The 57671-nt window shown below is 57.8% G+C and carries 41 protein-coding genes and 4 pseudogenes (1 of these 45 running past the window's edge); 20 read left to right on the top strand and 25 right to left on the bottom strand.

All coding sequences use genetic code 11. The features are described from left to right. The first annotated feature begins 148 nt into the window (after positions 1-148). Positions 149-496 (top strand): hypothetical protein, encoded by a 348-nt coding sequence (locus GNZ12_RS38940; RefSeq protein WP_172317654.1) that lies wholly within the window; start codon positions 149-151, stop codon positions 494-496. A 159-nt stretch (positions 497-655) separates the two neighbouring features. Here the strand turns inward: GNZ12_RS38940 and GNZ12_RS38945 are convergent, their stop codons facing one another. The 3 genes from GNZ12_RS38945 to GNZ12_RS38955 all read right to left on the bottom strand — a co-directional run bounded on the left by GNZ12_RS38945 (position 656) and on the right by GNZ12_RS38955 (position 1891). Beyond that, positions 656-931, bottom strand: coding sequence for an HU family DNA-binding protein (locus GNZ12_RS38945; RefSeq protein ID WP_172317748.1), 276 nt, complete (start codon positions 929-931; stop codon positions 656-658). Positions 932-1040: 109 nt separating this feature from the next. Then, positions 1041-1490: a DNA adenine methylase gene (locus GNZ12_RS45705; RefSeq protein ID WP_172317656.1), complete on the bottom strand. Its 450-nt coding sequence runs from the start codon at positions 1488-1490 to the stop codon at positions 1041-1043. Beyond that, positions 1406-1891: a DNA adenine methylase gene (locus tag GNZ12_RS38955; protein WP_172317658.1), complete on the bottom strand. Its 486-nt coding sequence runs from the start codon at positions 1889-1891 to the stop codon at positions 1406-1408. The genes GNZ12_RS45705 and GNZ12_RS38955 overlap by 85 nt, the downstream gene beginning before the upstream one ends. A gap of 184 nt (positions 1892-2075) precedes the next feature. On the opposite strand from GNZ12_RS38955, the gene dcm reads away from it, so the two are divergent. Together dcm and GNZ12_RS38965 are read left to right on the top strand one after the other, a co-directional pair. Beyond that, positions 2076-3410 carry a DNA (cytosine-5-)-methyltransferase gene (gene dcm, locus GNZ12_RS38960; protein WP_172317660.1) on the top strand — a complete coding sequence of 445 codons (1335 nt, stop codon included), beginning with the start codon at positions 2076-2078 and terminating at the stop codon, positions 3408-3410. Between the two features lie 1438 nt (positions 3411-4848). Next, the gene (locus GNZ12_RS38965) at positions 4849-5874 is read left to right on the top strand and encodes a transposase (RefSeq protein WP_172317662.1); all 1026 of its coding nucleotides are present in this window, start codon (positions 4849-4851) and stop codon (positions 5872-5874) included. A 121-nt stretch (positions 5875-5995) separates the two neighbouring features. Here the strand turns inward: GNZ12_RS38965 and GNZ12_RS38970 are convergent, their stop codons facing one another. The 4 genes from GNZ12_RS38970 to GNZ12_RS38985 all read right to left on the bottom strand — a co-directional run bounded on the left by GNZ12_RS38970 (position 5996) and on the right by GNZ12_RS38985 (position 13227). Next, positions 5996-6187 carry a hypothetical protein gene (locus tag GNZ12_RS38970; protein ID WP_172317664.1) on the bottom strand — a complete coding sequence of 64 codons (192 nt, stop codon included), beginning with the start codon at positions 6185-6187 and terminating at the stop codon, positions 5996-5998. Positions 6188-6719: 532 nt separating this feature from the next. Beyond that, a complete protein-coding gene (locus GNZ12_RS38975; RefSeq protein WP_172317666.1) occupies positions 6720-7847 on the bottom strand; it encodes a T6SS phospholipase effector Tle1-like catalytic domain-containing protein in 1128 nt (375 codons plus the stop codon). Positions 7848-7949: 102 nt separating this feature from the next. Then, a complete protein-coding gene (locus GNZ12_RS38980; protein ID WP_172317668.1) occupies positions 7950-9548 on the bottom strand; it encodes an MBL fold metallo-hydrolase in 1599 nt (532 codons plus the stop codon). Positions 9549-9555: 7 nt separating this feature from the next. Next, the gene (locus GNZ12_RS38985) at positions 9556-13227 is read right to left on the bottom strand and encodes a S8 family serine peptidase (RefSeq protein WP_172317670.1); all 3672 of its coding nucleotides are present in this window, start codon (positions 13225-13227) and stop codon (positions 9556-9558) included. Positions 13228-13824: 597 nt separating this feature from the next. Here GNZ12_RS38985 and GNZ12_RS38990 point away from each other — a divergent pair. From GNZ12_RS38990 to GNZ12_RS39020, 7 genes are all read left to right on the top strand, one after another. Next, positions 13825-14070, top strand: coding sequence for a hypothetical protein (locus tag GNZ12_RS38990; RefSeq protein ID WP_172317672.1), 246 nt, complete (start codon positions 13825-13827; stop codon positions 14068-14070). A gap of 818 nt (positions 14071-14888) precedes the next feature. Then, positions 14889-15173, top strand: a complete 285-nt coding sequence (locus GNZ12_RS38995; protein ID WP_172317674.1) for a hypothetical protein — start codon at positions 14889-14891, stop codon at positions 15171-15173. 1001 nt (positions 15174-16174) lie between these two features. Beyond that, positions 16175-17434 carry a hypothetical protein gene (locus tag GNZ12_RS39000; RefSeq protein WP_235994037.1) on the top strand — a complete coding sequence of 420 codons (1260 nt, stop codon included), beginning with the start codon at positions 16175-16177 and terminating at the stop codon, positions 17432-17434. Positions 17435-17851: 417 nt separating this feature from the next. Beyond that, positions 17852-18703, top strand: a complete 852-nt coding sequence (locus GNZ12_RS39005; protein WP_172317676.1) for a hypothetical protein — start codon at positions 17852-17854, stop codon at positions 18701-18703. Between the two features lie 26 nt (positions 18704-18729). Further along, on the top strand, positions 18730-19101 hold the full coding sequence (locus GNZ12_RS39010; RefSeq protein ID WP_172317678.1) for a hypothetical protein: 372 nt from the start codon (positions 18730-18732) through the stop codon (positions 19099-19101). A gap of 631 nt (positions 19102-19732) precedes the next feature. Further along, the gene (locus GNZ12_RS39015; protein ID WP_172317680.1) at positions 19733-20989 is read left to right on the top strand and encodes an esterase/lipase family protein; all 1257 of its coding nucleotides are present in this window, start codon (positions 19733-19735) and stop codon (positions 20987-20989) included. Positions 20990-21015: 26 nt separating this feature from the next. Continuing rightward, positions 21016-23955 carry a protein kinase family protein gene (locus GNZ12_RS39020; RefSeq protein ID WP_172317682.1) on the top strand — a complete coding sequence of 980 codons (2940 nt, stop codon included), beginning with the start codon at positions 21016-21018 and terminating at the stop codon, positions 23953-23955. A gap of 179 nt (positions 23956-24134) precedes the next feature. Here GNZ12_RS39020 and tnpB read toward each other — a convergent pair. The 3 genes and pseudogenes from tnpB to GNZ12_RS39035 form a co-directional block, all read right to left on the bottom strand. Beyond that, positions 24135-24344: pseudogene (tnpB, locus tag GNZ12_RS45710) on the bottom strand (IS66 family insertion sequence element accessory protein TnpB); the annotation flags it as partial. Next, the gene (tnpA, locus tag GNZ12_RS39030) at positions 24311-24697 is read right to left on the bottom strand and encodes an IS66-like element accessory protein TnpA (protein ID WP_172317684.1); all 387 of its coding nucleotides are present in this window, start codon (positions 24695-24697) and stop codon (positions 24311-24313) included. The gene tnpA and the pseudogene tnpB, both read right to left, overlap by 34 nt. 216 nt (positions 24698-24913) lie before the next feature. Beyond that, positions 24914-32671: a CHC2 zinc finger domain-containing protein gene (locus GNZ12_RS39035; protein WP_172317686.1), complete on the bottom strand. Its 7758-nt coding sequence runs from the start codon at positions 32669-32671 to the stop codon at positions 24914-24916. Positions 32672-33519: 848 nt separating this feature from the next. On the opposite strand from GNZ12_RS39035, the pseudogene GNZ12_RS39040 reads away from it, so the two are divergent. Continuing rightward, positions 33520-34745 (top strand): annotated as a pseudogene (locus tag GNZ12_RS39040) (ISL3 family transposase). A gap of 961 nt (positions 34746-35706) precedes the next feature. Then, the gene (locus tag GNZ12_RS39045; RefSeq protein WP_172317688.1) at positions 35707-37317 is read left to right on the top strand and encodes an MFS transporter; all 1611 of its coding nucleotides are present in this window, start codon (positions 35707-35709) and stop codon (positions 37315-37317) included. A 129-nt stretch (positions 37318-37446) separates the two neighbouring features. On the opposite strand, the gene GNZ12_RS39050 is transcribed toward GNZ12_RS39045, so the two are convergent. From GNZ12_RS39050 to GNZ12_RS39070, 5 genes and pseudogenes are all read right to left on the bottom strand, one after another. Next, positions 37447-37719 carry a hypothetical protein gene (locus tag GNZ12_RS39050; protein WP_172317690.1) on the bottom strand — a complete coding sequence of 91 codons (273 nt, stop codon included), beginning with the start codon at positions 37717-37719 and terminating at the stop codon, positions 37447-37449. 64 nt (positions 37720-37783) lie between these two features. Next, a complete protein-coding gene (locus GNZ12_RS39055) occupies positions 37784-38215 on the bottom strand; it encodes a DoxX family protein (RefSeq protein WP_172317692.1) in 432 nt (143 codons plus the stop codon). Positions 38216-38554: 339 nt separating this feature from the next. Further along, positions 38555-39019: an RbsD/FucU family protein gene (locus GNZ12_RS39060; protein ID WP_172317694.1), complete on the bottom strand. Its 465-nt coding sequence runs from the start codon at positions 39017-39019 to the stop codon at positions 38555-38557. A 161-nt stretch (positions 39020-39180) separates the two neighbouring features. Further along, positions 39181-39402: pseudogene (locus tag GNZ12_RS45425) on the bottom strand (hypothetical protein); the annotation flags it as partial. A gap of 29 nt (positions 39403-39431) precedes the next feature. Next, on the bottom strand, positions 39432-39800 hold the full coding sequence (locus GNZ12_RS39070) for a nuclear transport factor 2 family protein (protein ID WP_172317696.1): 369 nt from the start codon (positions 39798-39800) through the stop codon (positions 39432-39434). 293 nt (positions 39801-40093) lie between these two features. Between GNZ12_RS39070 and GNZ12_RS39075 the strand changes: the two genes are divergently transcribed. The 7 genes and pseudogenes from GNZ12_RS39075 (at position 40094) to flhC (ending at position 44042) form a co-directional block, all read left to right on the top strand. Beyond that, a complete protein-coding gene (locus GNZ12_RS39075) occupies positions 40094-40465 on the top strand; it encodes a type II toxin-antitoxin system RelE/ParE family toxin (RefSeq protein ID WP_172317698.1) in 372 nt (123 codons plus the stop codon). Then, on the top strand, positions 40462-40764 hold the full coding sequence (locus tag GNZ12_RS39080; protein WP_074286791.1) for an addiction module antidote protein: 303 nt from the start codon (positions 40462-40464) through the stop codon (positions 40762-40764). Before GNZ12_RS39075 ends, GNZ12_RS39080 begins: the two co-directional genes overlap by 4 nt. Before the next feature lie 156 nt (positions 40765-40920). After that, the gene (locus GNZ12_RS39085; protein WP_172317700.1) at positions 40921-41799 is read left to right on the top strand and encodes a helix-turn-helix domain-containing protein; all 879 of its coding nucleotides are present in this window, start codon (positions 40921-40923) and stop codon (positions 41797-41799) included. 82 nt (positions 41800-41881) lie between these two features. After that, complete coding sequence (locus tag GNZ12_RS39090) at positions 41882-42412, top strand: GNAT family N-acetyltransferase (RefSeq protein WP_172317702.1); 531 nt, start codon at positions 41882-41884, stop codon at positions 42410-42412. Positions 42413-42438: 26 nt separating this feature from the next. Next, positions 42439-42643 (top strand): annotated as a pseudogene (locus GNZ12_RS39095) (YeeE/YedE thiosulfate transporter family protein); the annotation flags it as partial. A 494-nt stretch (positions 42644-43137) separates the two neighbouring features. Further along, complete coding sequence (gene flhD, locus GNZ12_RS39100; protein ID WP_028194930.1) at positions 43138-43458, top strand: flagellar transcriptional regulator FlhD; 321 nt, start codon at positions 43138-43140, stop codon at positions 43456-43458. A 14-nt stretch (positions 43459-43472) separates the two neighbouring features. Beyond that, the gene (gene flhC, locus GNZ12_RS39105) at positions 43473-44042 is read left to right on the top strand and encodes a flagellar transcriptional regulator FlhC (RefSeq protein WP_074286790.1); all 570 of its coding nucleotides are present in this window, start codon (positions 43473-43475) and stop codon (positions 44040-44042) included. A gap of 84 nt (positions 44043-44126) precedes the next feature. Here the strand turns inward: flhC and GNZ12_RS45180 are convergent, their stop codons facing one another. From GNZ12_RS45180 to GNZ12_RS39150, 10 genes are all read right to left on the bottom strand, one after another. Next, positions 44127-44258 (bottom strand): hypothetical protein, encoded by a 132-nt coding sequence (locus GNZ12_RS45180; RefSeq protein ID WP_268959097.1) that lies wholly within the window; start codon positions 44256-44258, stop codon positions 44127-44129. Positions 44259-44312: 54 nt separating this feature from the next. Next, positions 44313-45464, bottom strand: coding sequence for an acyl-CoA dehydrogenase family protein (locus GNZ12_RS39110; protein WP_172317704.1), 1152 nt, complete (start codon positions 45462-45464; stop codon positions 44313-44315). Beyond that, complete coding sequence (locus GNZ12_RS39115; protein WP_172317706.1) at positions 45461-46117, bottom strand: methionine ABC transporter permease; 657 nt, start codon at positions 46115-46117, stop codon at positions 45461-45463. Before GNZ12_RS39115 ends, GNZ12_RS39110 begins: the two co-directional genes overlap by 4 nt. Next, the gene (locus GNZ12_RS39120; RefSeq protein WP_172317708.1) at positions 46110-47267 is read right to left on the bottom strand and encodes a methionine ABC transporter ATP-binding protein; all 1158 of its coding nucleotides are present in this window, start codon (positions 47265-47267) and stop codon (positions 46110-46112) included. The genes GNZ12_RS39115 and GNZ12_RS39120 overlap by 8 nt, the downstream gene beginning before the upstream one ends. Before the next feature lie 12 nt (positions 47268-47279). Next, entirely contained in the window at positions 47280-48686 is a 1407-nt protein-coding gene (locus GNZ12_RS39125) for an LLM class flavin-dependent oxidoreductase (RefSeq protein ID WP_172317710.1), read from the bottom strand. Positions 48687-48741: 55 nt separating this feature from the next. After that, positions 48742-49584 (bottom strand): MetQ/NlpA family ABC transporter substrate-binding protein, encoded by an 843-nt coding sequence (locus tag GNZ12_RS39130; RefSeq protein ID WP_172317712.1) that lies wholly within the window; start codon positions 49582-49584, stop codon positions 48742-48744. A gap of 444 nt (positions 49585-50028) precedes the next feature. Beyond that, entirely contained in the window at positions 50029-51645 is a 1617-nt protein-coding gene (locus GNZ12_RS39135) for an efflux transporter outer membrane subunit (protein ID WP_172317714.1), read from the bottom strand. Positions 51646-51658: 13 nt separating this feature from the next. Further along, a complete protein-coding gene (locus GNZ12_RS39140; protein ID WP_172317716.1) occupies positions 51659-54844 on the bottom strand; it encodes an efflux RND transporter permease subunit in 3186 nt (1061 codons plus the stop codon). A 74-nt stretch (positions 54845-54918) separates the two neighbouring features. After that, positions 54919-56130 carry an efflux RND transporter periplasmic adaptor subunit gene (locus tag GNZ12_RS39145; RefSeq protein ID WP_172317718.1) on the bottom strand — a complete coding sequence of 404 codons (1212 nt, stop codon included), beginning with the start codon at positions 56128-56130 and terminating at the stop codon, positions 54919-54921. Positions 56131-56175: 45 nt separating this feature from the next. Continuing rightward, positions 56176-57030 (bottom strand): alpha/beta hydrolase, encoded by an 855-nt coding sequence (locus GNZ12_RS39150; RefSeq protein ID WP_172317720.1) that lies wholly within the window; start codon positions 57028-57030, stop codon positions 56176-56178. Between the two features lie 184 nt (positions 57031-57214). Here GNZ12_RS39150 and GNZ12_RS39155 point away from each other — a divergent pair, with 184 nt between their 5' ends. Continuing rightward, positions 57215-57671, top strand: partial view of a LysR family transcriptional regulator gene (locus tag GNZ12_RS39155; RefSeq protein WP_169489668.1) — the 5' portion only. The gene runs 548 nt beyond the window's last position; 457 of the gene's 1005 nt are visible here — the first part of the coding sequence; the start codon lies at positions 57215-57217; its stop codon lies off the right edge, out of view.

Below are 57671 nucleotides of genomic sequence, written 5' to 3' on the forward strand. Positions count from 1 at the left end.
CAGCGTCATGGTCGTGACAGGCGACCCGCCGCCCGGCCGTGGACAACCCGCGACTCAACACTCCCGGGAGGTTCAACATCACACTAAACCCAACTGCAAATCTGTCCGTTGAACCGGGTCAATCTCAGCAATCTCGTTGATTGCTGAAATGGACCAAGCCCTTGATTACGGTTGCGCGGAAGTCGCAGCGGAGGAAATTATGACGAAGCTGGAGCAGTTCGCTCCGCTGTTAATAGCCGACGTCACCCACAGCGGTCTTCGCGAACAATTGCTGGCACACATCGGCACGTACAGTCACGTGCGAACAATCGCGCCGGAGTGGCTAGACCTTGAAACATACCTTGAGTCACACAGAAAGGTATTCTTTGAGGACGTTCTTTACATATTGGACGCCGACGAGTGGAGCGAGTCGCATCCGGCGTTCTACTCGTTGATTATGTCTATCGCGCCTGCGGTAGAACGTATTCTGGACGACCGCTTCAGTATTCCGTTCTGAGGTAAGCGTCGCGTCAAGCGCGCCACGGTTGCGGAATGACTACGGCGTGTAGCAAGGCTTCCGCGTCGAACCATGAGGCGGACACACTTGCCCGGGACAAAAGCGCCATGGCCTGTGGCGCGAGGTTGCATCCTCACGCCGGGCCAGGGGCGCAGGTCCTTAACGATTAACCGCGTCCTTGAAAACCTTGCCTGCGGTGAATTTCACGGTTTTCGCTGCCGCAATCTGGATTTCCTGACCGGTTGCAGGATTGCGTCCGGTCCGCGCCGCGCGCGTGCCTTGGCTAAACGAGCCAAATCCGATCAGCTGCACAGTGTCCCCCGCGGCCACAGCCTTGCTCACAACCTTGAGGACTGCATCAATCGTCTCACCAGTTGAGGCCTTGCTTGCGCCGGTTGCAGATGCGACTGCGTCGATGAGTTCTTGTTTGTTCATTCGAAAAACCCCATTTTTATAAAAAAGATACTTACTCAAATCGGTACTGTACATCACCGGATTGCAATTCGGCCATCACTTCGAGACAGGGACAATCTCTCCTTTCCGATTACTGGCCAAACACTGCCAGAAGTTCCGCGACCTTGCCTCTCGCGCCACTGGAGGCACTCACCGAACGGCGCACCGAAAAATCCATTATTTTGGCACCTGAGTACAGTTGACGTGCCGCGACACAATCATGGTTCGAAATTGCTACGGGGATACCTCTGTCCGCTAGCTCCCTTGCCATGTCCGCAAGCTCGCGCTGTCGGTCGAAGCTGAACTCTCCGGGACTGTCGGCTCGAAAGCTCGCGACGCCATCACGGTCAAGATACGGCGGGTCGCAATAGACGACATCACCGGGTCTCGCCATCCGCATCACAGAAGCAAAGTCAGCATGTGCGAACGTCGCTCGCTGTCCCTTTTTTGCGAAGCTCAGGATTTCCTCTCGGGGAAGCTCGGGACGCAGACATGATGCCCATAGGGGACGTTGAATTGACCTGACCGGTTGTATCTGCACAGTCCGTTAAAGCCGAATCTGTTCAGGTAAAGGAACTGTGCTGCCCGAAGAAGCCCCTCCTTCGCTTCGTTGAACGCGCTGCGTATCTCAAGGAACCGTTCCTGGGAGCGATAGCTTTCGCTAAAGAACGGCAACGCCATCTCAATGAACTGCTCTGGCTGCTCCGCCACCGTGCGATACAGCTCAATCAAATGTGAATTGCTATCGCCAAGCAGATAGTCAGAGAAATTCGTTCCAAGGAACACCGCACCACCTCCAACAAAAGGCTCGACGAGCCTGTTCCCATGCGGTAACGCGGGAAGGAGTTGCGCTAGAAGCCGAGACTTGCTCCCCACCCACTTCAGGGGGGGCTTGGCGGCCTTGGCGGACTTTTCTGTTTGTGACGCTGGATGGATTTGCATCCAACGTCAAGGAAGTCGGGTTTAGCCTTTTCCTCCCCGATACCTATCAGCATCAGCCCGCGATGCGCGTGTCTATGCAAGATCAACCAGCAGTATCAATTCAATTGCTGGCCACGCATTTTCGGTACGTGACGCGGATAAAACCTGCTGCTTACACCTGTTTCCACTTCAACGAGGAAACAGAATGTCAGTGCAAGGTAGCCAAAAGCAAAACGAACTCAATGTCGTCGAACTCTTCGCCGGCGTAGGAGGATTCCGGTTGGGCCTTGAAGCAGTTCACGGTAGACCATATACGGTCACACTTAGCAATCAATTTGAGCCATCAAAGAAGAAACAGCATGCAAGCGAAATCTACACAGCTCATTGGCCGTACGACGTGCACATTAACGAAGACATCGCTAAATTGCTTGAGTCGTCGACGGGACAGCAAGCTATTCGTGACGCGAAGCCAGACCTGGTCGTCGGCGGTTTTCCCTGTCAAGACTACAGCGTCGCTCGACCTTTGTCGCAATCACGCGGACTCGAGGGTAGAAAGGGCGTTCTCTTCTGGTCGATTACGAAGCTGCTGGAGCAACGTTCGGCTGACGGCGAGCCAGTGCCGTACCTCATACTGGAGAACGTCGACCGCCTTCTGTCATCACCGGCGCCATCGCGCGGAAGAGACTTCGCCGTCGTTCTGTCTGCCCTTCATTCCCTTGGCTACGCCGTGGAATGGCGTGTGATTAATGCATCCGACTATGGATATCCTCAGCGGCGCCGTCGCGTGTTTATCGTCGCTTACCACACCACCACAGCTCTCCACGGTCGGGTAAAGGCAGCTGCAAACAGGCAGAACGGCGAATGGCATTCCGAGGGGGTACTGAACGCTGCCCTTCCCAACGTACTTTGCAGTGAACTCGATGGGTACGCGCCGGCGCTTACAGTTCAAGCCGACCCCTTCAACGAGCAGCTTAGCTATCGTCAGCTCTCGAACGGGAAAAGTCGCTTCGCTAACTCTGGTTTCATGTGCGAAGGTCACGTGTGGACGTGCGCAGCACGCGTAGAAGATATCGAAGATTTCACCCAATTTACAGGTAGCACTGCGCCTCTCACATTGGGAGACGTCATAGATAAAACTGGCCTTGTTCCGACGGATTTTTACGTCAAGCCAGAATCAGAGCCAGCCTGGCGTGCAGCGAAAGGCGCAAAAACCATCGCTCGAGAAAAGAATGGCTTCGCCTACGACTACTCGGAAGGCAGCATGGCCTTTCCCGACCCGTTGAGCAAACCTGCACGAACAATTATCACCTCAGAAGGCGGTACCACGCCATCGCGCACCAAACACTGTGTTCGCGAGAAGTCTGGGCTTCTGCGCAGACTCACACCCGAAGAGCTAGAGGAACTGATGGGTTTTCCTCGCGGATTCACCGACTTCCCGAGAGTCTCCGCAACCACCCGCGCGATGCTGATGGGCAATGCGCTCGTAGTCGGTATTGTCACTCGAATCGGCACGGCCCTATACAAGGCGGTCCAGGACTAGAGGTTGAGACGCGGAACGCTTAGTTGCAGTCTGGTTCGCCGTCGCGAACTCACACGAATCGCGACGACACGCCAGCTCTGTGCCCACGTTCGGTTTTCGCTATCTCGTATGGCCCGAGACCCGTGGACGCCGGAAGGTTCCTCGAGTCACCCTTGACCGCAAGCCTTGAAATCGACCGAACGGCTAAAAACGATCGATACACAGATTCTCTTCTTGCCCGGCATGCCCGTGCCGAATCCTAAAGGTCAATACAATGTCGTCATCAAAATACACAATCAAGCTGTACACCAATCGGTCTTCCGAGTTTAACGCTGTTGAGCGAGCCTTCTACTACGCGGTTCGCTTGCTTGCAAGATTGGACACGTCGTGTGCGCCAGGCAAACCTATCGTCACCCCGGACGCCATCGTCTGGGCGGTCGAAAAACTGAAACCGTCTCTCGTTACGCCCTTGCGCGAAGCAGGTCAGACAGACGAGCTGGTTGGACTTCTGCGCCGTTACTGCTCTCTGCGCCAAATCGCAGAAAAGCTCCGCATCGAAGAGTACATCTCATATTGTGAAGAATGCGGAGTCCCCGCGGATAGCGGAGGCTAGACGTCGGGTCTGATGTGAGCTTGGTCAACGGTTCAAACGCGAGGTGACCCAGACATGCAAGGAGAGCACGGCTCGTTTCGAAAATTTCGAGGCAGTCGGCAACCAACGGCGGCGGAGTGTGCGACCTCATACCCTCGTTCGCGTTCTCGGTTTCGTATCTGCCGACTCTCTTTGCCTCCTGTATAAACAAAGATTCAAGGAACAAGGCGTGAGTGGATGTAAGACTCTCGGTACGTGTCGTCAGGACGAGCACCTTCTCCCAGAAATCTTTCTCCTTGTTATGAGCAGCGAGACGCTTTCGGACGTCACCACTCTGGCCAACATAGAGGCGCTTTCCTGGCCCATCGTCTCGTTCGCCTACGAGAAAATATAACGCCAACTGCTCGCTTTCCCTCATGTTCAAAAAATCCGCCAGCAGACTTCGTGGAACTTCTATGACTTGAACGATACGCGTTGTGATTTCCGTGATACGGATACCACGGGGGTCGCCCCCGGCAAAAAGATTTGGATGGTCTGCGGTCGATGGATCATTGCGATGCTAGGCTGATTAGCTGGGCGTTCCCAGCTCAGGCACCGAAGCAATGCTTCTGTGTCGATACAGTCGAATAGCCAGCGCTTTTATCCGTCGGCCCAGCCACATCCCAAAGAGACTATGAAACAGGCGGTGATTTTGGGCGCACCGGGAGCCAGAGGACCTTTTGGAAATCCACGCTGGTTCGCCCGGTGATTCCAACAGCGCCAAAGTAACTAACCCTTTCGATGTAACGAAACCAAATCTGTTGACCCACCACGGACCCAAGCTAAACCAAATGCCTACACGTCTCCTGACATCACCGGAGACGTTTTATGTGGCTAGATCGATTTGAGCGGGTGGACGGCAAATTGACGCTGGTCGGCCTTGATAAGTTAGGTCGGGCTAGATACCTTCCCCCGATGCAGGTGTATAAGTCCAGGCCGGGCGACAGCCTTTCCGCGGCAATAACGCTGAGGACTTCGTTCTGCGATTGGGAACGAGCGTCATCGCGCGAATACGCAGCAGCTGTTGGTATCGAATCAGACGTGACAGAGCACCATGAAACGTTTCTCATATTGACTGGCCGCACGCGAATTGTGCTTCCAGCGTGGCTACTTCAACGTACCATGTTCGGCCCCTACAACTGCATCACGGAATTCCTCTACGTACCGAACGGGCTGGAGCAATTTTGTTCGCCGATTTTCGATGGCAATGAATTTACGGTAGGGATTGTGCCTCGAAAAGAACTTGGGAAAGCGAGGAAAACAGCCGAGCTTGCGCAAAGAATGGAATGGCTTTATGCCTATCCGACTGCATACCGCGCATGGAACAGCGTTTATCGCTTCGCATCTTCCGGAAGAATTGGTTTCGAGCTTCCCAATGCCGAAGTGCTGCTTTCCGTACACGGAAAGCATGCGGGAGATACTTTCTACGCTACCAGCGTTGACATTCTTGAACTCAATCCGCTCGAACGTCCCCTTGAGTGGGCAAAAATTGACCGGGAAAGCTACGTCTTTTCCAGCGGAAACATACAGTACATGATTGCAAGCAAGACCCGCGATTCTCGCTTGATTCCGATTAACAACGAATGGGACATGACTGACCAGGAATGGGCCCTCATTGAGCCGGTCGCGTCGTATCGCCGGCTCGCTGATCGCCCTGGCCGACCATCCGGATATTCGCTTCGGGACGTGGTAAATGGCGTCATACTCAAGATGGGGACGGGAATTTCGTGGAGCGAACTCTGGAATCAACGTACGGGCTTCTCAGTAAGCCCGATGCTCTACAAGCGAATGAAGGCTGATGGCCGCTGGGACAAGATTGTTGAGGTCCTTGCCGATAGTAGACAGAAGGCCTGAACGACAAGGCGCGGCGTAGCCAGAGTAGCGGACCGGCGAACGGAGCCCAGATATCAATCCACATCTGTCACGTAAGTTATCCTTGATGTCGTCTCATATCTTATCGCGAGTATCGGATGCTTCAATTGGTTTGAACGACCACTGAAGCTTCGACGAGGACCTCGGCGCGTTGAATGATGCTCGCGCTATCTGCTGACGCACCGCGTATTCGCAGGTCTTGGATTGCCTGCGAGTCCGGGATAGTAGTGTCTTCCAGAATTGCAGCAAACATGCGCCATTGCGGCAGATCCGTGATGCCAATTATGTCGATCACGAATTCGCAGTTGCGCGGCTATGCGTCCTAGAGCAGTTCGCCTACCGCATCGTCGATTCGCGCGACGTTGAGCTCGCCCTTCATCGCTCATCAGGTCTAGACGTAAAATTAGATGGCGTGAAGCAACACCATCTGACTCCAGCCCCTCCACGCTTATCGTCATAAAGTCTCCGACGAGCGCGAAAGCTTGCAACGTGAGTGCTGTACGAGCACCTGTCAAGACGGCGCTCGTGCAACGCTTACCCAGCACTTATTGCCCGTTTATGCGCTGGCCAAGCGTGCACGATCGCTGGATATGTGAAGGTAACAGGAATCATGTTCTCGAAGGAGTACTGGCAACCAGCTAACTCGAAGCCTAGACGTATGGATGGGCCATTCGTGCGAGCGACAACGCAAGAATGTGTCCTGCATACCAGTTTTGGGCCATACCACATACTCAGATTCGCATGTTTTGATGTTGTCTATTCGCCATCAGAGAGTTAGTTTCGAGAAGGAACGGCTCGCAGGATCAAGGTAAGTGGTGGCCGCCAGACTAGATGAACGTTGCCTCAGGCGGAAGGCGATTCGCGTATTCGTCGCCACGGTCCTTTGCCGATCGATGAACAACCGGCGCGCCACCCATGTTTCGCCGGCCAAAAAGGTTCATGCGCCATTCGTTGGATTGCCTTTCGTCATTCCAGTGAAGCTTTGGAACAAACTCGGCGACCCACCACGGCACAGTAAGTGACTTGTGCAACTTGGCTTTCGGGTCTGGCCTTGCATACCCTCCTCCGTTGTAGCCCAAAACTAGTGCGCATTTTTTCTCGTCGATCAGCAGATCGTTCGCGACACCCTCTTCGAGCATCCATTGAAGAGCAATCTTAGACAGTCCGCTCTCTGATTCCGGGTACCCTCCACCAACGTCACCGTGCACACCAGGAAACCATATTTGCTTCATGTCCTTAGGTCCGCCATTCCCTGATGTCAAACTTGGGGTCCATAGATTTGAGCGGAAGAAAGCTCTGCGCTCGTCAATCGCTATCGCGTGCCGCCCTACTTGGATCGCCGGATTGCTAGCTGTATAAGGTAGGCTTAGGGGATTGGCGATCCATCCGATCGAGCTGACTGTATCCCAAATACCGACAAAATGAGGATTGCATTCAGCGACGGAAAACGTGCGCTTAAACTCGCATGCGAGGTCGAAGTAATCGCGCACTTTTCTTTCATTTTCCACCGTGACGCCGTCTTTTTCTCGTTTCTTCAAGGAATGGATTGCCCACAACATCCGAATAGCGTATGGCACAAGAGGTTCGTTCCCCTTACCGATGACGCCGTACATATATAGCAGGGACGCAAGTGCGCGGACAGTATAAGCCCCCCGACTGAAGCCGAAGAGGAAGACTTTGTCTCCCGAATCGAAGTTGTTGATGATGAACACATATGCATCGCGGATATCGTCCTGCAGACCGTATCCAAATGCTAGTCCAGCGGTTTGCGCAATGAAAGCACTGGTACGACTAAGCGCGCCAGGCGGTGCCATCGTGCCTATGCCAGCGTGATAGAACGCTGCTTGATGATCTCGATCTTTAATAAGCGTCGAGAAGAGCTTGACGACATTTGTTCTGTCACGTTTGAACTCGTTGGCAGTTCCGTCGCAGCAAAGCACGATGTTCTTGGACATTCCAGTCTCTCTGAAGTCTCCGGTCTATCAAGGCATCTTCAACCTACGTTGTCTTCTCCAATATGATTTGGGCCTGAATGCCAGTGCACATGACGAGACACCTCAGCGAACTTCGCTGCTGAACGTGACAGTCCAAGCGTAGTAGCACGGTCCCTTGATCTTCTTCCCTTCGCGTCCTGAGCTCAAAGCCGATCCTTCGGGCAATACACAGTCTTCAATGTCTGGAAGCTCCTCATCTGTACGAACAACGACTCGCTTTCCTTCTTGCAGCGCCGTAACTAGCGGAGTCAGGGGCATCTTTCCCCAACCTTTATCGAGAGCTTTCGCTCCGTCGACAGGAATGAACGACACAAAACGTTTGTTCATGAATTCGACCCCACACTGCTTCGGCGTTGCGTTACCGCTCCCGTGATGAGAGACCTTATAGAAGGCGAGACGCTTTAGGAGACTCTTTGCCGTTACACTCTCGCCGGCGAAACTCCACTCCAAGCTGTGCCAGGAGCGCCAGCTGCCCACTTGGGCATCTGCTGCAAAGAGCAAAACCTCCTTATTTTTTGACGCTATCAACTCAATTGCCATTACGAGGCTCGTGTTGTTAGTCGCTTTGTCAAGCGCCATCGCGAACGCTTCGGAGCTATACAGCCAATTGTTTTCGATCTGTCGCCACGAAATATCGGCTTCCTCGGTCGGGCTCTCGGGGCCGAAATATCGATCCTTGAGAAAATCGGAGGTAGCGCCAAGATCGGACCCGTCTGAAGCGTGAAGTGGATGCCCCCAAGCCCTATCGAACGGTTCATAGCCAGCGCCGGTTTCGTCGTCCCTCGCGCTTCTGGCCGCGAGGCCGACTGCTTCCTTTAGTAGCGGCGTGGCAATGTGATAAACATCGTCTTTTGCAGTCAATTTTCTCAGGGCGGCATCGTCGCGCGGCGGCCCAAGCACGTAGAAACGTAATCCGGGAGCTGTTGACGGTTCGATGAATTCCCCTGGGCTTAAATACCGGATGTGTTCGTCGCCTGACACCAAACGGCGAATATTGTTCATAGCATCTTGCGTCGTCCAGCCCGACTTGCCGGATTCGTTGACTCCAAAAAAACGCAGCACTTGTCCGGTTTTGCTTCGGGTGACCGTTTCTTTCATTCCCAGCATATTGAGGCGAGTCACCACTTCCTTCAATTTCCGGAGACTGTCCTCCCGCTGCCTTGTCAGGCGCTGCGCATCCTCATTGAGAGGATCCTCTGTCCATGCAAGCCATATCTCTTTGATACGCAACAACTTACGATAATCGGAATCTGCGATGCGTTGCCTTCCATCACCGGCATCCGAGTCGCCTCTCCTTGAATCTTCAAAACTCTCGAATCGATTCAATGCCAATAGAAATCCAGACACATGATCATAATGTTGATGGGTCACCACCAGCACGTCGATTTCACCGCCAGTCTCTTCGTAGATGCTATCGAGGACGTCTTCGATCTTCTCGCGAGCTCCTTCTGTACCGAGGATTACCCCACAGTCGATCATCATGTGAAACGAAGGGGCCGCCTGCGGGTCCAGGTGTCCGACTCTTGAAATCAGTGAGAGCAAGTGGCAGTCGCCGAGACCCTGTCGATACGTACGTACCACTAGGCGCATGTCGTGCGGCAAATGCTCAGCTGATGCATCGGCGGCTACGGTGGAAAACGTTTTATTCGTCGAGGTTTCCATGGCTTGCTCACGTTAGTCCAGCGTGCAACTCCGAAAAATTTTCAATTGCATCTTCGTATGTCATGGCAGCAAGTGAGTCAGATGATGATAGCTTTTCGCTCCTGTATTGCCGGATGCGCCTAAGACGTTCCGTGGCCCAAACCGGCTTGGCAATCGCGTATCGAATCGGGTCACTATCGTATTCGCGATCGAGTAGCAACGTGCACCCCCCTCGATACGTAAATTTGGTCTTGTCCCTGGAGTTCGGTCTCAAACGTTCCATTCGCTTTTGCGTTAGCACCGCGACCACGTCGAGGCGATGCTCGCCTTCGCTTGTAACACGATGCGCTGGACGCATTGAATGGACCTCGAATGGCAGACGTTCACCGCAATTTTTCGTGCGGAAATCAAGGCCGAGCGCATCACCCATCTCCTCATCGATATTAGCTTCCAGCCAATTGTGAAAGCGCGCGGCATTCTGCTTGGCCGAAGCGAAGGCGTTACGCCGGTCGCTTTGCGTGTAAGCGGAAAGATCCAGTGATCGCAGAAAATCGCCGAGCCGCGCCGACTGCACTGGCCCTTCGGGTGAATGCCACAACAGGCTATCGGGGGACACGTTGGCGATGCCGACAGGATAGATCCCGCGCTTATTGAACGCTTCTGCAAATGCGACGCGATATCCGGATTCTTCCTCCGGCGCGGAGTCAGCGTCGGCCGTCACGATTGCTCGCAGGTAATCACCAAAGGAGGGGTCGACAGGGGGCATGTAGTCTAGTGCGCGAATACATAGCGTAAGCACACGCTGCGCAACCTCGACCGCAGACTTTGCCAAACGGTCAACAAGGTCTGGATGGATCGCACCGGCCGCAAGTACACCAGAGCCACCGGTGGCAAGCCGCAACAGATCCCGGGTTCGACGTACGTATGTCGTCAGAAAGGCATCAAAAACCGCAGCGACGAGAATGGCACCGCGTCCGTGCGGGTCCCTCTCCGTCCTATAGCGGTCGGGATGTGCTTCGCTACCAATGGCGCGCCGCAGCGCGCGCTTGTTATGCAGTGCGTTTCCGAACTGTCGCGCCAGATCAGAGAGCGCCGACTCTCCATCAAGTCTGCCACGCAAACGTGCGATTTCGAATCGTAACAACTCAGGAAACGTGAAATGCTGAAAAATTGCCACAATATCGGCGAACGCCTCGTGAAACGCAAGGACGTCGGGATTGGTGTCTTCCTGATACCGTCGATGAAGTCCATCCAGCACGGCGTGCGTCGTCTCGTGCGTGATGATGTCGTGCGATAGGCACGTGAACACCGTCTTTTCGTTGGGTGGCTTTCCGTAAGCAAAGTATCCGAACAAGAGCGCTTTTTTGTCCGGGCTGTAATAAGCATTGTGCTCTCGCAGGGCATGGGGGTAGATGCGGAGGCGTTGAACGTATCCACCGCCCGGTGCGGGTGAAAAGGTTGCATCGGACTCTTTCGATGGCCGCCGTTCAGACCACAAAATACGGCGGCCCAGTGCAATTTCAAAATTCCTGATAGTTCGCATTGCCACTGCATAGACCATTTGCTGATGAAACTGCGGGTGTCCCTCTGACGGGGCATGGCCGTCTTGCGCAAGCAAATGCCGGTCGTCGAGATCCACCGGGCTATATGCGAGGTTGCTGGCCGGATCAATATCGATCACTTCGAGGTATTCGCCCGTCGGACCACGCCGCAACCGCTCCCACGGGACCGAAACGGTAGCGACGTTGGTGAAGGCGCTTTGCATCTTGTCGCTGTCGCCCGGATCAGTAGCGAAAACCCGCAATCGACGCGTGGTCGGCTTCGGAACAAGCGGCACACGCCGGCGAATTTCGGCGCCGGAACTCGGAGGAGGCGCGCCGTCTTCTCTTTGCTCGTGGATCGTCGAGTAGCGCTGTTCGGAGCGGTACTCAAACGCCTCTTGCAAGAATGTCCGTAACGAAATAGATGCCGTACGCTCCTCTGCAATCGCTTCCAGGAAGCGTCGCTTCTGGCGTATCGGGATGTCTTTGTCTGGTCGATCAGGATCCGGAATCGCTTCACGAGCCGCGCGTGAGTTCAGCGCGAGTTGAGTCATTTCCAAGCAAAGCATTCTGAGAACGCATGGATTCAACTCGGGATCAGCCAATCCTCGCAAAAGCTTTGGCAAAAACCCAAACCATGCTTCATCCTCCGGCGTCGCCATGAGCTCAGTTGGGCTTACGATTCCGAGCGCGCTCTCCGCCCGCAATATTCCTCGCCCAAAGTAGCGGTCGGGAGAAATTGAGTGCGTCTTCTTCGCGCTCTCGAAAAGCGCAAAACGTACAGCTTCAACACATGCAGGTCCGCGTTCATTTGTGTCATGTCTTGCTAGCCACAACGCGGCGGCGGCTGCGATTTGCGGCGTTGCCGCGTCAGTTCCCGCACCATCGAAAGTGACTTTCTGCTGTCCGCTGACGAGCCACGGGATATCAGTACTGTAGCTGGCCATTGCCGAGGTCATCCGGCTTGCGGGCCCGGCATTCCCCTCAATAGTCCGGCCAAGACTGGAATAGGGTTTTCCCTTTCGCGTAGCACCGCATGCGGCGATCACACGTTGGAAGCGAGCCGGATATAGGAGCAGACTAGTTGGAATTCCTCTCGCATTATTGCCGGCCGCACACACGACAACAATGCCAGCGTCATACGCAGCATTTACGACATCAGCCCACGCCCACGACGGCACCCCGCCCAAGCTAAGCGAGATCACACGAGCACCTATTCGAGTGGCGTAGTCGATTCCTTGCGCAATGCTACTGGTCCAGAAGACGCCATCGGGATTTGCGACGCTTAAAGGTACTATATATGATTCAGGACTCGCTCCGATATCCAAGTCGTCTTTGGATTTATCTTGGTTGGCAACTGCGGAGCGGCGCGCCCCAGTCTGCCGCAGACGCTTACTTTTTCCATCTTTGCCGATTTTGCCGCCGGCAAGAATACCGATCGTGCCGGTGCCGTGCCCCGCCTTGACCATCGAATCAACAGCGGTCGCGATATGGCTTGGCCGGAAAGCATCCCGGATGAAGCTGCGGGCCTTTTTGTGCGAGAGGTTGCGCGGTTTCGCCTTTTGGAAAAAATCAATGTCCGTGTCCAGATGGGCGATTGTGATGCTTTTGGCGTTGTCGACCAACTTCTGCGCGCCAAGAAGATCCGTGTAATCTTTTTCCAAATGCCATCCGAAGACGGAGTCCTCCTTGACTCGCTCCGCGGTTTGTCTGCGCTGCGAAGCGCGAACGCGCTGACTCGTCGCGGAAAAGTCGGCAAGCGAGTCCCGCCATAGCCACTGCTGTTCGAGGTCCGGTTCCGCTGCGAGAATTTCGACGCCCTTGAGGTCTAGCTTTCGAGTAACAACCAGATGAGCGATATCCCAGGGATGTCCGCTGCGAGCACCCAATGCGCCGGACTGTGCGAGCTCAATCCGAAACCATCCAACGCGATTCTGTGCAGTCGCTTTCGGTGCGTCGAAAAGATATCGAAGCGTCGCATTCGACTTGCCTGGACGGCCTATCGTGATGCCTCGCTTTCTCATAAAGGCCCATCGAGACGATTCATAATTGCGAATGTCCTCCGGTGGCGGACGTTCGGGTCCCTCTTCAGCCACTTGCGACGTTGTCAGCCGTTTAGGCGTAGGCAGCTTGAGCTTGACGAGAATGGAAATTGTCATAATCGCCCCATGGAGGATGCTGCTAATAGGTCGCGATTGCGTGGAGTGGCCCGAACCGACCTCAGTTCAAAATTCACACCTGAAATTGCGAACGACGGAGATCAAGTCAGGCGCGCTATCACGCTTGCGCATCGAGAAAGTCTTTCTGCCTTTCCTACGCGAGGGGAGTATGCCGATCTGTTCCATCTACATCTCAAATCGATTTTCTCGGGCATTGCAAAACGCAGGGCAAAGCTGCCATGAAATTAGATAGAAAATAAGCCTTCACCCAGTCGATACCAACGAAGGTATACCCTATTTACCGTTTGCCGAGGTTGGTTTGGCGATGATCGCAAGATCTTGGCGGGTTGACACTAGGACATTTGTGCAGAAGGCTGCGCGGAAAGCGAATCCTGCTTCAGAGTGTGATGCTTCGGAAGCCAGTCGACACGCAACATACTGCTATATGTGAGAACGTTGACCAGCGCAGATTGGTATTCGAAGTGAGTATATTTAGGTTAACGAAGCACTCCACTAAACGCGGCGCGTTATTCGTTCATGCCAGTCTTCTGTAGATCGTTGATGGAATCTAACGACTGCATTAGCGCAAGAGCCGCGGTGACCGCGACACCCTATGGTGAGGTCGACGCCGCTGAACTGGCAGCGACGGAATCGGGCTACGACACGACGCGGATACTGAGCGCTGTGCGTAAGCTCAATGAGACGCGTACTAACCTTTGCGAGCCAGAAGGCCTGCGGGACTACCTGTTTTTCCTGCATAGCATCGCCCACACGCTCGTCAACGGTGCAGGGCTGACGGTCAGCGCACTGGACGAGCCGTTGGTCGATCAGACTCGGACGTAATCTATCCGATCGACCAATACGTTGCCGATCTGCTGCCGAGGCGAGTCGCGACGTACTGCGACCGTTGCCCTCCCAACGTTATCTCGCCAGGTATCCGCATTGCGGTCTATACCCGTCGGTCAGCGTGTTCATTACCCGAATAACGATTTGTATCATCACGGACTTGTCGCTCGGCCCGCAGTCAAACGGTGCGCGAACGGCGACGTGGCGTTCGCGGGCAGTGCAACACCAAAGTTCGTCGTAGCATCGGTCCCTCAGCACCGCAATGCCACATTTGCTCACAGATTTTCCAACGGAAACTGTGGACAACTTCCGCAGACTGCTGGCTTAAGGGATGACAGTTCGGTTGCTACCTGAACTCGACGTCCGCTCCTGCCTATTTCCGCCACCGACCTGCCCCTTCGAACCCCACATTCGTGCATTCCAAGCTTCATGACGGATGGAAATATCCCGGCCAACGATGTCTCATAATCGTTCTCAAGCGAAGTCTCTTTACGCAACGAAAACGAATCTGCACAGATCCGCATATCTATCCGCGCTAGCGCTTACGATTCGCCTCACCCGACAAAAAGCTATCGTGAGAAGCGCGTGCCGAATAACACGAGAGCGAACCGGTGATTGACCTTTTACCTGGATGGATACACAGTATGTATATCCATCCAAGGATTAGGTGTCATGGACACGAGTCAATTCAAAAAGTTGGAACATCCTTCCGATTTTCGAACATTGGAGCGCTATGTCGACTGCATTGATCAGACCCTAGTTAAACTTAAGCGCGTTATTCACCTTACTACTTGCGCACATTGATGCGTTGCTCGTTGACCACCTGCCACCAAGAACATTTGGAAGGGGTTTTAGTTGAGTTGGAGGATGGCCAATTTTCCAATATCGGACATGTGTGCGGGTCAAGACCGGAAAATTTTGGTGAAGAATTCACAAAGAAAATGCAATTCTTTGGCGAAACGCAAGTTCGCCGCGATGCGATTCACCGTTTGCAGGACAGAACGACGATCACTGCCCGCTTCGATGCCATCTTCCTTCTCCGCCGCCAGTACTATTTGTGGCAAACGCGAATTGATGGCCTACCTTCCAATCTCAAGTGACGAGCGAAGTCGTTTGGCAACCCTGACGCTAGACAAGATCGACGCTGTAATTCCACGTAGCAAATTGCCTGAAAAACGGACCACTGGTGCACCAACCGGAAAAGCTCACAGCAAGCGTGCTCGTCAACACGAACGGCGTCTCGATGCACAGATACGTGCGGCAAAACGGCCTCTGTTTATCGAAAAGTGAAGGCGCAGAACTCGCGTAACCAACCGAGGTTTTAAAAGAAACCCGAAGAAGCTACAAGAACAGGGACCACTGGGTCAGCGTCAAAGAAAATGACGCCGCGCCCACGTATTGTCTTCGCGCACGTTGCGTTCCCGTAAGCCGTAAAAGTCGATGCGCATTCTCGAGTCACCACGATGTCTATCAAGCGCCCATGGCTTGCCATTGAGGTACGGGATCCTGCAGGCGTTCCGATGGTACTGGAATCCCCACCTGCCAATACCCTTCACCGTTTAGGGAGATGCCGCTATATCTAATTGAGATCGAATACTCCCTGCTGGCATACACTTCAGTGAGCGTTCGCTTCTGTTTTTCGATCGCGCCCAATACACGGGCGTTTACCCTATTTCGTGTTTCCGTAGGCTTCGCCTAGTATTCTTTACGACTCGCGAAACAGAATACCGGGCGACTGATCTCGGAGTGGCTGGACGTCTGCAAATCAGTTATCTGTTATGCGAAGTATTGCCTCTTACCCGACAACTGTGTCGATTGCCTTCGTCGGCGCGTTCTGATTTCGGTCGCGGTAGTCTTGGCGCTTGGTAGTAGGTGTCATAGTTTTCGCAATATCCCCTCCTCTTCGGGTGGGTGGCGTTGTTGTGCTTTTGAAAGACCTCAAATGAAAGTGTCCTAAAAGTCGAGAAGCTAACAACTATATTTTTCTAGGGGATGAGTCGTGGCAGCGCAATCCCAACGTGTTGGACCGGACAGACGCAAACCCTCGCCGCTCGGCGAATCTCATCTCATGGCATCAGGCCGGGCCTTTTGGCTTACAGCTATGCTGATAGCCGTCAACGTCGGCGGCGGCCTCTTTGTGGTGTTCGTTGTACCGACACGCGCGCAATATCCTAGCTCCCCGGAAGAACCACTGAAGCTTATCTTCGTGCTGGGCGCCTTTGCTACCATTTTGTCAGCAGCGCCTTTAATTACGTTTCTGAGTGTAGGTTGGTTCACACGATATCAAGAGTTTCAGAACAGTCTGAAAGAGGGAGCTCTTTCAGCCTACCTGCAGCGCTTCTGGTCACAACGACTCATCCACGCGCTGGAAGACGCGGGCGAGCTAACGGGGCAGCCCGTTTCCAGTGAAACATGGCGTGTCCTCGCCGACAAGAACCTCGACCTCTGCGACCGTCTGTTTGCACGAATCTATCATGAACAGTACGGCCTTAGTCCGTTCGTCCCACCCTTCGCGATTCTGCTCCTTGTGGCCTACGCGGCTGCCGCGCTCGTTGGTTGGAATTACACCTGCCCGCATTGCCGGAAGTTTTCGCAAGCGACTTGCGTCTATGGATTAAGTCAGCAACTCCTGGTTGCCTCACTGGCCGGTGCGTTCATGTTCGTCGTAAGCGACTCCGTGCTGAGCATAAGACGCAGGTCGTTAAACATCACAGATGTCTACTGGTACTCACTACGTCTTTTCCTTGCCGTTCCTCTCGCGCTTGTTGCGAACGCACTCACTGGTACTGACGGTCTCCATACAGCCCTTGCTTTCTCTCTCGGCACCTTTCCCGTAGACGCGCTGTTGAAAATAGTACGGCGCATGGGATTTCCTCAAGTTACCGACGCAGACAAGAGGGAAAACCAACCCGACAAGCTTCTCACGCTAGAAGGTGTAACGCTTCCGATCGTTGCGACGTTCGAGGCAGAGGGAGTTAATTCTGTCGAACAAGTCGCGGCGGCGGATCCCGTTTTACTGTCAATCCGAACCGGGTTCCCGTTTCGCTTCACCTTACGACTAGGCTCGCAGGCCATTGTGCGAAGACATTTCGGTGAGAACGCGTCGGCATTGATGCCAATCGGCCTCTGTGACGTTGTTTCCATCTACTTACTTGTCAAAGCGGCCGACGGCATAACATCGCCACAACTACCCGAGGTGGAAAATTACGAAGCCGTACTCCAAGACGCAGCAGCTCGACTGTTTCCTGCGGACGACGTGAATCAGCGATTGGCGGTGGTCAAGATGAAGTTCAGGCAGATTGCCGCCGAGGAATACACGCTGATGTTGGCTTTGATAACTCCCTTGGACCCGGCACTCTAGGTTCCGGCGACCAATGATGCGGCTCAAATGGCCTTTGAATGTCTGCTCGCCGTCCTGCAGCCGGCCGATCTTGATGCAGACTGTGGCAACGTCTTGCCAACATCTACTTGGCGACAGCTCATGCAGGGTGACTCCTGGTTCTTGTCTGTTCAAATACTACGTCGGGCCACAGCCAACATTCTCTTTGATATCCCCGACCGCTTCTTTGGAGGGACTCGACGATAGCGCCGGGTAGGCCCGGTCAATCAAGAACTGAACTGGCGTAGCAGCCATCAAATCTCGGCAATTAGCAGCACACTAAGGGAATCGTAAATGAACTCTCGTCGGCTACTCATCCTCGCTCTGCTCGCCTCAGGCTGCACAACGGATCCAAGCGCCGTGACAAGTTTCTCGTCTCTTACGCCAGACGCGACCAGCTTGCACACTCTGACGACTGCCTACGCCAGTGTCCCCGGCCAGATACACGCGCTCGACGTGCTGCAGAACATCACTGTAGTTTCCGCGATAGATTTTAGTGCCCAGGCAAAGCAACGTAACGAGCAGGTAACGCAGATTGATTCGTTACACCTGGTTCTCATCGACTACATGCAATCCCTGGGCGCGTTGGCAAACAATAATCTCGTGCAGACAAGCACGGACGCACAAAGTGTCACCACGGGCCTCACTGCGTTGTCGAAGGCAAAGCCAGATCTCGGCCTCACCACAGGAATGATCTCCGGCGTAGGAGATATCTGTACGTTTCTTGGAGATGCTGTAACGGCGGGATATCGCGAGGAACAACTTACCACCATCATCGGGAAATCCGAGCCCGCGTTTCAGCAATTGGTCGCAGCGGAGAAGCAGATTGTCACGGAGGGCGTGATAAAGGACCTAACGAACGTCGAGGACAGGGTCAAAGCGCTTGCCGAGGTAACGCACGCTCTCCAGGTAAATGCTAAAGCTGAAGCAATGAAATCGAAGCTACCGCAACAGTCGAGCACTGGCGTCGCAGGATTGGATCCCAAACTTCAGCGCTCAGGTGCCGCCGACATTGCGTCGCTCTATCTTCTCCAGCAGGCAATCACCAATAATCTCGCTACTCTGGACCTTCAGATTAAAGCAGCGAATGCTTATGTGACCGCCCTGGACAAAATCGCGTCTGCGCACAGCGTTCTTTACGCGAACCGGGACAATCTTCTAAGCAAAGCCGGCGCGAAAACAGCCATTGCTCAACTCACCCCCTTGATAAAGGAGGCCAATACAGCACTTCAAGCGCTTAAAAGCGTTTAGCGGCGAGTTCATAACTGGAGACCATCATGGATATCAACGACCTCGCTGACGCGAGCCAATCATTAGCAGAAGACCTGGACCAAGAACAAGCCGCAGAGAGCTATGAGGGAGCGCAGGCAATAACACTCGGAAAGCTATCGTCCAATCTCAGCGCCCAGGCAAGCACCTTGAGAACTTTGGCGGTTGCGCAGGTGATCACCAGCTCCGCCGCCGCGGTCTCAGCTTTAACCGATGGAACACAGGCCGCGAATTCTGCGGTAAGCAAACTAAAGGACGCTGCTTCCGCAATCCAGATTGCAGGTCTCGTCTTGTCACTCGGTGCGGCGATTATCACCGAGAACCCGGGCACCGTGATCTCCGCTGGCAATAGTCTAGTCACAGCGGTGAAGGCTCTTTAGGGTCTTGCGGCGCCCGCTACCAGGGCGCCCGTCCCTAACGGGTAGACAGTTCCGTTCAACGGATTTCGGCATCCTGAAAGTCCTCACCCTTGAGAAGGGCCCAGTCACTTCTCTGCTGCGCTTGACTCCTGGAAATCCTCACCAGTCGTTACAGCAGGCCTCCGATAGGCGTTTTGCGAATCTAATCCTGCTACCGATTTGATACCGGACATCGGTTACGTCGTTGCGAGGAGCGGAAGTTTTGCCATTTCGGCGCAGACTGAGCTCAGCTCGAACTGGCCCCAAAGGACTGTGAGGCAGGAGAATGCACTTAATGCATAATTGAGCCGAAATCACACGTCGAAAAACCTATCTGTTAGGGTACAGCCTTCTTCTATCACGGATGCCTAATGACTAAAATCAACGAGAATCATGCGGAGGGGCTTTTGCCACCAAGCGAATTCTCCGGTAAGGCGTCAAGGTTCGCTCGTATTAAACACTGCACGTAGCCTGACCTCAATCCTTATTCGAAAGGACACGAAGCCCAGATAGTTGCAACGTCCAGTCGCACGTGAGCCAGCCAAATTCATGGTACGGCTTGTGTGTGAAGTGTATAAATAATTCTGGCAACTTGAACTTTGAGAGTGTCTTTATGACGCCATCATTAGCCCTCCCCGCGAAAGGTACAAACAACCTTTGGTACACCCTTAACGATTCATCGTCCGTGATCGTGTTCGTGCACGGCATCCTCTCTGACTCCCTTGGTTGCTGGCTAGCGAAGGAAAACGGGGAGCAGTCAACCTATTGGCCTCAACTGGTTACCGAAGACGCCCGGCTTCAGCATCCGGCCGTGTTCCTCGGGGGTTTCTACACAGCGGTCGACGCCGGCAAATATGATATTTCCGATTGCGCGAAAGAGTTGCTCAGCGGCCTGACAGTTCCAGACAGACAGCTGCAGAGGCCCCCGCTCGAACATAAGAGGATTGTCTTCGTATGCCATAGCACCGGGGGAATTGTTGTACGGTATATGCTCACGAGGCATGCCGAGAAGTTTAAAGATAAAGAAATAGGCCTTGTCTTGATAGCGTCTCCGTCGTACGGTGCAAAGCTGGCGGACACAATAGGTGGACTTGCAAGCTTCTATGACAATCAGCTCGGCGTACATCTCAAATGGGGAAACGATGTATTGAGGAACCTCGACGATGACTTCAAGGAACTATTAGACAAGAAGGCGATTCCGCAACTTGTCGGCATAGAAGCTTGCGAAAACCACTTTATTTTTCATCGCAAATTCCTTCCGGACAAGCATTTTGTCGTTGAACGCGAGTCGGCCGGAAGGTACTTCACCGTCAGGATGTTGAAAGATACGGATCATTTCTCCACCGTCAAGCCTAACGGATTCGATCATCCGGCTCACAAACTGCTCGTGGAGTTTTGGCTGCGTCACTACGGCGTTCCTTTCACACAAGACCTTAAGGACTTGCTTGAATCCTCCAAGGCAGATATGCGCACGCGAAATCTGCCTTACTTCACCCCCGCCCTTCTACTCGTCATGTTGTATGAAGGCGGATTTGCATCCTCCGTTTTCAACGCGGTGAAGCCTAACTCGGCCAAAGAACTTCGAGCCCGCTTTCGCCAATATCTTGACAATGAACTCCCGGCCGCTGCGCCGGGAGCGTTCCAAGACTTCGATTGGCTCAATCGCGATGATGTGCGCCGCGCTCAACAACTGGCGGCAGAAGAGCAGACCTCCAGCATTTCGGAGCGGATTCTGCTCAAAGCGGTGCTTCTGTCTCCGGAGTCAAGGGCTGTCGCCCAAGTCAGGCAATTCTTTGCAACGGATTTTGACAAGTTGATGGACGAAATCGAGCGCAGACGCAACGGGGCCTCGGCGACGCCTGGCATGTGAATTGAAAACCATTTCTGTGGTGAGTCATGACAACACCCGGTAACCCGCTCTTTCCTCTCTCTCAGCCACCTGGACCGGGTGCGCCAAAGAAACACAAAGCTATCGGGAAGATCGGCCATTGGTCCGTCTATCAGGTAAAGCGTGGCGGAATGGGTGACGTCTATATCTGCGGCATCTCGGATTCGGAAGCTGAATATGCGCTGAAGAGCTTTCAGCCCCGTCTGTTCTTTGATCCTGAAAGCCGGCGCGCCTTTTTGAGAGAAATCACGATTTGGCTTCGCCTGACGGGTACCCCTTTCATCATGCCTGCGCTTCGCATCGAGGAGCACGAGGGACGGTTGTTCGTCGTCATGGCGGCAATCGACGAAGATCAAAGACACGTAGGAACGGTAGCCGATCTTATTGGGCGCAAGGCGGGAAACCCTGTGGAGGCGTTTACGATTGCGTGGCAGTTGGCGATTGGCATGAAACTCGCAGGAGACGCGGTACCTGGCGTGAGTCACGGCGACCTGAAACCTGCCAATATCCTTTATAACGGCGGCCCCGTTCTGATTTCCGATTTTGGGCTCGCTGCAATCGGCCGCATAGAGGGAAAACCTTTGAGGACAACGCCGGAATACGAGGCTCCTGAGTACGCGTCCACGGGCCCAACGCCAGCTACCGATGTCTACTCCACTGGAGTTATCCTCTCCGAGCTTGCCGAAAGTTGCCCGGGCCCCAAAGCCTCCTTTTTCCACTGGAAGAAATCTTCTGATTCGTCGCCGATCCTCCTTGCATTGAAGGAATTGGCGCAGGGTTGTTGTACGAAAGACCCGAAACACCGCCCGTCGTTCGACGAGATAGTTCAAAAACTCGGCCAGTCCGTACAGGCCCACCGCAATGAACTTGGGGAGATGTTCGTGAATAGCGGCGCGTTGTACGGCGCTTTCCGAGAGATGCAAGCCGCGCTGCTACCCGATATCGCCGAGGGGCTTTTGAAGATTGATGCACCCGCACAAGCGCTCGAAATAATTGATTCGATCAAGGAAGATGTTCGGAGTGGTAAGGCTCTTGTTTTGAAAGGCACGTCCCTCTCTCTCTTAGACCGTGATCAGGAAGCGCTCCAGTGGTTCGAAAAGGCCCTGAAAGATCAGATGCAGCAGGCGGATCGGTTGAATTGCCTCTCGGAGTACGCACTCAGCTTGAAACGAGTTGGAAGGTTGAAGGATGCAGAAGAAATCTACAGCGAATTGCTGGGGAACGCGAAGGACGCGCAGCTCGCTAAAATAGTAGTGAATTTGGCGGGCGTATATGCAGAAGGGGAAAAACACCTGAAGGCGGCTGACTTATTAAGTCACTTTATACGCACGCACCATGATGAGCCCCTCGCCTTTGCAGCCCTAGGGAACGCCTACGTTGCACTTGGCCAGTACGATGATGCGGCATCACAATATCAAAGGGCTCTCGTCCTGGCTCCTCATTTAGCCCATATCCAGGTCGCCTTTGCGCGCGTGTGCCTTCAGAATCTTGGTCGGTGGGAGGATGCGGGTACTGCCTTGTTTGCCGCTCACCAGCAGGGCTACATGTCGCGGGAGTGGTTGTTGCTAGCACTAGTCTCAAGTACATTGACTGGCCACAAAGGCGACGCCGACGAACTAATGAAAGCGGCCAGACGGGACCTTCCGGGCGACGAAGTCGACCGCCTTGACAAAGAGGCGGTTGAGATGACTATAGCGGTGCTGCGTAAGCAAGCCAACAAAGAAGATCCAGCGGCTGAGGCCACGTCCACTGCCGCCACGCCGGATACATTTCAAACTGCCAAGGATTTTTCCAGTCCCGATGGGTTGGTCCGAACAGCCTCGTTGACGGGAAATTCTTCAATTTCTCCGGGCAAGCACTTTGAGCCGGCCGCACTACCGTTTTTTAATGTCATGTTTTACTTGCCTGAAAATCGCTTCGCCTTTGATTTTTACGACGACATTGACCGAAAAGACTATGCGGACAGGTTCGTGGAATCGTTGAACCTTTTTCAGCGTAATCCAGACCTTAACCGTAACGCTGAGCTTCGACCTACTCCCCTCTATTTTCACGTGTGCCCGAGTTGCGGAGTGCACATACTGACTAACAGGGATGAGGGAAGCGGTCTGAATTGCCGTCAATGTGATGTTAGAAATAGCACTCGCCGAGTGGACACGGAAAGCACGAGACAGGTGATAAGTTTAGTGCATCAAGCGTTGCGTAAAACCCTGACACGCCTAAGGGGACTAAGGCTATACCTGATGGTACAACCGGTTGAAAATAGTCCAGCGATACTTGATGCACTGAAGCAAATCTGCAGGGAGGAAGGTTTCGAGCACTTCGCAGGAGCGGATTCGCCGCTTGGCTTCTTTTGCAAGATGCGGTTAAGAACGGCTGGAGTTCCGCTTGATGAGCGGCGGGAGATCATCACAGTCTCCAAGCTGTCCCTTTCCGACGAACTTTCGTACGCCGGCGATACGCCCCCAGAGACGGACAGAGTCGTCCGCAGGCTGCGAGAGTTAGCGCCCATTCGTTCGGCTTCGGTAAACTTCGATCCAGACAGCGATGACCCGTTGTCGCTCTTCTTCGGAGGTAAGAGCGAGGAGATGGAACAGCGATGCAGGCGAGCCGTCGAAAACTCCCCGGAGGATATTGAGCAAATGCTGCTGCTTATCGAAGTTCTGAGAGCCAGCAAGAAGAGCTCTGAAGCGAAAGCCCTGGCACTTCGGGCTATCGTCTCAGCTCCCCAGAACCCAAATTCATGGGTAGCCCTAGGGCGGTCAGAACGAGATCTGGGAGAATACACCGCCGCAATTTCACACTTAAATAAGGCTATTAGCCTCGACCCTCTGACACGCGGTGCGCTCGTGGATCTCTTCCTAACGTATAAGAAAACTGGCGATACAGAGAAAGCGCAGGAGATGCGGTCCCGAATCGAAGCCCTCGGCGGTCCAATGCTCTCGGCATAAGTCAGGGCACATATTCGTGCGTTATTGTTTTGATACCGGACCGCCTGCAGGTAGGCCTGCCGCGATACATCAAGGGCTTCATTGACGCGACCCCGTTTGACCAGTTCGGCTGTCATCCGGTCAAGCAATGTCTGCATCTGTTCGGCGCCGATGTCGAGCTGCCCGACATAGAGCGGCCAGATACCGATTCCGTCGTGAACCAGCACCTTCAGGCGATTGGCCCGCCGGTTGGCAAACAGATAAGCATGGTGCGGATGCGCAGCGCCGAACACCGCAACCACTCGACCCAGCGCCGTATCGAAGCCGGCACGCATGTCCAGCGGGTCGACTGCCAGCCACACCTCATCAATGCGGATCACGCGAGCCACTCTCGCAGCCAGGCGGCGCATTGTGCTGCCTCTGATGTCGGCCAGCTAATCGTGATCGACTGGTCCGCGCGGCACACTTCCACGCGGATCTCAGCCGGGCGCACGTCCTCCGTCTCGAGCGGGAGCGGCACGAATGCCGGCGTCGCTGCCGACGGCACCGACAACTCGCTGCGTGCGATGATAAAGCACTCGTTCCCTTCGGCCTGTTCTACCCAACGTCGGAGCAGATTCGCGTTCAGCTTGTGGCGCAACGCGATGGCCGCGAGCGACACACCCGGCCCCTGGCAGGCTGCCACCACCTGGGCTTTGAACTCGACGCTATAGCGCCGGCGTCGACGCCGGCCGAGCGGCACTTCTTCTTCGATAGTGTTCACGCGTCCACCTATTTTTAGTGGATACGATGCTCCCAAGACCGTCAACGCAACTCAAGATGGGATGGCTAGGCGCTTACCAGTCTCACACGACCACCTATGCCCAAAAGGGCAACTGCACAAAATCGATATTACTGCGACACGAAGCCACCTCAGATGCGTTTTGCATATTTTCCTCGAAAACATCGATTACCCGTCGTGCCGTCGTGAAACCGTCATTCAAGCCGGGACTGCGCAGCTTCCTGGGCCCTCGTTTTCTTGACACCACGGCGGCACGGATATGCTGGGAAGAGGCTGTCCCTCTCGAAGCGTAAGATCTACGTCGAGAAAGTCCAGCCAGGCCGGCTCAAGATTCAAAAAGCCATGTTTGGCGTGTGGTTGGTGAAACCTGTCTCGCTCCCAAGCCGACAAGCGATCCCGAATGGCTTTCTGGTCGGAGAAATGCTCGGCGAAACTCTCCAGCGCCGAAGCGTCGAGGTTCTGTGTCGAGGCGTTCTTCAAAGTGTTAAAAGCTTCCCACAACGAGTCTGGAGATTTCCGTTCGTCTGGCAAGGTGCCGACCGTCGCCAACGCTTGCTGCAACCTTTCAGCGCTACTAGTTTCTTTAAACTCCGACGCGGCATCTCTCTGCAGAGCCCCGTGCATGTTAATCTTGTTTTTGTCGGGATCGAGCAGTTCAACAATGGGCAAATATGCCACCAGCACCATCGGTTCAGGAAGTAACTGCGGCCGTGGCTTACCACTTACAACATGTACGGGATCGATGTCGGCTATCACCAACGCCTGATCGTCATCGGACAGCGCACCGTCACCTCTGGCAGAAAGGATGCCTTTGCGCCACCCATGATATGGCGTCAACGTCTCTACAAGTCCAGTGGAACTGCCATGTGGCTTCGTCGCCGAATCAATTCCAATGAAGCAGCTTCCTCCACAGGAAAAAATAGATTTGGCGGCGTTGCAGAAAACAGTGGCTGTGCCAGACGCGAGGACGCTAGCCTGCCCGGCATGCCAGTAATCATTGCTCCGCGAAGTCGCCGCCGGCACCAGCAAGATGGTGCGACGACTGACGCTATGCGATTGTTCTATTGAAAGAACGCTGCCCAACGCACGGAAGTCACCATTCACAATTTCTTCAGCATCCCCTGCCGGAGCGGGAAAGCGGTTAAGCATGGCCGCAACCTCTCTTTGCAACGGCTTGCTATTCGCGGGACTCGTAAGCAGGAACAATTCGGAGCAGATCAGTTCCATGCAGTAACGCAGCGACGGCATTCTCTCCGCAACCGCTCGAATCAGTTCCTTGAGACGATCTTTCGGCAAATCGAAGTCGCCAAGTTGATCCAGTAATTGACTGGGTCCGAAGAGTGGCTGCAACGAATTCCAGTCGGGACGAAAGAATTCATTGGCCGCCACCGCGCGGTATTTTTTCCCACGCGCAAATCGAAGGGTACGCGCCGAACTGTCCTGCCCGAAAAGCGCGTCAGAAAGCGCATCATCTGGCCGCCATAGCAAGGTAAGCGGCTCCATCAGAGAGTGAATAAGAGCACTCGTTTCAGCCGACTCTTTGCGGTCAGTAATCGATTGACCAAAATGTCGATATGTTCCGGCAAGAACAGCGATGCCAGGATAGTGGCGACGAAGTTCGTCCTCCAGCCATTCGATCGTTTCCCGACGCACCGAAACCTCGGGTAGCACCAGCAACTCCACCTTGAAAAGACGACAGGCATCAAGAGCGCGCTTCAGGAACCTACGCCGACGATGTTCGGGCCAGCTCGGCGCCGACGTTGGATTGCTCTTTGGCCAGGTGTGTTCCTTTCCTCGTACAGCGGCCTTGTCAGCCTTCGCGAGCACCCCTTCTACGTTTAGCTCTTTTAGCAGGTTGCTTTTTTGTCGATCGGGCATAGCCATGCCGCGTAGCCCAACCTCGGCTAACGGATGACTATAGCTTTCCTCAATCCGCCATTGCAGCAAAGCGACGCGCATATGTGCCAAGGTCCCCGGCCCGCGCTGCGACCAAGAGGCATATTGAGACTCGTGAACCGCACGGCGGATAGGCTCACTGTCAAACTTCGACTTCTGCGAGCGTTCATCGCCGGCCTGCTTGGTCTTAGGTTCGCTTGTATTAGTTTCGGCGCGAGGGGGCTCGACATCGGTCGTTTTGTCGGCAACAGGTCCGGCGGTCGCAGCACCCAAAGAGGGGGGACTCGTCTCAGCGGGCGTTGCTGTCGCCGGTTCAGACGTAGTGGGTTCAGCTGAGGCTGGTTCAGCTGCGACAGGTTCATTTTTAACGGCTTCGTCTGAACCCGGCTCGACCTGAGCGGGCTCAATCGCGGGGGCCACAATTTCGATTTTGAGGACTGCCGATTGGCTGGGGACCGCGGGTGCTTCATCGGTCGACACCGCAGACGGCGCTGGTCGCGGATCCGGTTTCTGTGTAACAGGAGTGGCTTGTTGCTCCACGACAGGCTCGACATGCACCCATCGCCCTAACTTGTCGTCAAGAGTGTGAACTGACAACAGCTCATTGTCGGCACGCCGCCGGACCTCGGTCCACGTCGCGAAACGACTACGACCTCGCTGCACGCGAGCTACGCTATCGTTGGAGCCAAGGCCGGAGTATTGCAGTTGCGCCAGGATCCATTGCTGACTTTCTGAATCGGTAAAGGTACTGTCATCGCGATGGCGCCGGAAAGCAGGAGCTTCGACCTGCCGGACCGATAGCCCCAGATGCTGGTCGACCTGCTGGATTGCGAGCGGCAGCGCTCTCACAAGCGTGTTCCAAAGAGCCGCGTCGTAAGTCGGCAAGTCATCATATGGCCACACCCACTGCCGGTTTTCGACACTTTCAGATGGTGCTGATTGCCATTGCCGCAACTGTTCGTAGACAATGCGCAGCGGATTTTCATCGGATACGTCTAACACCTGTGGAGCAATGCTATCAAGGATACCCAGCAGCGCGAGCATCCACTGCCATGGTGTCGCTTCCTTTGCGTCGGCCCATGTGTCCTCGCGCAGGTATTTGCACACCTTCTCGTAGTCAAGCTGAGGATCCTGCTGGCGGGCCTCGGGAGCGTTCCACCCTGGAGGTATTGGCAGAACCGCGGACAGCGGAGCGGGACCGCGATGACGCGCCATACCCCACGTGCTTGCGACAAGACCACGGAGTGCTGCTCCCGCTGTGGCCAGTGAAAGCCCAATATGTAGTGCATGTGCCGATCCCGGCTCCGCGTCATCTGTGGACTGCTCTGGACGGACATCAGGATGACCAATGCCAAACGATTCCGCCAGAGCAAGTATCAAGGCGAAGTCGGTCCGCAACGACTCGCCGCCGTGACGGCGTGGTAGCGGTAGCCACTCAAGCACACTGAGCGGCAGACGTTGCAGCACAAGCGCTGGCAGGAGATGCAAGCGTTCCCGAAGGTCACCTGGCCCCCTGCGCTGCAGGCGCATCGCCATGCTGCGCGTCTCGGCCTCGGTGTGCAGTACCAGTCTGACCTGGTCCTCAGAGGCAAGCCCAAGGTCAAAACGACGCAATATCTTTAATGAACGCCTGACCGTTCCGGGGAGACCGTCCTGATCCTCTCGCCGAACCTGCGCGTCTGCAATCAACGTTCCGCGCAGCTTACCCAGTTGCTGACGCAGCAGATAATCCTGAATCTGGTGCGGGTGCGCTAATGCGTTTTCACCCTCTTCTTCAGGGACATCCTCGCCCGGAATATCAAACGCCATATCCAGCGCGTCGCTTACCGCACACCCCAAGCGCCACAGTCTGGTGTATTCCCCGCCTGGGACGCTAACGCTGCGCAAACCGCCCCGACCATCCCGAACCCAGGCACTGACGCCAAGGTTCGCGCTGGGCAACGGGACAGAAACCAGATACCACCGGCAAGCACTGACCTCCTCGACGCTACCGGCGACGGGTTCGTGCGCGAGATGCGCCATGACGACGACCCATTCCTTGTCGTCGTCTGTTTCTGCCTCCTGGATGACATGCAGCGCTTCGTACAGGTCCGCCGCAAACCGCGCTCGGTTTGATGGCTTCAGCGAGTTGAATTCAATTCGTAGGGCCTCCGTGCCTTCGAAGCGGTGTAACCCATGAGCGAGGTCCGAGGACTCTCCCCAGTGCAACGTCAAAGCGGGCACAGGCTGCGCGCCGATTGCGGTTACGGATGCTCCCGGGACGTGATTGGGTAACTCCGCATCGCTTTTCGATGCAAACGCAAGAAGCGTCACGCCAGATGTGCCCTCTGCCTGCCTGTAAGCCAACATGCCTGCATCAGCGACCGGAAGAGGCGGCAAGATTGAGATTGTCTGCGCCCCGGAAATGCCATCACCAATAAGGTCGTGATACTTCTTGAGAACGTCCCAGCGACTGAAGCGCGGCGGCCCGGCAGTATTTGCAACCAGAAATTGCAAGGCAATCCTGCTTGCCTCGGCGTCAACGCTGTCTCCCACGGCTTCACGGTCTAACGCCGGCGCCTGGATGTAGGTGCAAGCTGTTTTGACCGTTTCCGGTCCCTCGGTTTCGTTCGGGTCGAAAACGGCGGGCAACTGATCCAGAGGATGAGGCTGCCCATCACGCGTGGCGTCGTAGCGATTGAAAAGCATCGCTGCCAGGCACAGCCAGTCTGTCAAAGTCGGATTCGTAGACTTTTGCGATTCTACGTGGAGCGGCGGGGTAACGCCAGGCACCCGCTGCAACGCCTTCCACTGCACTTTCCTGACGCGGCTACTGATATGCGCCCGATTACGTTTGAGCGGCGAAGCTTGCAACAGATCGTCTGTCTGCAAAATTGCTTTGGCCAGAGCATCCAGGGATTTGCTGTGCCGCTCTATCCATTCCTTTGTGCGCCCCTTCTGCATTGATGGACTCCAGTCCATCAGCATATCCAGACCCTCGATTGCAAACAGGATGTCGTAACCCTGGCGCGCATAAGCCGCTGCCCACCCGTGTCCGGTACATACCTCCTCCCAGCGTTGGCGATAGGCACGCCAGAGACCTGGCCATGTCTCGTCCGTCACTGGCCCTACACGTTCCAGTTCCTGTACCGCCACTTGCCACCACAGCGCTCTCGCGCACTTGCCGAGGTCGCTTGGGCGTAAGTCCGGCGCCTGCAAAGCTTCACGTACTTTTTCATGGACGGTGGCCGGGTCATCCAGCAGACCTGGATGCCGCAACAGATGCAGGGCGCTTTGACGATCCATGGTCCCGCCATCGTCCGCGCTCATGCCCCACCCGGTTTCGCCGTCGCCAATCATCGGCGGCTCCCAGGCCGGCACGGAGGGCGCCAGTATCCGCCCGTTGTTCAGTTGCTGCATGACCTCATCTGGCGTACCCGCTGCTACGGCTTCGCCCTTTCGCACCAGCGTCAGGTCAAGATGCGCAGCGGCAATCTGCACGACTTCACGCAGCGCGTTCAGACTCGCTTCAGAATCCGACAGCAAAACGATATCGTCCACATATCTGGCGTACCCAACACGCGGCTTTTCGGGACTTCCCGGATTTCTTTGACCCGGCTGGCGCATGAACGTGCGAGCCGCTGCATCCAACGGGAACATCGCAATCGTGCCAATCCACGCCGAGATGACGGGCCCTTGGGGGATACCCACCACTGGAGCGCTAACGCGTTCGCCTCCGTCATCGGGATGGCGATATTCATGTTCGAACAGACTACTGCACAGCAGATCCACCAGGTGTCTGGCTGTATGCTTGGCATCGTGATGTGGTCGGCCAAGAAGGTCGGCGAACGCTTCTGCTCCGCTGACGGTAAGAGCCTCTTCAATCGACTCAAGCAGCCGGTCCCGAACAACGTAGCGCTGGATGGCATCGTAGTATCGCTTTGCATCCAGTCGCAGAACATGCACGTGCGGACCGATGGCCTGGGCCTGCCGCTTAAGCGAAGCCATATATTCACGCCAGCACTCAATGTACGGCCTGAACATCCCCTGGTCGCTGGGTTTGTGACGACCTTCCAGCACCTCCATGTCAACCTGATAGGCGAAACTCAGCGTTGCCTCGTCATGGGGGCCGCGCTGGTCATCAGGTATCGCCGGATTTGCATCAGGCGTACTCGCGTAACCGGTAACGCGAATCTCTCCCTCGGTTTCATACCAGCGCACCGCGGGTATGCAATCGGAAAAAGTGCGCGGTCCGTCGTGAGAAAAATCATGCCGTTCAGTGAGCAGTTCGTTCATGAGGAACTGCTGCAAATGGAGGTCTGCCGGATGAGGCATGACCTTGCGCCTCGGGTCCGCTAACATCTTGTCGTCACCGGACAGCTTGCGTGGCAAATGTACGGCGTCGTAAAGAGCGACCTGGCTCCAGACTTTTCGTTGTAGACGATCTAGCGCAAGACTGTTGAATAATTGACCGTTTCGATCCAGGACTCGCCAGGTTTCGTCGTCGCAGGGTAACTCGCCGCGCCTCGAGCCGTGCTCGGCCAGCTTCCGCGCATAGTTGAGTCGGGCCTCTTGACTCAGAAGGACAGATGGCTCGATTGCCGTAGCCCGCACCGAAGCACTTGTCGACTGAGGCCGCAGGACCACGAGAAGTTCTTCGGCCCATTGTGGACGCGGTTGTGCCAACGCTTCGAGTCGCTGCTCCCAATTGGCAGCGGCGCCGCTCAAAGCGCGCAACGCACGCGCAGCTTGAAGCAATGCCCTCTCTCGCGGGTAGTGCGAAATACTGTGCCAGAGACCATCGCTGACCAACGGTGTCGCATCCTTGTAGCCCAGACTCGCGACGAGCAGAATGCCGATTGCCGGTAACGAGTGTCGGTCGAGTGCAGCTTTCGCTCCGTTGTAATCCAACGGAGCCAATATTTCGTCGGGATCCTTCCCGGATAACGCATCGTCGTTGGCCGCGAAACCCACCCACTCTGTCGCAATCCCGGAGCGGCCAAGAAGCTGACGGGCCGCACGATTTGCACCGTCAAAGCCCGCTGCATCTCGGTCAAAGAAGAGACGCACGCTGAGATGAGCATTTACGGGAGGGTTGACGTCATCAACAAGTTTAATCAGGTCATTACGCTGGTTTTCGCTCAGACTCGAACCCATGACCGCGACGACAGACATGCCCAGCGACTGTAGCCGCAGGGCATCCAGAAACCCTTCTACAACATAGAGAGTTGGCCGAGATTCTCCCGCTTTGACCGATTCGACCAATGCTTTTCGAGCGTCATTCGCGTTGAACAGAACATCTGCTTTGCGAAATCCGGGCGTCAGTAGATATTTCGCCGTTACCCTGTCGACCGTCCGTCCAGAGCCCGCGCTCGCCCTGTAACGACCGGAATAGCCGACCAATTCATCCTTGGCATTACGAATCGGGATCAAAATCCGTCCGTCATGGAAGTAGTCCCGGAACTCTTCGCCCAAGTCAAACGCCGTCTGAAAATCAAGTTTCCTCTCCGGCCGCAACCGCACCAGTAAACCCGCTGAAACTAGGCCATCGATCAGTTCCTCCCGACGCCCGAAGCTCTCGCCCCTCAAAGCTCGAACAAGCGACGATCCAGCTGGCAAACAGCGCAGACCGAAGTCGAAAAGGAAATCGCGGTCGAAGCGTCTTGCCTCGCACCATTCTGCAAACGCAGATTCGTCGTGCCTCTGGTTAAAGACCCGCTGCGCAAAGGCAAGCGCATCTTCGCGCGTGAGCTCCCTGTTGCCGCCTCGACCAGCGGCAACTGATTTGGGCGCAATGCTCAGACTGCGAGCCAGCCACTCGATGGCTGGCCTGAATTCAAGGCCCTGCGCTTTCTTGACAAGATCGACAGCATAACCATGTGCATGGCACGAGAAGCAGTGGAAATGCGAATGTCGTCCGGCTTCGCGCGGGTACAGCACGAGTGATGGCCGAGTGTCTTCATGAAACGGACAGCGTGTAACCAGATTCGCACCGCGCTGTTCGACTTCCATACCAAGGCGGCGTGCGACTTCCGGCAGTTCTGCTGCCGTCAGAACTTCGTCAAGGTCGTACCAGTCCATGCATTTTTCCTGTTGTTTTTCATAGACGGCTTATCCACCTTGCCATTTATGTAAACCTGCTCACAACTGCACCAGTCAACGTGTTTGCGAGGCTTTGTTGTTCATTGGAATCGGAATTTTATATCGCGGCGGAAAAATAATTAAGGCGTGACAGACCGGTCGCCCGGCTCGCTACCATGCGGATGCCGCGTCCTATCAGAGCGCGCGTTTTCTCTAACGATTAGAGTCTTCTGCCTCGATCCACAGATTTTCGTGCATTGCAACGATCAAGCAGCCCGCGAGATCTTGAAAACAACGGACGAGAGAAAATTTCAGGTACTAACGCGCACGACGGTCTTGTTATGGTACGCGCCGAGAGATCCCGGCATCCAAAGGTCAATCGTCTGCGCGACGATTGGCACTCGATCAATGTGGAATGCAGGAATTCCTGCATTGAAAGAATGCAATCCACCAACTTTGCAATGGCCGTGATGTGTATTGGCCGCGGCGACTTTCGCCGCCTGAGGCACCTTACCGTGCGCGGCACGCACGTCTTCGGAAGTTAGCCTGGATTCAGCTGAGCGGACGCCGACATGCAATGCAGGCGCCAGCCTCGCCCTCGAGGCCGAGGCCGAGGCCGAGGCCGAGGCAACCCATTAGATGGGAAAACTCTTCAGCACCCAATCCCACCCCAACAAAATTGCAATCACACCAAACCGCCCCTTTTGAATTCTCAGTGGGTGGGTTAGCGGGTCAAGGGCGGGCGTAAGCCCGGCGCAGCGAATCCTCGAGGCGCACTGATTCAATAAGCTGAGTCATGGCTGGTTGCCGCAGAATGCTGCAACCAGCCATGCAAGACGAAACGAACAATGACGAACCAACTGTTTGAAGCCGCCCTGGGAATCAGGGCCCCGTGGTACGTACAAAGCGTCAACTTTGATACCGGCAAACCCGGCTCACGATTGCCGTTGACTTCGTCGCGGGCAGCCGGTTTGCCTATGCTGACGTAGCCGGCAAGCACCCCGTGCACGACACGCAAATCAAGCGTCTGCGCCATTTGAATTTCTTTCAGCACGAGTGCTATCTGGAAGTACGTGTGCCGCGTGTGCGCTTGCCGGACGGCTCGATACGGTTGGTGGAACCTGATTGGGTCGGCCAACTCAGCGGCTTCACGTTGCTGTTCGAGGCGCTCGTGCTGATGCTCGCTCAGCAGATGCCGTTTGCTGCCGTGGCACGCATCGTCAACCCGTCGTGGCACCGGGATCACGCCATCTGCTCGCGCTATGTGGAACTGGCGCTCGCGTCGGCGGACCTGTCGGAGGTGACGACGGTGGCGATTGACGAAACCTCGTACCGGCGCGGTCATGAGTATCTGACACTGGTGGCCGACATGCAGGCGCGGCGCGTCGTGTTCGTGACGACCGGCAAGGATGCCGGCACAATTGAACGCTTCGCGGCCTATCTTGGCCAACACGGTGGCAAGCCCGAGCAAGTCGACTCGGTCGGCATTGACATGTCACCGGCCTTCATCAAGGGCGTAAATGAGCATCTCCCCGATGCGCGGCTGACCTTCGACAAGTTTCACGTCGTCGCTCACGCGTCCAAGGCGCCCGATACCGTGCGTCGACAGCAACAGAAGGTCGACCCGGAACTAAAAGGCATGCGCTGGACGCTGCACAAAGACTCGAACAAACTCAACCTGGCGCAATTGACCGACCTCGAGGCGCTCGTCAGTCAGTACACCACGAAGCGCACCGCCCGCGCATGGCTATATCGCGAGCAACTGCGCGAGATTCTCGAGCGCAAGCAAATCAATGTCGTCTCCGACATGCTGCAGCAGTGGTGCGCCAATATTATGCGTTCGAAGGTCGAACCGATGAAGGACGCGGTGCGATTGATTCGCCGACACTTCGACGGCATCGTCGCCCGGACCCAGACCCGCCAGACGAACGGCTTCATCGAAGCCATCAACGGACTGTTTCAGGCCGCCAAGCGCGAGGCACGCGGATACGCTCGCTTCGAAACCATGCGAACGGTCCTATTTCTCATCGCTGGCAAACTCGACTTCTCCGCCTTCAACTCGCATGCCCGCTGAAAGCCGTTACCCACTCCGTTTTCAAAAGAGCCTGTTTTTTCCAATGGTCAGACGCAGCACATAATTGCACGCAAGATCCGCGATGCTCGCGTGATTCCACTTGAAAACGAATGGGACATGACTGATCGGGAATGGGACCTCGTCGAGCCAATCGCTTCATATCGCCCGATCGCGGACTGCCCTGGGCGACCATCGGGGTATTTGCTTCGGGACGTGGTAAACGGCGCCATACGCAAGATGGGCACGGTAATGGCCTGGAGTGAACTCTGGAAGCAACGTACAGGTTTCTCGGCCAGTCCGATGCTCTACAAGCGAATGAAGGCGGATGGCCGCTGGTATCCGTGCGGTGATACGCAAGCGTCAGGCTCTAAAGCTGGCGCCGAGAGCAAGTCTGCTGCGGCGCCGAGTTTCGTTGCAGTGTCAGTCCGTTAGAACCCATCCGCCGCAGGTATTCACTGATATGCCAAGAGGAACCGGGGGCAACTTCCGCTGAACGCCGGCGCAATGCTCGACGACCCGATTAGCCGCCTGATCCGACATCTGCGACTGTCTAGTTTCGCCCGCGCCTCGTTCTGAATCCAAGTTCTTGCATTCCGTATTTCACGACGCATGGAAATATCGCGGCCGTCGACGCCTCATACTCATTTCTGCTCTCACAAGGTTGATGCCGTTGGGACGAGCCGGCACGAAGCGCTATCTACATTGTGTATCGTTAGATGGTCGGCCCCTTTTCGGCGCTCGCTTAAGTCAACCTTCCTTGCACCGTAAATTGCAGACCAATAATGATGCCGACGCCGCTCCGCACCCAGAACAGGTTTCGTTTTTTTCAAGCAGAAGACGGCATACGATATCCAAGTCAACTTTGTTTGTTATTCCACAAAGTCGACCTTGGGGTCAATCTGTTAAAAATCAATATGTTACAGCGACAGGCAAGAACAGGTTTCGTTGGTACGTGACCACCATGAACTCGCCCAATACGCCCCGCTCGCCCGCCCTCGGCCGCATTCTCGCGACCGTCAGCGTCGGCTTCGTCGTCACGCAACTCGACGTGACCATCGTCAACATCGCGCTGCCGAAGATCGGAGCGGACCTGCATGCGAATGTCGCGGGGCTGCAATGGGTCGTCGACGGGTACACGCTCGCGTTCGCCGTGCTAATGCTCTCGGCGGGCGCGCTCGGCGACCGGCTCGGCACACGGCGGATGTACGCGGCCGGCATCGTGCTGTTCGCGCTCGCGTCGCTCGCCTGCGGATTGGCGCTCAATGCCACCATGCTGGTCGCGGCGCGCGCGTTGCAAGGCATCGGCGCCGCCGCCATGCTGCCGAACTCGCTGGCGCTGCTCAATCAGTCATACGGTCATGATCCGAAGCTCCGGGCGCGTGCAGTCGGGTTGTGGACCGCCGCGGGCGCGATTTCGATCGCGGCCGGACCGGTGGTCGGCGGCGTGCTGATCGCGGCATTCGGCTGGCGCAGCATCTTTCTCGTCAATCTGCCAATTTGCGTAGCTGGTTTTCTGGCGACGTTGCTCTGGGTGCCACGGCCTGAATCTGTACGGAAAAGCGCGCAAGGAGCGACCGCGACTACAGCTCCCGCTCCGGCCATGACTGGGACTGGGACGGCGATAAGGACTGGCACTGGTGCGAAGACTGCGGCGTTGACTGCGACTGAAGCTACAGCTACAGCATCGGCATCTACGCCGGCGTCGGCGTCGGCTAAGACCGAGACCGAAGCAATCCCACGCGGTATCGATCTGAGCGGTCAGACCCTTGCGATCATCGCGCTCACCGCTTTCGTCGCCGCGGTGATCGAACTGCGGCCGCTCGGGCTAAGCCATCCGCTGGTAGCCGGCGGTTTCATACTCGCGCTCATCGCGACGGGCGCCTTTATCGCTGTGGAATCGCGCGTCGCGACACCCATGCTGCCGCTCTCGCTATTCAGCAAGCGCACCTTCAATGCGGCGGTCCTGTTCGGCATCTGCGTGAATCTGACGTACTACGGCATGGTGTTCGTGCTGAGTCTGTATTTGCAGCGTGTACGCGGCTACACCCCGCTGCAGGCGGGCCTCGCTTTCCTGCCGTTGACGGGCGGCTTTCTGCTCTCGAACGTGGCGAGCGGCTGGGTGGTCGGGCGCTTCGGCGCCCGTGTGCCGATGATCGCCGGCGCAATCACCGCGGGGCTCGGCTACAGCCTGCTGCATTTCGTCGATGCGTCTACGCCGCTCGTCGGCTTGCTGCTGCCGTTCCTGCTGATTCCCTCGGGGATGGGCCTTGCGGTCCCGGCGATGACGACCGCCGTGCTGGCCTCGGTCGAAGCGAAGCGCGCGGGCACTGCGTCCGCCGTGCTGAATACCGCCCGGCAGGCAGGCGGCGCGGTGGGTGTAGCCGCCTTCGGCGCGTTGGCGAGCGGCGCAGCCGCCACGCAGATCGTCTCAGGGATGCAGGCCGCGACGGCCATCTCGGTCGCGCTGCTGGTGCTCGGTGGGGTAATGGGCTGCCTCGTGCATCCGGAGCCGCACGCGGCGGCCTCGAAACCCTACAAGACTGGCTCTGGGCAAGTTGGTGAACCGCGTTGAGTGTCTCATCGCTTTGCCCGGCGCGAGCCGGCGAATTGGCAAATCGATGAATCGGCAAACCCGCAAACTGGCGAGTCGGCGAGTCGGCGCTAGCAGCGCACGATACAACACGCACTGCCGCCGCACGGCTTACAGCGGCGCTTCCTGAATCGTGCCGGTGTCGATCGCGCGCTCGATCAGCCCTTCGCTCTGCGCCTTTGTGATCGCGTCGGCAATCAGCTTTTCCGGCTGTTCGATTTCGGCCTTGATCGTGCCGATAAGACCGGATGCATCCAGAACCACCAATGTTTTCGCTGAATCGGCAAGGCTGATGATGACGCGATGCGGCGTGGGCCCTTCGCCGAGACTTGCGCACAACTGCGTAACCTTGCCACCAATGGTTTGCTCAAAACTTTGAATCATTGCGTGCTCCCTTGATGACAACCAGAATCAAAAGCGACCCGCACAGGCCACCGCAAGCGCGTGATCAGAGATTCAACCCGCCGCGTGGCGCACGCGCGCCATCGATACTGATACGGCCCGCTCCGGTCACGAACAACAACAGGAACCCACCGGCGATACCGATGTTCTTCCAGAAGTGGATCACCATGTCGCGCTGCAAAGCGGGATCGGTCACGTTCCAGAAATCGTGACCCAGCACAGCGGTTGCCACGGTATAGACGGCCAAGATGAGCGCGAGTGGGCGGATCTTGAAGCCAACGATCAGCAGCAGACCGCCGAGTGCCTCGACCGCTGTTGCAATCGGTGCGGCGACCTGAACGAACGGCACACCCATCGAATGCAGATAGCCGACGAAGCCCGCATAGCCCAGCAGTTTCATCACGCCGCCCCACAAAAACAGCACGGCAAGGGCGATACGCGCGATGAGGATAACGCCGGAATCGACGGGACGCGTCATGAGGGGCTCCTGTAAATGAATAAGCAGCAGACCCGGCCAGGCGGCCGCAGTTCCCCACTTTGCACCTGAGGATAGGTGCGTTGCCCGCCTTTTCCAAGCACGGGCCGGCGTGAACGGCGCAATTCGCGCCGTATCAAGGGAAGAAAAAAGGTGTCCGAGCGCTCAGCGAGCATCCGATTCTGCGCGGCATGGCCGGTATCGCGGCCGTGCTTATGCGCGAGGACACGTCGCGACCTCGATCAGGTTGCCGTCCGGATCGCGGCAATACACCGAAGTCATCTCGAGATGATCGAGACTGTCTATCGAGAAGCTTATGGTTTTCGTCGCCGTGGTCAGGGGCTATTGCTGCGGCGCATCCGGCGCGAGCAAGACACCCTTTGTAAAAACGAAGCAGCCGTAACCACGCTCTTCGCCGGTAGCGATCACGCAATAGGCTTTGCGCGCACGCTCATAGAAAGCGAAACGTTCGACCGAAGCGAACGGCACCTCGCGCCCTTCCGCCGCATTGATCTCGATCTGCGCTTCGCGCTGAACGGCCGGAATCGTATTCGGCTCACCCACCACTTCCATCCGCGAGGCAGGGCGTTCGATGAAGGTATCCAGCGGCATCACCGAAAGAATCGCGCGAATGGCACGTGATGCGTTCACGCCATCGAGGCGAAGCAGCTTGCCCAACACCGTCTCCTGCGCGACGGACGCGCCCGGGAAGTTGGCGTCGCAAATCACCAGTTCGTCGCCATGTCCCATCGAGCGTAGCGCGTGCAGCACATCGGCATTTAGCAGCGGGTCCAGATTCTTCAGCACGGTGTCTCCTTGAGGTCCGATTGGCGGCTAGCCGCCCGGGTTCGAACGGTTTGTCCTTGTAGTGTGTCGCGATCGATTGTAGCAAGACCATGGCGCGCAGTCCCTTGCCGGCGGCTCGTCATCAACCCGCTTTTTTGCGCGATGCGGCAAGCGCCATTCTGGCGACATTGCCACCGCAGCCATCCGACCAACGCGAGCAGCACGAGACCCGCGCCACCCAATACCGGCTCGCGCCAGGCCAGCAACGCGGTGAAGGTGAACGCGCGCGTGCCGGCCAGCAGAGCGAAGCCGGCGATCGCGCTGGAGAGCGCCTCGACGGCGTCCGCCAGGCGCGCGACCGTGAGGACAGTACCAGGACCTGTAGCGGCAACGGACTCGTGCATGATTGTCTCCGTGAAAAAGTTGCGAGTGGTCAGCCGGCCGCAGGCACCTGGTCGAGGAAGCCGGTCACCGCCTGCAGGCGCCCATGCGCGTCGAGCACGCCGAAGTCGGAGCCCTTGACGATTGCCACGCCGGCCGGCGTGGTGAGTGCCCACGAGAAGCGCAGGCGGTTCGCGAAGCCATCGACCTCCGTCGTGCGGTGAAACGTGTGATGCGGAAAGCGTTCATGCACGGCACGGATCATCGCGTCGATACCGTCATGACCCGCGCCTGCCAGCAGCGGATCGCGATAGTCGGCATCGGCGGCCCACGTCGCGGCGATCAGTTCGCGGCGGCGCGGTGCATCGGTTTCATTCCATGCGTCGAAATAACGGTCGATCAGATCGGTATGCGTATTCATCTCAGACTCCTTGATTGGCATGACTGAGCACTACGCTCGGCAGACACGTTGTATGCGGCGGGCTCGGAGTGAAGATTGATGGTTCGAGCGCGGCGCGTCGATTACGTGGGAGGTAAGCATTCGGATGCGCCACGGTGCAGAACCGTGCCGTGTTGCCCATCGGATTGGCCATTCGGCTGAATCGTCACGGGCCGCGTCAGCCGCTAACCTCATCGGGACATGGGAGGCCGCGCAGCGTTGACACGCGGCATGTGACGAACTGAACGGGTGCGGACACGAGCCGCTTTTTTAATATGGTTTTTACACTTGCAAGGCCGTATCCAACAGGATACACTTATCAGCAAATCGGTTCACCGCCTGTGTACACGGTCAACCGCACCGAGGAATTCGACAGTTGGCTTGCCGGCCTCGCAGACTTGAGAGCGAGAGCAAAAATCCTGGTGCGGGTCCGGCGTGCGGAGCGAGGTCATTTCGGCGACGTAAAGCCGCTGGAAGACGGTGTGTCCGAGATGCGCATCGATTGCGGTCCCGGCTATCGGGTCTACTTCGCGCGCGAAGGGCGCCTGGTGTACCTGCTGCTCTGCGGTGGCGATAAGTCCACGCAGCCGGTCGACATCAAGCATGCCAAATCAATGTGGGCAGCAATCAGAAAGGAACTGTCATGAGCAAAGTCAAAACCGCACGGTTCGACGCATCGCACTACCTCGATAGCGAGGCGATGATCGCTGAATATCTCAACGCAGCGCTGGAAGAAGGCGACGCCGACCTCCTCCTCGCCGCGATCGCCGACATCGCAAAAGCACGCGGCATCGCGAAGGTCGCGGCCGACGCTGGGCTCGGGCGCGAAAGCCTCTATAAAACGCTCGCACCCGGCTCCAAACCGCGCATGGATACGGTGTTCAAACTGCTGCGCGCGCTGGGCGTCAAACTCAACGCTGTGCCGGAAGGTGTGGCGCCGGCCTGATTCGCGCTTGTTGTGTTGTCGCCTGGTGCGACACCCTGAATGTGCTGCGTATTCGCGGGTGCTCCTACGCTTTCTCGGGTGTTTCTGGGTATTCCCGGGTATTCCATTACCTGTCAGGTAATGGATCGCTAACGCGCTTTGGCTATCATCGGCAGCATGAACACACTCTCTCTTGCGCAAACCATCCCGTCGAATGTGCCGACGGCAAGCCGCACGGTCGGCGATCTGCTGCGCGAATGGCGGCAACGGCGAAGAATGAGCCAGTTGCTGCTTGCCGCTGAAGCCGATATTTCAACGCGCCACCTGAGCTTCGTCGAATCAGGCCGCGCGGTGCCCAGCCGGGAAATGGTCATGCACCTCGCCGAGCGACTCGAGGTGCCGTTGCGCGCGCGCAATGCGCTGCTGGTCGCGGCAGGTTATGCGCCGCTGTTCCGCGAACGTCCTTTGACAGACCCACAGTTGGCCGCCGCACGCGAGGCAGTCGAGTTAGTACTTAAAGGTCACGAGCCGTATCCGGCACTCGCGATCGACCGTCACTGGACCATTGTGGCCGCAAACAATGCGCTTACGCCGCTGCTTGCAGGCGCAAGTCCGGAACTGCTGAAACCGCCAGTCAATGCGATGCGACTGAGTTTGCATCCGGAAGGCATCGCAGCGTCGATCGTCAATTGGCACGCCTGGCGTGCGCACGCGCTGTCCCGACTCCAGCGGCAAATCGACGTGAGCGGTGACGACACGTTGAGCGCACTGCGCGACGAGCTAGCCGCATATCCCGCTCCGCCCGGTGTAGAAGCGGCCGACCACGACGACGCTGCAAGTAACCAGATCGCCGTACCGCTGCGGCTGCGCACGCCGATCGGCGTGCTGTCATTCTTCAGCACGACCACGGTATTCGGCACACCGGTGGATGTGACACTATCGGAACTTGCCATTGAAGCGTTCTTTCCCGCCGATCAGCAAACCGCCGCCGCATTGCGCGAGTTTGCCGAAAGCCAACGCGCCGAAGGCCATGCGGCTGAAGCCGTGAAGCCATAGCGGGGCCGCAGAATCCCGGGCAGCATCGAACGCTGAGTTGTTACCGCTTGCAGCGCCATTCAAACCACACGGAGAGACGCACTTGATCAACAGCGCCCTACTGGTCCGCCAACTCGGACCGGCTGACCGCGACGCCTACTTCCAGCTTCGCCTGCGTGGACTGAAGGCGCATCCGGAGTCGTTCGGTCAAAGCTACGAGGAAGCGGTCGCCAAGGGCGCGGCGCGACATGATGCGATGTTGCAAGGTGCGCGCGCAGCCGAAGGCGACTTTTTGCTCGGTGCTTACGCATCGGACAACGCCCCGTTGATCGGCGTGGTCGGGCTGGTGCGCAACCAGCGCGACAAGGAACGGCACAAGGCCTCCGTCGTCGGTATGTATGTCGCACCGGAAGCTGCGGGCCGCGGAGTCGGGCGCGCCTTGCTCAACGAGTTGCTGGCGCGGGCGGCACAGATAGAAGGCTTACGGCAAATCCAGTTGATGGTGAGTAGCCGGAACGAGGCGGCACGCAGACTCTACGAGTCGCTTGGCTTCCGCAAATATGGTTGCGAAGTCGACGCGTTGAACGTCGGTGGCGTGTTTCACGATGCCGATCTGATGGTGCACTTCATGTAACAGCTATCGGGTACCGATCCTGCTCTCGGGGTGCCCGGCCGCCCATGGGGTGTGACGTCGGTGCCTATTTCAGCGGCATCATGTCAGGCAGCTTGTACGGCTGGCTGCGGGTGGTCGCCATCTTCGCCGGCAACGTACCTGGCACGCGCCTGCGCCCGGGCGCTCGGAATCGAAGTCGAACGGATCCGCGCAAACGGTTGCCAGAAGTTACAAATGAGGCCTCGCTTGTAACCGGGGTCGCATCAACCTGTTACACCTCTGATTTGCCCCCACAGTCGCGCCAACGAACGGTATTTATTACTTTTAATTGGCTTCGCTTTCTATTTCCTTTCCGATTCCGTCCTGAATTTCCGGTCCCCGACCGGATGTACGCCAATACTCAGACAAATGACCTAGGTACCCGCCGTGCAAGGGTTTCCATGGATCAGATAAAATTCCAGAGCCACCAAAAACCCGCAAAGCATGGTCTATTACAGGATCGTGAAAGAATTACCGAAATTTGATGTATCTTTTTGAGATATTTTTTTGAGAGGGGATTGATTTCTTGTTTTGCCCTTCATACAATTCGTCCCAAGCTGTTACTAAATGTAACGCGATGTATCAAGAAGTCGCCATCTGTATCAGGTGGTGACATGTAGCCGGAGGTCAGCGTTTCCGGTGAGGCACAAAAGACATAACGGCAAAAAAAGCCGACATCGTAATTCGGGGCTTCGGAAACACAGAAAATGGACCGTAGCAGCGAGACGCTGGATTCAATCCGCGAGATCAACTTGTCTTACATCATGCTCGCGCAACGTATGTTGCGTGAGGACAAACCGGTCGGCATGTTCCGGCTGGGACTGTCGTCGGAACTGGCTGATTTGCTTGCCGGGCTGTCGCTCGCGCAGATCGTCAAGCTGGCCGCTTCCGATCAGCTTTTATGCTTCTTCCGCTTCAACGACCACTCGATGTTGTCGGCGCTGACGCAAACCACGAAGCATGCAGCAGTTGCACCGACTCACGCGGCGATCCTGCTTGCAGGCCAGCCTGCTGAGCAGTTTGCTTAATCGAGGTGACCGCGATGCTCAAGCGTAGCCTGACGGAAGACGCACAAGAAGTATTCCGTGCGATCGCGCTGATTGAACTCGGCGCGCGCATGCAGGTGCTCGAAAGCGAGTTGACGCTTTCGCGCGACCGCATGATCCGCCTGTACCGCGAGGTCAAAGGCGTATCGCCGCCCAAGGGCATGCTGCCGTTCTCGGCGGACTGGTACATGACGTGGCTGGCGAACATCCACGCGTCGTTGTTCTACAACACGTACCTGTTCCTGAAGAACGAAGCGCGTTGTTCGCACCTGGATGCGCTGACCAAAGGGTATCGGCTGTATCTGGAACATTGCCAGCACAGCGACACCGAACCGGTGCTGGATCTGACGCGTGCATGGACGCTGGTGCGTTTCTTCGACGCCGACATCCTGCAACTGACCAAATGCTGCCGCTGCACGGGCAAGTTCGTCGCGCACAAGCACGACCTGCAACACAACGTGGTGTGTGGTGCCTGCCAGCCGCCGTCGCGTGCCGGCAAGACCAAGAAGGCCGCCGCCGCTCGCCAGGAAGCGCTCGAAGCAGCGCAGATCGCGCAAGCCGCCTGAGTCGAATTGAATCGATGAGGGCCGGTCCAGCCTGATTCGAACCGAAGCACCCAGGAAATAGGTCCGCCATCGCGCGGACCTTTTTTATGGCTCTCGCCCGGGCACTGGACAGCTTGTACGCGTCTTCGCATGGAACACGGCGGCCGCGAGAATCAGGATCGCCATGTTGATCAGCAGCGCAATCACCCGCGAGCTGGTCGTAGCGATGCGCGACATATCGATCGCCGACCTGATGCTGGCCGGATCGTGTGCAGGCCGCCGCGAGCCGCCTCACGTGTACAAAGAAACCTCCGGCAATGTCCCGCTGAGTGCATAACGGCCGACGTCACGCACGCGATAGTCGAGCGGGTCATGCAGCGTATGCACGCGAGCGTTGCGCCAGAAGCGGTCGAGCGCGAGTGGTGCGTGCGTCGCACGCGCACCGCAGGCATCGAACAGTTTTTCGCTGACATCGAGCGCGGCGCGGTGGGCGACGATTTTCGCCTCTGAGGTGGCGAGCGCCACGTGTGCTCGTGTTTCGGCGTCCAAAGCCGGACCCTGTTGCCATGCGTCTTCAAGCGCGTAGGCGGCACGCGTAGCCAGCGCCTCCGCGCTCACCGCCTGCAGGCGCATCTCGCCGAAACGCTGGATCAGGTAGGGGTCATCGGTGGCTTTGTCGACGCCGGAAGATATCCACGGCCTACCGTACTGCGTGACGTACGTGCGCGCTTCTTCAAGCGCGCCCTGCGCGATTCCGACGAACAGATTGGTCAGCACCTGCTGCGAGATCAGTGTGCGCAGACTCGCATATGACGTGTCGGCCCGCTCCAGTACTTCGTGCGGCTCGACCAGGACCCGCGCAAAGGAAACGCTGCCGCTATCGGTTTGCCGCTGGCCGATCGGATTCCAGTCTTCGTGAACGGTAATGCCCTCGCGCGTGGTCGGGACCACGGCGAACACTGCTTTGCCGGTGGCCGGATCGAGCGCGGAAACCGTCATCATGTGCGAGCCGCGCGTGCCCGAGCAGAATCCTTTCTGCCCATCGAGACGATAACCGCCGCCACTGGTTGCGCTAGCAACGAGTCGCGTGTCGAGCGGATTGACGGCATTGCCCCACCACCAGCGCCCTTCCACCGTGCCGCTCAGATAGCGGGCACGTTGTTCCGCGTTGCCCCAGACATTGACGCTGACCACCTGCAGGCACGTGAAGCCCAGCAGATGCGCGAGCGCACTGTCGACTCGCGCGATCTGACGGATCGTCTCGTAGATCTCAGGCCAGCGCGCGCCGAGACCACCGAATTCGCGCGGCACGGCGAGCGTGAGCAGACCCGCGTCGGCGATCCATTGTTTTTCCTGCGCGGCGTGGCGACCATCGCGATCGCGCTGAGCCGCGCTGGCACCCAACGCGTCGAGCAAGCCGGCAATATCTCGCATCGCCATCATGCCCGCTGTGCAAGCCGTCGTACAAAGCGGTCGCCGACGAACTGCACCACCGTCACGATTCCGATCAGCAACACGATCACCGTCACCATCACGGTGGTATCGAAACGCTGATAGCCGTAGCGGATTGCCAGATCGCCCAGGCCGCCGGCGCCGACCGCGCCCGCCATGGCCGAAGAACCGATCATCGCCACCACGGTGATCGTGAAGCCACCGAGAATGCCCGGCAGCGCTTCAGGCAGCAGCACATGCCAAATGATATGCCGGCGCTGCGCGCCCATTGCCTGCGCAGCTTCGATCAAACCGCGATCCACTTCGCGCAAGCTCACTTCGGCCACGCGTGCAAAAAAGGGAATCGCCGCGATACTGAGCGGCACGATGGCAGCCCATACACCGATTGTCGTGCCGATCAGCAAACGCGTAAGCGGCAGCAACGCAACCAGCAGAATGATGAACGGCGTGGAGCGAAACGCATTGACGAGTGCGCCGAGCGTGCTGTTCACCACACGTTTTTCAAAGATGCCGCCGCGTGTGGTGGTAACCAGCACCAGTGCGAGCGGAATGCCGACCAGCGCCGCGAAGAAGGCGGATACGCCGACCATGACGATAGTGTCGCGAATGGCATCGGCGAGTTCCGAGAGCCAGAGATCAGACATAGCCGAGCACCTCGACATGATTGGCGTATTGACGCGCGCGTTCAAGGAGCGCCGCGACCTGCTTGTGCACCGTGCTGTCCGCATTCGCGCGCACTTCTGCCGACACCACCAGACGCCCTTGCGCATGCCCCTGAATCCGGTCGATGCCGCCATGCACGAAACTCACGCGGCCACCGTCAGCACTCAGTGCAGACGTCAACCCGCCCAGGTCGGGCTCACTTGCATCGCTGCCGGTGAAGCGCACGTCGAGCAAAATCCGCGCATCCGTTTGCGCGATCTCGTGCAACGGCTTCACACGCGCAGCCAGATCAGCGGGCAGGTCATGCACCAAGGTGCGCAGCAATGCGCGCGTCGCGTCGTGCTGCGGGTCGCCGAACACCCGCCACACCGAACCGGTCTCCACCACTTCCCCGCGCTCGATCACCGCCACCGTATCGCAGACTTCGCGAATCACCTGCATCTCGTGCGTAATCAGTACGATGGTCAGGTTGAGCCGCTGATTGATATCGCGCAGCAACGCGAGAATGGCTTTCGTCGTTTCAGGATCGAGCGCGGACGTCGCCTCGTCACACAGCAGAATATCCGGGTCGGTCACGAGCGCGCGCGCAATCCCGACGCGCTGCTTCTGCCCGCCGGACAAACTCGCCGGATAGGCGTCGCGCTTGGTCGACAGGCCGACTAGTTCGAGCAACGCGTCGACTTTCCTGTCGATCGCCGCTTTTGGCGCCCCGGCGATTTTCAGCGGCAACGCAATGTTTTCGCGCACCGTTTTCGCGGAAAGCAAGTTGAAATGCTGAAACACCATCCCAATGCGCCGCCGTAGCGTGACCAGCCCGCGTTCGTCGAGTTCGCCGACGCTCACGCCATTCACGCGCACGGCACCGGAACTTGGTTTTTCCAGACCGTTGACCAACCGCAACAGCGTCGATTTGCCTGCGCCGCTGCGGCCGATGATGCCGAACACCTCGCCACGCGCCACCTTCAGCGTAACGTTCGCAAGCGCCGCGGTCGAACCGCCGCGCGTGTTGGCGAATACTTTGCCCACGTCATCGAATACGACCGCTTCATGCGCGGCATCGGCCGAAACATGATTCAAGGTGAGGGACGGCGCGTCTTCAATGAACTGCGGCACGTCGAAAAGATTAGCCATGCTTCGCTCCTCTCAGGCTTTCACGATGGATCGCGCGCCGGTTTGCGCCTTACGCCGATGCTGCGCGCCGGTATGCACTTCAGGCAGTCGCGCGCGGCCGCCGCTGAATAGCTTTTCGCGCAGCGTCGGCGCCGAGTCGTAGTCTTCCTTGTAGACGCCACGATTCTGTAGTTCCGGCACCACCAGATCGACGAAGTCTTCGAACGATTCGGGCATGACCGTACGCGTCAGGTTGAATCCGTCGACGCCGGCCTCTTCTATCCACGACACCAGTTCATCCGCGATCTGCTGCGGCGAACCGACGACGGGCTTCGCGCGGCCGCCGAGCGTCATCTGTTCGAGCACCTTGCGTTTGGTCCACACGCCGTTCACGCTCTTCTTCGAAATCGCTTCGACGGCCGACTGCATCGATTCCGTCTTCACATACGAAATCGGCTCATCCAGTTCGTACTGCGAGAAGTCGATGCCGGTCGAACTGGAGAAATGCGCGATGCCACCCTTGGCACTCGCATAACGCCGGTACTCTTCGAATTTCTCCTGTGCGGCGCGTTCTGTTTCGCCGACTACAACGGTGATGCCGGCAAAGATCTTGATATCGTCAGGCGCGCGGCCAAAGCTCACCGCCCGTGCCCGAATGTCGTCGACAATGGAGCGCGTAAGCTGTTTGTTCTGGCCACCGACAAACACGCATTCCGCGTGACGTGCCGCGAAATCGACGCCGCGGCTCGACGAACCCGCCTGATACAGAACCGGCGTGCGTTGCGGCGACGGCTCGCTCAAATGAATCGCGTCGATCGAATAGTACGGGCCTTCGTGCTTCACGCGATGCACCTTGTCAGGATGCGAGAAGATGCGTGCCGCGCGATCGCGCACCACCGCGTCGTCTTCCCAGCTTTGCTCCCATAGCTTGTAGACCACGTCCATGTAATCGTCCGCGCGATCGTAGCGATCGTCGTGGCTGATCTGTTGCGCGAGACCCATGCCGCGCGCCGCGCTGTCCAGATAACCGGTGACGATGTTCCAGCCCACCCGGCCCTTGGTCAGATGATCCAGCGTCGACATGCGGCGCGCGAACAGATACGGCGGCTCGTAAGTCAGATTCGACGTCACACCGAAACCGATGTGCTTCGTCACATGCGCCATCGCGGGCACGATCAGCGATGGATCGTTGATCGGAATCTGCACCGATTCGCGCAACGGGGTCTCCGGGCCGCCTTGATAAACGTCGTACACGCCGACGATATCGGCAAGAAAGATCCCGTCGAACTTGCCCCGCTCGAGCGTTTGCGCGAGGCTCGTCCAGTAGTCGAGATCGGTGTAATGCGCGGAACGGTCGCGCGGATGCGTCCACAAGCCATGATTGATATGGCCGACCGCATTCATGTTGAACGCGTTCAGCAGGATCTTTTTCTTCGCCATCGTGCGGCTCCTTGCTGGTTGCAGCGTTGCTGGCTGCGTGGCCTGGTTGAGTGCCTTACCAGGCGACGGCGTAGAGATTGCCGAAGGCTTTGTCGAGCGCGGCGCGCACAGCGGGCGAATGCTGATAGATCGAGATGAACTTGCGGATACGCGGATCGTTGACGCTTTCCGGGCGCACGACCCACTGGATCGCGTAGTTCTTGTTTTCCAGTCCGTCGAACAGCAATGCGCTATTCGGATCGGTCGTGCCCGCGAGCTTGATGAAGCTCGGGTAGCCTTGTGCGAGATCGACGTCGTCCAGCGAACGGGCCAATTGCGATGCCTCGAGCTGAACGATCTTCAGGTGCTTCGGGTTGTCGATGATGTCAAGTGCGGTGGCGCGATAGTCGATGCCCGGCGTCAGCTTGATGAGACCGGCGCGTTGCAGCAACAACAGACCGCGGCCGCCGTTGACCGGATCGTTTGCGATGGCGACGGTGGCGCCGTCTTTCAATTCGTCGAAGCGTTTTATCTTCTTCGAGTACAGACCGATCTTCATGATCGTGCCCGGCGCAATGGCGACGAAGTTATAGCCGCCCTGCTTCTTTGCGTTCTCGAGAAACGGGATGTGCTGGAAATAGTTGACGTCGATATCCTTGTTGGCGAGCGCCGCGTTCGGCGTATTCCAGTCGGTGAACTCGATGATCTTCACGTCGAGCCCTTGCTCCTTCGCTTCGCGCGCCGCCACTTTGAGCGCCTCGATTTGCGGACTGGTGGCGATGCCGATTTTCAGCGTGGGCGTGTCTGCCGCGGCTGCGGGTGTCGCAGACAACAACGCCAGCGCAAGGCCGAACGCGGCGAAGAGCGTCAGACTTCGCACCTTGAAAAGGCGCCGTGCAGTGGTCAGAGAAATGCGCATGGTGAACTCGTTGGGGTTGGGGCGTGGTGTGTTTCTAGGCGAGCCGATCCCACGGCATGCGGGCAGGCGCGCCGGAATCGGTCGAACAACGGAAATCTACAGCGCGCGGTTTAAGCAGCGCGCAGCAGCGATAGAACGCGCGAGCGGATCAGCGCGGACAGCGGCAGGTCGGACAGGTCATCGCCTCTCTCCAGATGAGGTGCGAACCATCATAGACGGCGGGAAACCGGCGGTCTACGAACGGATTTTGGGAAGGAAAGCGGGAAAAATGATTTGGGGGAGATCGGGTCAACAGCTGGACTTGAAAACCACAAAATCCTGAAACAAGCGATAGGCCGTCTGCCACGCCGAGTGCGATCTACACAGCGTTAACGGGAAACGCCGGATGCGCTTTCGCGCGATCCGGCGTTCTACAGCAATGCCTCAGCAAACAGGCGGCAACCCCTAGCGCTTCGCGACCTGATCCACCGACGCAGAAGCAGTTGCGACAGCCGAAGTCAAAGTCGAAGGAGCCGCACCCGAAGCCGGCGCAACCGCCCCCACCGCCTCATCACCCGCAGGATTCACATCACCCCAGCCGCCGCCCAGCGCGCGAATCAGATTGACCGTCGCCACTGCTTGCGTACCCGACAGATGACTCGCCTGCAGCTGCGAGGTCAGCACCTGCCGTTCGCCGTCGATCACATCCAGATAGCTGACCGCGCCCTCCGTATATTGCGTGCTCGACAGATGCGCCGCGCGCTGCGAGGCCACGACCGCGTCGTTCTGCTCACGCATCTGATCGTCGAGCCAGCGCAGATCGGACAGGTTGTCCTCGACCTCACGGAACGCCACCAGCACCTGTTGACGATATTGCGCCACATCCTCGTCGTACTTCGAGCGAGCCTGTGCGAGGTTTGCCTTGCGGCGGCCACCGTCGAACAAAGGCAGCGTCAGCGCGGTACCGGCGAACGGCCCGAGAATAAACGCGCGGCTCGACCACTTGAACAGATCGCCCAGCGTCGCCGATTCAAAACCAGCCGCACCCGTGATATCGAGCTTCGGGAAGAACGCCGACTTCGCTAGACCGACCCGCGCATTCGCCGCCATCATCGCCCGTTCCGCAGCCGAAATGTCCGGCCGACGTTCGAGCAGCGCCGAAGGCAAACCTGGCGGCACACGCACCGTCACCGGCACGAGTGGCGCTTCCGCGAACGAGAAATCCGCCGGCGGCTTGCCGAGCAGAATCGCCAGGCTGTGCTCGGAGGCCGCGCGCTGACGCGCCACGCCCACTGCATCCGCACGGGCACTCGCCAGTTCGTTGCGAGAACGCGAAACGTCCAGCTCGCCGATATCGCCTTCCTTGAAACGGCGTTCGACCAGCTTCAGCGTGTCCTCGCGCAACGCCACGGTACGGCGGTACAGATCCTGATCCGTGTCGAGCTCGCGCAACTCGAAGTAGTTCTGCGCAACATCAGCCTGCAGCGACAACTGCACCGACCGGAACAGCGCTTCACTTTGCTGCTCGTCCGCCCGCGACGCATTCACGTTCGAACCGACCCGCCCGAACAGATCGGTTTCATACGATGCGCCAACCTGCGCACGCCAGATCGTGCCGTTCGTACCGCCCGCGCTATCCGGCAGAAACTGCGAGGCCGCCGATGCCCGTTCACGCGTCGGGCCGAAGCCCGCGTCGAACTTAGGGAACCAGTCCGATTTCGCCGCCTGCGTCACCGCACGGGCCTGCTGCACACGTGCCGCAGCAGCCTTCAGGTCCTGATTGGCCGCAGCCGCCTGCTCTTCCAGCGCGTTCAACTGCGGGTCGCCGAAAATCGTCCACCATTCGCCGCGATGCGCGTCGTCGGCGGGTTGAGCCTGCTTCCAGGTGCCCGTGTCTTGCGGCGATGCGGCGGACGTAGCCGAAGCACCGGACGCAGCGGCGGGCGCTTCCTTGAACGCAGCCGGCGTATCCACCTCCGGCCGCTTATACGTGGGCTCCACGGAGCAGGCCGCGAGCAACGCCACCAGCAAGCCGCTGGCAGCCGCCCGGCCCCACCCGCCTAAAGATTCAAAACGATTCATTTTTATTTTCTCCTCAGGCGTCCGTCAACGGCGCCCCAAGGTGCGGTGCGTCTTTCTGCGCGACGTGAATCGTCCCGCCCGCCAACGTACGCAGCACCACATAGAACACAGGGGTCAGCATCAGGCCGAACAGCGTCACGCCGAGCATGCCGAAGAACACCGCGATACCCATCGCGTGACGCATCTCCGAACCCGCTCCACTCGAGAGCACCAGCGGCACCACACCCATGATGAAAGCGATCGACGTCATCAGAATCGGACGCAGACGCAGGCGGCTCGCCTCGATCGCCGCCGCCAGCGGCGTACGCCCGTCATGCTCCAACTCCCGGGCGAACTCGACGATCAGAATCGCGTTCTTCGCCGACAGCCCCACCAGCACCATCAAGCCGATCTGCGTGAAGATGTTGTTGTCGCCACCCGTGAGCCACACACCGGTGAGCGCGGACAGCACGCTCATCGGCACGATCAGGATCACCGCGAGCGGCAGCGTCAGGCTTTCATACAATGCGGCGAGTACGAGGAACACGAGCAGCACGCTGATCGGGAACACCCACAAACCCGCATTGCCGGCGATGATTTGCTGATACGTCAGGTCGGTCCATTCGAGCTTCACACCATGCGGCAAGGTTTCCGCTGCCACGCGTTCGGCCGCGGCTTGCGCCTGGCCCGACGAGTAGCCCGGCGCCGGGCCACCGTTAATATCGGCAGCCGTATAGCCGTTGTAACGCACCACCATTTCCGGACCATACGTCGGCGTCACCGTCACCAGCGACGACAACGGCACCATGTCACCCGCGGCATTGCGCGTCTTCAGTTGCAGAATGTCGTCGGCACGCTGACGGAACGGCGCATCGGCCTGCACCCGCACCTGATACACGCGGCCAAAGCGATTGAAGTCGTTGACATACAGCGAGCCCAGATAGATCTGCATCGTGTTGAACACGTCCGTGACCGGCACACCGAGTTGCTTGGCCTTCACGCGATCCAGATCGACATTCAACTGCGGCACGTTGATCTGATAGCTGGAGAAGGTCGGGCCGAGTTCAGGCGTTTGCGCCGCCTTCTTCACGAAGGCCTCCGCTGCCTTGTTCAGCTCCGCGTAACCCACCGCGCCGTGGTCCTCCAACTGCATCTTGAAGCCGCCGAGCGTGCCGAGACCCAGCACCGGAGGTGGCGGGAACACCGCGACGAACGAATCCTTGATCGCGCCGTACTGCTGGTTCAACGCACCGGCAATCGCGCCGGCCGAGAGCTTCTTGCTGCCACGCTCCTTGAAAGGCTTCAACGTGACGAACACGATGCCCGCGCTCGAACTATTGGTGAAGCCGTTCACCGACAAGCCCGGGAATGCCACCGCGCTTTCCACGCCCGGCTGCTTCAGCGCGATCGCGCTCATGTCGCGGATCACTTTTTCCGTGCGATCCAGCGATGCACCGTTCGGCAGTTGCGCGAATGCAATCAGGTACTCCTTGTCCTGCGCCGGCACGAAACCGCCCGGCACGATGCGCGACATCAGCACCGTTGCACCCAGCAGGATCGCGTAGACCGCGAGCATCGCACCTTTACGGCGCAGCACGCCTCTCACGCCACGGCCGTACTCCGTCGAGCCGCGATGGAACACCTTGTTGAAGCCCTTGAAGAAGCGGCCCAGCACGCGATTCATCACGCGCGTCAGGAAGTCTTCCTTGGCGCCGTGGCCGCGCAACAGCATCGCGGACAAAGCCGGCGACAAGGTCAGCGAGTTGAACGCCGAGATCACCGTCGAGATCGCGATGGTCATCGCGAACTGCTTGTAGAACTGGCCCGTCAGGCCGGTCATGAAAGCGAGCGGCACGAACACGGCGACCAGTGTCAGCGCGATGGCGATAATCGGCCCGCTCACTTCCTGCATGGCCTTATAAGTCGCATCGCGCGCACTGAGCCCGCTTTCGATGTTCCGTTCGACGTTCTCCACCACCACGATCGCATCGTCCACCACGATCCCGATGGCAAGCACCATCCCGAACAACGACAATGCATTGATCGAGAACCCGAATGCCAGCAGCAACGAGAACGTACCGACAATCGACACCGGCACCGCAATCAGCGGAATGATCGACGCACGCCACGTCTGCAGGAACACGATCACCACGATCACCACCAGCGCGATCGCTTCGAGCAGCGTATGGATCACCGCCTCGATACTCGAGCGCACGAACTGCGTCGGGTCATACACGATCTTGTATTCGACGCCCGCTGGCATGTCTTCCGCCAGCTCTTTCATGGCCGCGCGAACCTGATCGGAAATCGCCAGCGAGTTCGCACCGGGCGCCTGATTGATGGCGAGCGCAACGGCCGGCTTGTTGTCGAGCAGCGAACGCAGGCCGTATTCCGACGCCGCCAGTTCGACACGTGCGATATCACGGAGGTACGTCACGCCACCATCCGGCGCGGTTTTGACGATGATGTCGCCGAATTCGCCCTCAGTCTTCAAACGGCCACGCGCATTCACCGACAACTGCAATTGCGTGCCCGGCACCGAAGGCGATGCGCCGATCACACCGGCCGCCACCTGAATGTTCTGCTCACGGATTGCGTTGACCACTTCGGTCGCCGTCAAACCGCGCTGTGCGACTTTCTGCGGATCGAGCCAGACGCGCATCGCATAGTCGCCCGAACCCCACAACTGCACTTCGCCGACTCCCTGAATCCGCGCAAGCCGGTCCTTGACGTTGAGCAGCGCGTAGTTGCGCAGATACGTCATGTCGTAGCGATTGTTCGGCGAGATCAGGTGGACCACCATCGTCAGCGTGGGCGAACTCTTGATCGTCGTGATGCCGAGCCGCTGCACGTCTTCCGGCAGGCGCGGCAGCGCCTGGTTGACGCGGTTCTGCACCAGTTGCGTCGCGAGGTCCGGATTGGTGCCCAGCTTGAAGGTCACCGTCAGCGTGAGATTGCCGTCGCTATTAGCTTGCGACTGCATGTACAGCATGTTCTCGACGCCGTTGATCTGCTCTTCAAGCGGCGCCGCGACGGCCTCCGCGATCACTTTCGGATTGGCACCCGGATATTGCGCGTGCACCACCACCGAAGGCGGCACGACTTCCGGATACTCCGAAATCGGCAGCTTGAAGAGCGAAATGATGCCCCCCAGCAGGATCAATACCGATAGCACGCCGGCAAAGATCGGTCGATCGATGAAGAATTTGGATATGTTCATAGGAAGCTCTTAACGTTGGAGCATGCGCCCGCTACGACTACCTGATAGGGCTAGATCAGCGCGGCGCACGAGGCTCACGAATTCTTGTCCGCTGCTTTCGCCCGCGTCTGCGCGAGCGGCGCGCCGTTCGGATCCTGATCGGCGGTCATCGGCACCATGTGAGCGCGCACTGCATCGCCCGGACGCACGCGCTGGATGCCGTTCACGACGATCCGGTCGGTCGCCTGCAAACCGTCTTTGACGACGCGCAAGTTGCCCTGCATGCTGCCCACCGCGATTTCCCGATAGACGACGTGATTGCTCTGGTCGACCACCAGCACGAACTTCTTGTCCTGATCCGTACCCACCGCCGCATCGTCGATTAGCAGTGCCGGATGCGGCTCGCTGCCGCCGACCTTCACCCGCGCGTACAGACCCGGGATCAATGCACCATCCTGGTTGTCGAAGCGCGCGCGCACCCGGATCGTGCCGGACGACGTATCCAGTCGGTTGTCGACGGATTCGATCGTGCCGCTGCGCGAGTAGCCGCTTTCATCCGCCAGACCCAGGTCCACCGGCACCTTGGTGCCATCCTTCGCGCGGCTCAGGAATTGCAGATAGGTTTGTTCGTCGACGTCGAACGATGCGTAGATCGGCGAAACCGATACCAGCGTGGTCAGCGGCGCCGAGCTTGCACCCGCCGCCACCACATTGCCCACCGTGATTTCCGCACGCGACACGCGGCCTGCCACTGGCGCGACGATCTTCGTGTAGCCAAGATTGATTTGTGCGGTTTCGACGGCGGCTTGCGCGGCCTTCAGGTTGGCGCTCGCTTCGCGCGCGGCGTTCTGCTTCTCGTCGTAATCGCGCTTGGCGATTGCGTTGTCGGCGATCAGACGTTGCGCACGTTCCCAATCGCTTTGCGTGTAGCCCGTACGCGCTTGCGCTGCCGCGAGCTGGGCTTCCGCGCGATCGACTTCGGCGGCATACGGACGCGGATCGATCACGAAAAGCGTGTCGCCCTTCTTCACGAGCGCGCCATCCTTGAAGTTGACGGACACGATCGTGCCCGGCACCTGCGAACGGACGTCCACTTTTTCGACCGCTTCGAGGCGGCCCGAATAGCTCTGCCAGTCGGTGATGGTCTTTTGCACCACAGTGGCGACATCGACCTCCGGCACGATGGTCGGCGCGGCGGGCGAGCTCGCGTCGACGCGAATGGCGCCGAACGTGCCCAGCCCGGCCACGGCGATGACGACGAGCGCGGCAATCGCCACACGGCGACGGGAAAGAGGAAGGATAGTCATGTGAAGCTCCCGGTATCGTTGATTAAAGTTTTGCTTGTTTGTGTCTCAGCGATGGGCGCGCGCATCGAAGCGCCACTGAAAAAATTGCACCGCTTCCTGCAATGCCGGCGGATGATCGGCTAACGCGGCGTGCGACACGCTGGGATAGCGGACCACCTGGGTCAGCACACCCGCGTCGATCAGACTGCTCGCGTACTTCTCCGCTTCCACATGCAGCACGTCGTTTTGCGCCGTCGCGATCAGCGTGGCCGGCAGGCCCGCGAGGCGCGACGATTCGAGCGGCGCGGCGTACGGATGCATGCGTTGCGACGCTTGCGGCAGATACGCGCGATAACACGCCGCGCATTCCTTCGCGGTGATGTCCGAGCCGAGGCGCTTTTCGTCGCCGAGGCGCGTGAGGCTCGGATCGAGCATCGGCCCGAACAGCGCTTGCGCGGCGATGCGCACGTCGCCGCGGTCACGCGCGATGAAAGCGAGGCAGTTGGCCAACTGCCCGCCCGCATCGTGGCCCGCCACGCCGACCTTCTTGCTATTCCCGCCAAACGCGCGTGCCCTCGTCTGCACCCACAACGCCGCGCGATGTGCGTCTTCAGGCGCCGCTGGAAACGGAAACTGCGGCGCCAGCGAATAACCGACCGAGACGACGAGAGCCGGTAAGTGTTCTGCGAAATAACGCGCGGCGTAGTCGGCCTGATCGATCGAGCCCTTCGTAAAACCGCCGCCGTGGAAATAAAGCAATACTGGCAGTGCGGTTTTCTGTGGCTGCCGGTACAAACGCAACGTAATGTCCTGCGCGTGCCCTTCGATCTGCACGTCAGTGACGTCGAGTGCCGTGCTGTCTGCCTGTGCCGGGCCGCTGCCGGCGGGCACAAAGGAGTACGGCGTTTTTAATGCATCCATGTCGAGCCGCGCAATGCGCATAGAACTTCAATGGTGCGAATTGTGGGTTCGGCAGACTCGTAAATAAATGCCTATAATCCGGCAACACAATTCGGCGCCTCTGAACAATCGAATGCGATTGCTCTGCGGATTTGCTGCAGATTCCCCCCTGCTCAGAGCGCCCGCCCCTTTTAGGAGGTTTGCAATGGACCGGCTTCAGGCCATGCAAGTGTTCACGCGCGTCGTCGACACCAACAGCTTTACCCGTGCGGCGGAAACGCTCGACCTGCCGCGCGCATCGGTTACTACCATCATTCAGAACCTCGAAGCGTTCCTCGGCACGCGACTGATGCACCGGACCACGCGGCGTTTGTCGCTGACGCCGGACGGCGCTGCGTATTACGAACGCTGCGTGCGCATCCTTGCGGACGTCGAAGAGACCGAGGCCAGTTTTCAGAGCGGCAACAAGAAGCCGCACGGCAAGCTGCGCATCGACATGCCCGGCTCGATCGGGCGCTTGCTGGTGATTCCTTCGCTGTGTGAATTCCACACGCGTTACCCGGACATCGACCTGCAACTCGGGTTGACGGACAGACCGGTCGACCTGTTGCAGGAAGGCGTGGATTGCGTGGTACGGGTGGGCGCGCTACAGGATTCTTCTC

The organism is Paraburkholderia solitsugae (assembly GCF_013177695.1).
GTDB classification, from domain to species: Bacteria; Pseudomonadota; Gammaproteobacteria; order Burkholderiales; family Burkholderiaceae; genus Paraburkholderia; species Paraburkholderia solitsugae.

What these genes read in the sequence shown, in the direction of transcription:
- GNZ12_RS38940 (WP_172317654.1), top strand. Translation starts at nt 149, where the DNA reads ATGGACCAAGCCCTTGATTACGGTTGCGCGGAAGTCGCAGCGGAGGAA.
- GNZ12_RS38945 (WP_172317748.1), bottom strand. Translation starts at nt 931, where the DNA reads ATGAACAAACAAGAACTCATCGACGCAGTCGCATCTGCAACCGGCGCA.
- GNZ12_RS38955 (WP_172317658.1), bottom strand. Translation starts at nt 1,891, where the DNA reads ATGCAAATCCATCCAGCGTCACAAACAGAAAAGTCCGCCAAGGCCGCC.
- dcm (WP_172317660.1), top strand. Translation starts at nt 2,076, where the DNA reads ATGTCAGTGCAAGGTAGCCAAAAGCAAAACGAACTCAATGTCGTCGAA.
- GNZ12_RS38965 (WP_172317662.1), top strand. Translation starts at nt 4,849, where the DNA reads ATGTGGCTAGATCGATTTGAGCGGGTGGACGGCAAATTGACGCTGGTC.
- GNZ12_RS38975 (WP_172317666.1), bottom strand. Translation starts at nt 7,847, where the DNA reads ATGTCCAAGAACATCGTGCTTTGCTGCGACGGAACTGCCAACGAGTTC.
- GNZ12_RS38980 (WP_172317668.1), bottom strand. Translation starts at nt 9,548, where the DNA reads ATGGAAACCTCGACGAATAAAACGTTTTCCACCGTAGCCGCCGATGCA.
- GNZ12_RS38985 (WP_172317670.1), bottom strand. Translation starts at nt 13,227, where the DNA reads ATGACAATTTCCATTCTCGTCAAGCTCAAGCTGCCTACGCCTAAACGG.
- GNZ12_RS39000 (WP_235994037.1), top strand. Translation starts at nt 16,175, where the DNA reads ATGCTGATAGCCGTCAACGTCGGCGGCGGCCTCTTTGTGGTGTTCGTT.
- GNZ12_RS39010 (WP_172317678.1), top strand. Translation starts at nt 18,730, where the DNA reads ATGGATATCAACGACCTCGCTGACGCGAGCCAATCATTAGCAGAAGAC.
- GNZ12_RS39015 (WP_172317680.1), top strand. Translation starts at nt 19,733, where the DNA reads ATGACGCCATCATTAGCCCTCCCCGCGAAAGGTACAAACAACCTTTGG.
- GNZ12_RS39020 (WP_172317682.1), top strand. Translation starts at nt 21,016, where the DNA reads ATGACAACACCCGGTAACCCGCTCTTTCCTCTCTCTCAGCCACCTGGA.
- GNZ12_RS39035 (WP_172317686.1), bottom strand. Translation starts at nt 32,671, where the DNA reads ATGGACTGGTACGACCTTGACGAAGTTCTGACGGCAGCAGAACTGCCG.
- GNZ12_RS39045 (WP_172317688.1), top strand. Translation starts at nt 35,707, where the DNA reads ATGAACTCGCCCAATACGCCCCGCTCGCCCGCCCTCGGCCGCATTCTC.
- GNZ12_RS39050 (WP_172317690.1), bottom strand. Translation starts at nt 37,719, where the DNA reads ATGATTCAAAGTTTTGAGCAAACCATTGGTGGCAAGGTTACGCAGTTG.
- GNZ12_RS39055 (WP_172317692.1), bottom strand. Translation starts at nt 38,215, where the DNA reads ATGACGCGTCCCGTCGATTCCGGCGTTATCCTCATCGCGCGTATCGCC.
- GNZ12_RS39070 (WP_172317696.1), bottom strand. Translation starts at nt 39,800, where the DNA reads ATGAATACGCATACCGATCTGATCGACCGTTATTTCGACGCATGGAAT.
- GNZ12_RS39075 (WP_172317698.1), top strand. Translation starts at nt 40,094, where the DNA reads ATGGTTTTTACACTTGCAAGGCCGTATCCAACAGGATACACTTATCAG.
- GNZ12_RS39080 (WP_074286791.1), top strand. Translation starts at nt 40,462, where the DNA reads ATGAGCAAAGTCAAAACCGCACGGTTCGACGCATCGCACTACCTCGAT.
- GNZ12_RS39085 (WP_172317700.1), top strand. Translation starts at nt 40,921, where the DNA reads ATGAACACACTCTCTCTTGCGCAAACCATCCCGTCGAATGTGCCGACG.
- flhD (WP_028194930.1), top strand. Translation starts at nt 43,138, where the DNA reads ATGGACCGTAGCAGCGAGACGCTGGATTCAATCCGCGAGATCAACTTG.
- flhC (WP_074286790.1), top strand. Translation starts at nt 43,473, where the DNA reads ATGCTCAAGCGTAGCCTGACGGAAGACGCACAAGAAGTATTCCGTGCG.
- GNZ12_RS45180 (WP_268959097.1), bottom strand. Translation starts at nt 44,258, where the DNA reads ATGTCGCGCATCGCTACGACCAGCTCGCGGGTGATTGCGCTGCTGATC.
- GNZ12_RS39110 (WP_172317704.1), bottom strand. Translation starts at nt 45,464, where the DNA reads ATGATGGCGATGCGAGATATTGCCGGCTTGCTCGACGCGTTGGGTGCC.
- GNZ12_RS39115 (WP_172317706.1), bottom strand. Translation starts at nt 46,117, where the DNA reads ATGTCTGATCTCTGGCTCTCGGAACTCGCCGATGCCATTCGCGACACT.
- GNZ12_RS39120 (WP_172317708.1), bottom strand. Translation starts at nt 47,267, where the DNA reads ATGGCTAATCTTTTCGACGTGCCGCAGTTCATTGAAGACGCGCCGTCC.
- GNZ12_RS39125 (WP_172317710.1), bottom strand. Translation starts at nt 48,686, where the DNA reads ATGGCGAAGAAAAAGATCCTGCTGAACGCGTTCAACATGAATGCGGTC.
- GNZ12_RS39130 (WP_172317712.1), bottom strand. Translation starts at nt 49,584, where the DNA reads ATGCGCATTTCTCTGACCACTGCACGGCGCCTTTTCAAGGTGCGAAGT.
- GNZ12_RS39135 (WP_172317714.1), bottom strand. Translation starts at nt 51,645, where the DNA reads ATGAATCGTTTTGAATCTTTAGGCGGGTGGGGCCGGGCGGCTGCCAGC.
- GNZ12_RS39140 (WP_172317716.1), bottom strand. Translation starts at nt 54,844, where the DNA reads ATGAACATATCCAAATTCTTCATCGATCGACCGATCTTTGCCGGCGTG.
- GNZ12_RS39145 (WP_172317718.1), bottom strand. Translation starts at nt 56,130, where the DNA reads ATGACTATCCTTCCTCTTTCCCGTCGCCGTGTGGCGATTGCCGCGCTC.
- GNZ12_RS39150 (WP_172317720.1), bottom strand. Translation starts at nt 57,030, where the DNA reads ATGGATGCATTAAAAACGCCGTACTCCTTTGTGCCCGCCGGCAGCGGC.